This window comes from Pseudomonas sp. C32 (assembly GCF_030417915.1).
In the GTDB taxonomy this organism is placed as follows: domain Bacteria; phylum Pseudomonadota; class Gammaproteobacteria; order Pseudomonadales; family Pseudomonadaceae; genus Aquipseudomonas.
Genome location: NZ_JAUHUK010000001.1, coordinates 229,432 through 286,546, shown reverse-complemented (window position 1 = coordinate 286,546; position 57,115 = coordinate 229,432). Strand labels below are relative to the sequence as shown.

Genomic DNA, 57,115 nt, shown 5'->3' with positions numbered 1-57,115 from the left:
CCGTCCAGCTGTCCTCTTTCAACGACTTATATCGGTACCTGGTCGTGGGACTTAGCTATTTACATGAGCCATGCAGATATCCGCGTTTATCAGTACGGCCAGCAGGTGGGCCAAGCTGAATATGACTCGCGTTGGGGTGGCGGTCGGGTCATTGATAAATTCATTAATGCTGAGAAAAAAATCACAGAGCTGACCAATCAGCTGTTTCCAAACGGTGCCGCAGGCTTGAAGGGAGTTAAGGAGTCAAATTCCGGGACCGGTGCCGCATTCATGACTAAAGACGCGTACCAACAGCGACAGCTCAAACAGCTTGAACAACAGGGCCTCCCCTATGATGAGTACCAGAAGCGCTACAGAGTAGGCTCCGTACCGGTCCTGACAGGCAGTTGAGGGTCGACTGCGGCCCTTCGTGACTGGCAGCAATCGACTGTGGATGCACCATCCTCCCGGCGTCCTTCCGACCATGCGCAACTCCCTACCGAGGTCAGTAATCCCCCTGCTACGCTGAAAATTTCACGGAGGATTGCACAATGCCAAACTCAGACTTACTCCCTTCCCTGCTATTTAAGATCAACGAAAACCAGCTCGCCCTGGAGGCCGCCATCATGGAGCTTTCGAACTGGGTAGAGATGCGCGGATCGGCGGACGTCGCCGACAATGTTCGGGGCGCCCTGGACACGATCGATCGAAACGAGGAGTTCATCAAGATAACGCTTGCTGTACTCATGACGCCCGACTAATCGCGAAAGTTCGCCATGTGTCGGTTCGGCATTTTTTGGTAGACCAGGGAGTCTATCCGTAACCAGTTTTTTGTAGATATCATTCACAGCTCGTCGGAAATTGGATGGAGAAATCCTATCAAGCTTCCATCCACACCAGTCCTTACTGGAGGCAGGTAGGATGTACACTTCACGGTACAACGTGGAAGTGTACACATGCAAAAAACTATGTTAATTATACAGTTATGCTATTATTCGAGTCTCCCTCGGGCACCAAAATTAAGAAAGGTCTTGCTTAGCAAGGCCTTTTTTTTCGCCCGCGATAAAGCCCCTGACACCCCACACACCCTGTGGGAGCCAGCCTGCTGGCGATGCTTTTGCCCCTTGCCCTTACACACCACCCGCACCGCCGGAACATTTCACAAGGATTCCCCCCATGGAATTACACCTGGAAACCGTCGCCCTCTTCTCCCTCAAACTGGCTTATGAATCGGAAGATTCAAGCCCGATTTTGCGTGACGATCTGGTCATGGGTGATTACCAGCGGGATGTGTTTGAGTTGCTGGTGCGGCGAGGGGATATTGAGGGGATTCAGGTGAAGGTGGGTGAGTGTGTGGGGTTGGCGCTGGAGGCTATTGGGGGTGTGGATAAGCCGTTGGGGCGGGAGTTGGGGAGGTTGGCGGGGGAATTTGCCGGGGTTCAGACGATGGAGCAGCTTGATAGTCCGCTAATTGCGCTCAAGGATTATCTGAAAGATATTCAATGAATGAAGGCGGGCGACCTAAAAAACGGGACGGGACTGTCAGATATTTTGTGTGCAGGCCGGTACGGCCTGCCGTTAGGCAGGCCATGCTTTTACCAGGTTGGCCTGATAAATCGATCTCCGTACAGAATCGCGAATTGATTCATCGCACTTTTCCAGTCATGGGCCGCTGAGCCCCAGTTTGCTGTGATGTTGCGCAGCCCAAGCCAGATCAGTTTTGTCGCCGCATCGTCGGTTGGGAAGTGACCTCGGGTCTTGATGATCTTGCGCAGTTGAGCGTTGATGCTCTCAATGGCGTTGGTCGTGTAGATCACTTTTCGGATCGCTGGCGGGAAAACGAAAAATGGAATCACCCGATCCCAAGCGCGGCGCCATGCAGCCACTACCGTCGGATACTGCTTGCCCCATGGACCGCTTTCAAACGCATCCAGCGCCTGCTCGGCCGCTTCGGCGGTGACCGCCTGATAGATCGGCTTGAGCGCCTTAGCCAGTTCGCGACGCTTATCCCAAGCCGCGTAATCAAGGCTGTTGCGGATCAGATGAACAATGCATGTTTGCAGTGTCGTTTCTGGAAATACCGTGCTGAGAGCTTCTGGTATGCCTTTGAGGCCATCGGTCACTGCAATCAACACGTCTTCGACGCCGCGTGTCTTGAGGTCGTTGAAAACCTTCATCCAGAATTTGGCGCCTTCGGTAGTTTCGATCCAAATGCCGAGAATATCGCGTGTTCCGTCAGGCAAACCCCCCAGGGCCAAGTAGATCGCCTTGTTGCGAACCAGCCCCTCTTCGCGGATTTTGACCCGTAATGCATCGAAGAAAATAACCGGATACATCGGTTCCAAAGGCCGCTGTTGCCATGCACCGATCTCTGCCATGACCTCGTCGGTTACAGAGCTGATGAAGTCGGGAGAAACGTCCGTACCGTACTGCTCGGAAAGAAACGCACGGATCTCTCTGACCGTCATTCCACGGGCATACATGGCGATGATCTTGTCGTCGAAGCCGGTGTAACGGCGCTCGTGCTTGGGAATCAGGATGGGCGAAAAACTGCCGTCCCGGTCGCGAGGGATATCCAGTCGAAGCGGGCCATCGCCGGTTAGAACCGTCTTGGCGCTCTTGCCATTGCGCTGGTTGGTTTCATCCTCTGGGCGCTGCGCGCCCGGCGGATAGCCCAGGTGGTGACCAAGCTCAGCACTGAGGGCTCGCTCGATCAAAGCCTTCTTGAACGCCGCAGAGGCGTCCTCAATGGCTTCAGCGGTCATCGGTCCATCGGTGAATTGCTCGAGCAGCTCTTTCGGGATTTTCGGTAACTCTCGCAACGCGGGTTTCTTTTTGGTTGGCATACATGCACCTCTTACTCATGTTATGCCCGAACACAAAATTTCTGACACCCCCGCGCAATGGATCAACGCATCTGCTCCGTAGAATTGCCCACGATTCTGATGCTTCTTGTCACCTGGAATGCTTGCTATACATCCCCCCTCGACACGCCCTCCGGGCATTAGGCCGGTGTGTGAACGCCCCACTCGGCACTCATCTAGACTTAATGGAGAGTCGTAGGCAGAACCAAACACGTCGCTTTGGTACAGGTCGATCAATAGCCGCGTGGCAAGCTGCCCTTTATGCCCAGTAGAGGTGTGGCGAAGACCGCATCGGGCACAACAAGATGCCCGCCAAGGGTGCCCTGGCCACCGGCCTGAAATCCACGATACCGTGACGTGGTGTGAATGCCGCAGCCGACACTTTCGGACAACCGACAACCGCCTGGTTTGTCCGTGACCGTGAGGATTGCTGAATGCCTGATGAGTTGTTGCACCTGCCTGTGGTCAACAGTCTGCTGGAGCGCCATAAGGGCACCCCGGGTGCGCTGTTGCCCATTCTTCATGATATTCAGGAGCGTATCGGTTACGTCCCCGATGCCGCCGTCCCCGAGATTGCCCATGCCCTGAATCTGAGCCAGGCCGAGGTGCGGGGGGTGATCAGTTTTTACCATGACTTTCGTACAGCGCCGCCCGCGCGGCATATCTTGCGGCTATGCCGGGCCGAGTCATGCCAGAGCCGTGGTGCCGAGCAGCTTGCCGCGCAGTTGCGCGAGCGTCTGCAACTGGATGATCACGGTAGCAGTGCCGATGGCAGTATCAGTTTGCGTCCTGTTTATTGCCTTGGCGCTTGTGCCTGTTCGCCGGCGCTGGAGCTGGATGGTCGGGTGCATGCGCGGCTGAGTGCCGAGCGGCTGGATGCGTTGCTCGATGCTTGCCGGGAGGACGCGTGATGCCGATTCTTTATCTGCCTTGTGATTCGTTGGCCCGTGCGGTGGGAGCCGATGAGGTGGCGGTGGCGCTGATCACGCTGGCTCAGGAACGCAATTTTCCGCTGGAGTTGCAGCGCACCAGTTCGCGTGGCTTGTATTGGCTGGAGCCGTTGCTGGAAGTGGACAGTCCGCAAGGTCGGATCGGCTTTGGGCCGCTGACGGCGGCTGATGTGCCGTCTGTGCTTGAGGCGCTGAAAGGCGATCCATCCGCTCATCCCCTGGCCTTGGGCCTGGTGGAAGAGTTGCCCTATCTGAAGACGCAACAACGCCTGCTGTTCGCCCGCGCCGGTATCACCCGACCGCTGTCGCTGGACGATTATCGAGCCCATGGCGGTTTTGAAGGTTTGACGAGGGCCGTCAGCATCGGCGGCGAGCAGACCGCGACGGCGGTATTCGATTCAGGCCTGCGTGGCCGTGGCGGCGCGGCCTTCCCCGCTGGGATCAAGTGGCGCACGGTGCGCGGTACTCAAGCTGCGCAGAAGTACATCGTATGCAACGCCGACGAAGGCGACTCCGGCACCTTTGCCGACCGCATGTTGATGGAAGGCGACCCTTTCCTGCTGATCGAAGGCATGGCGATTGCCGGCATTACCGTCGGCGCCACCTTCGGCTACATCTATGTGCGCTCGGAATATCCAGATGCCGTGGTCACGTTGCGCGCAGCGCTGAACATCGCTCGAACTGCCGGTTACCTGGGCGCCAATGTCGGCGGCAGCGGCTTGGCCTTCGATATGGAAGTGCGAGTCGGCGCCGGCGCTTACATCTGCGGTGAGGAAACCGCGTTGCTGGACTCCCTCGAAGGCAAGCGCGGGATCGTCCGCGCCAAGCCGCCAATTCCTGCCTTGAAGGGTCTGTTCGGCCTGCCGACACTGGTGCACAACGTGCTGACGTTGGCCTCGGTGCCGCTGATTCTGGCCAAGGGCGCGCAGTTCTATCGCGACTACGGCATGGGCCGTTCCTTGGGCACCATGCCCTTCCAGTTGGCGGGCAATGTGCGTCGCGGCGGGCTGGTGGAACGGGCCTTTGGCCTGACCCTGCGGGAGCTGGTGGAAGACTACGGCGGAGGCACCGCCAGTGGCCGGCCGCTGAAGGCTGCACAGGTGGGCGGCCCGCTCGGCGCCTGGGTTCCGCCTTCGCAATTCGATACGCCGCTGGATTACGAAGCCTTCGCCGCCATGGGCGCGATGCTCGGTCACGGGGGTGTGGTGGTGGCTGACGACAGCCTCGACATGGCTCACATGGCGCGCTTCGCCATGGAGTTCTGCGCCGAGGAATCCTGTGGCAAATGCACGCCGTGCCGCATCGGTTCGACCCGGGGCGTCGAGGTGATCGATCGCTTGCTGGCCGCGCCGGATCAGACCAGTCGCGATGCGCAGGTGATCATCCTCAAGGACCTGTGCGACACCCTGCAATACGGTTCGCTGTGCGCGTTGGGCGGCATGACGTCTTATCCCGTGGCCAGCGCCCTCAAGCACTTCCCCGCCGACTTCGGCTTGTTGCCCCCGGAGGCCGAACAATGATCACTCTCTTCGACCCGAATACAGACATTGACCTTGGTACTCCCGCCCGCGACAGCCAGGTGCAGGTCACCCTGAACATCGACGGTCGCAGCATCAGCGTGCCCGAAGGCACTTCGGTGATGCGCGCCGCTGCGCTGCTGGGCACCACCATCCCCAAACTCTGCGCCACCGACAGCCTGGAAGCCTTCGGCTCCTGCCGCATGTGCCTGGTGGAGATCGACGGCATGCGCGGCTATCCGGCGTCCTGCACCACGCCGGTCAGCGAAGGCATGAGCGTGCACACCCAGACGCCGAAGCTCGCGACGCTGCGGCGCAACGTCATGGAGCTGTACATTTCCGATCACCCGCTGGACTGCCTGACCTGCTCGGCCAACGGCAACTGCGAGCTGCAAACCGTGGCCGGTCAGGTCGGTTTGCGGGAGGTGCGCTACGGTTATGAAGGCGACAACCATCTGGCCGACGTGAAGGACACGTCCAACCCCTACTTCGACTACGACCCGAGCAAGTGCATCGTCTGCAACCGCTGCGTGCGCGCCTGTGAAGAAACCCAGGGCACCTTTGCCCTGACCATTACCGGGCGCGGTTTTGAATCCCGCGTGGCGGCTGCTGGTGGGGATAACTTCCTCGATTCGGAATGCGTGTCCTGCGGTGCCTGTGTGCAGGCCTGCCCGACTGCGACCCTGATGGAAAAAAGCGTGGTCGAACTGGGCCAGCCTGAACGCAGCGTGATCACCACCTGTGCCTATTGCGGCGTGGGTTGCTCGTTCCGTGCCGAGATGAAGGGCGACAAATTGGTGCGCATGGTTCCGGACAAGAACGGCCAGGCCAACCACGGCCACTCCTGCGTCAAAGGGCGCTTTGCCTGGGGCTATGCGACCCACCCGGATCGCATCACCAAGCCGATGATCCGCAAGCACATCAGCGACCCGTGGCAGGAAGTCAGCTGGGATGAAGCTGTGACCTACGCCGCCAGCGAATTCCGTCGGCTGCAGCAACAATATGGCCGTGATTCCATTGGTGGCATCACCTCCAGCCGCTGCACCAACGAAGAAACCTATCTGGTGCAAAAACTGGTGCGCGCCGCGTTCGGTAACAACAACGTCGACACCTGTGCGCGGGTTTGTCATTCACCGACCGGTTATGGCTTGAAGCAAACGCTGGGCGAGTCTGCCGGCACTCAGAGTTTTGATTCGGTGATGCAGGCCGACGTGATCCTGGTGATGGGCGCCAACCCCAGCGATGCGCACCCGGTGTTCGCCTCGCAGCTCAAACGCCGTTTGCGTGAAGGGGCGCGGCTGATTGTCATCGATCCGCGGCGCATTGATCTGGTGGACACGGTGCATGCCCGCGCGGAATTCCATCTGGCTCTGCGGCCGGGCACCAACGTCGCCATGCTCAATGCGTTGGCCCATGTGATCGTGAATGAAGGTTTGCTCAATCAGGACTTTATCGACGCTCGTTGTGAGGGCAGCGACTTCGCGATCTGGAGTGAATTTGTCAGCCGTGCGGAGAACTCGCCGGAAGTGCTGGGCCCGATCTGCGGTGTGCCCGCTGCGGACATCCGTGCCGCTGCACGTTTGTATGCCACTGGCGGCAATGCGGCGATCTACTACGGTTTGGGTGTGACCGAACACAGTCAAGGCAGCACCTCAGTGATGGGCATCGCTAACCTGGCCATGGCCACCGGCAACATCGGCCGCGAAGGCGTGGGCGTGAACCCGTTGCGGGGGCAGAACAACGTTCAGGGTTCCTGCGACATGGGCTCCTTCCCCCACGAGTTGCCCGGTTACCGGCACATCTCCAACGAGGTGGTACGGTCGCAGTTTGAACAGGCGTGGAACGTCACCCTGCAACCCGACCCGGGCCTGCGCATACCCAATATGTTCGAGTCGGCCCTGGCCGGTAGCTTCAAGGGTTTGTATTGCCAGGGCGAAGACATCGCCCAGAGCGACCCGAATACTCAACACGTCACCGCGGCCCTGTCGGCTATGGAATGCATCGTGGTGCAGGATATTTTCCTCAACGAAACCGCCAAGTTCGCCCATGTGTTCCTGCCGGGCTGCTCGTTCCTGGAAAAAGACGGCACCTTCACCAACGCTGAGCGACGCATCTCCCGGGTGCGCAAGGTCATGGACCCACTGGGTGGCAAGGCCGACTGGGAAGGCACGGTAGCTCTGGCCAATGCCCTCGGTTACCCGATGAACTACAAGCATCCATCAGAAATCATGGATGAAATCGCCAGCCTGACGCCCACCTTCACCAACGTCAGCTACGCCGAACTTGAGCGCCACGGCAGCCTGCAATGGCCGTGCAACGCGGCGGCACCGGACGGCACGCCGACCATGCACATCGAAGAGTTTGTACGCGGCAAGGGGCGCTTCATGCTCACCGGCTACGTGCCCACCGAGGAGAAGGTCAACGCTCGCTATCCGCTGCTGCTGACCACCGGGCGCATCCTCAGCCAGTACAACGTCGGCGCCCAGACCCGGCGCACCGAAAACGTCGCCTGGCATGACGAAGACCGCCTGGAAATCCACCCGACCGACGCCGAGAGCCGAGGCATCAACGAAGGTGACTGGGTCGGCATCGGCAGCCGTGCCGGGCAAACCGTATTGCGTGCGCGGATCACCGAACGGGTCGCGCCGGGCGTGGTGTACACCACCTTCCACTTCCCGGAATCGGGGGCCAACGTGATCACCACCGACAATTCGGACTGGGCGACTAACTGTCCGGAGTACAAGGTAACGGCCGTGGAGGTCAGCCGCGTGTATCACCCTTCGGAATGGCAGAAGCGCTTCCAGGCGTTCAGTGATGAACAGCACCGGTTGCTGAAGGATCGTCGGCACACCGAGAAAGCCGAGGTACGCAAATGAGTACCGACAACCTGATCAAGATGGCCAACCAGATCGCCCAGTACTTCGCCACCCAACCGGACCAGAAGCAGGCGGTGCTTAGTGTGCGCAATCATCTGCAGATGTACTGGGCGCCGAGCATGCGCAAGGAATTGCTGGCCTGGCAGACGGAACATCAGGGGGCGGATTTGCACCCGCTGGTGCAGGCGGCGGTGAATGGGGCAGGTTGGGAGGCTTAGCTGCTGACCAAACAAACTGTAGGAGCGAGCCTGCTCGCGATGGTCATCAACGATAACGCGCGAATCCTGGATAAGCGCGGTGTCCTTGAGACCTTCGCGAGCCTGCTCGCTCCTACAGGGGATTTGGGTTGGGACTCTACTCTTTATCCTTGCGCGACGCCGTCACCGTCACTTCAATCGCCCGGACGGCGATCGCCGCGAAGGTCGCGGTCATCAGTACGCCGTTGAAACCCAGCAGGATCGCCAAAAAGCGCGAGACACCCAGCTTGGGCACGAACTCTCCGTAGCCGATGGTCAGGCCCGTCACAAACGCGAAGTAGACACCTTCACCCGCGGTCCAGCCTTCCAGATGGGCGATGATGAGGCCACACGCGATGATCACCAGCAGCAGGATCGAGAAGATCGGCCATACCACTTTGAAGTAGAACCAGACGGCTTTGTAGAACTCTTGGCGGATGTTTGAGGCACGGGAGACGTTCATGGGGAGCTTCCTGGGGTTTGACTGACCGGCAATGGAGTGCGCGGTGGTTCAATACCCCGTTCAGCTTGGCACAAACGTTGAAAACTGCGACTTACGGGGCGAAGAACTATGACAAAGATGAGGCCCTGAACGCTATCCAGAAACCGCCTGACAGCGGTGAATTCCTGTAGGAGCGAGCGCGCTCGCGATGGTCGTTAACGAAAACGCGTGTTTTCTGGCTAAACGCGGCGCTCTCCAGTCCATCGTCGGAACGCCGCCCGGAGCAGGCTCGCTCCTACAGCAGCAGTGGCAGGTTTATCCCTCAGTTCGCTGCGTTTTCCCGAATCAGCTTCTTGTTGATCTTGCCGACGCTGGTCTTGGGGATTTCGGTCACGAATTTGAACTGCTTCGGGATCGCCCATTTGTTGATGCGCCCGCCGTCGACGAAGGCTTGCAGATGCACTTCCAGGATCTTGCGGTCCAGGTATTGCCCTGGCTCGCAGACGACCATGGCCATCGGGCGTTCGCCCCACTGTTCATCGACGATGCCCACCACCGCGACCGACATGACCGCCGGGTGTTCGCTAATCAGGCTTTCCAGTTCCAGGGAGCTGATCCACTCACCGCCGGTCTTGATCACGTCCTTGATGCGGTCCTTGATTTCCACGCCGCCCAGCGGGTCGATCGAGGCCATGTCACCGGTGTGCAGCCAGCCGTCGAGCCAGAGCTCAGCGCCTTTTTCCGGTTCTTTCAAATAGCCTTGGGTCAGCCAAGGTGCACGGACGACGATTTCACCGAGGGCTTCACCGTCGTGGGCGACATCTTTGCCATCGGCATCGATGATTTTCAAATCGACCATCGGCACCGGCGTCCCGGTCTTGATGCGCGTCGGCAGTTGGTCTTCGGCGGACAGTTGACGGTCGGCGTCGCGCAAGTAAGTCAGGCACAGCAACGGGCAGGTTTCCGACATGCCGTAACCGGCGTGTACCACCATGCCTTTGGCATTGGCTTCGGTGGCGATGCCCAGGGTCAGCGCACTGCCGCCGAGGAGCATTTTCCAGCCGTCGAAACGGGTCGCCTTGCCTTCTTCACAGTTGAGGATCATCTGCAAAATGGTCGGTACGCAGTGGGAGAAGGTCACCTTCTCTTCGCGGTACAGCTTGACCAGGCTGTTGGGTTCGTAGCGGCCGGGGTAGACCTGCTTGATGCCCATCAGCGTCGCGACATACGGCACGCCCCACGCATGCACGTGGAACATCGGCGTGATCGGCATGTACACGTCGTCAGAGCGCAACAGCGGCGCGCCTTGATAGACGCCCAGCGTGCCGACGGCATTGAGGGTGTGCAGGACCAGTTGGCGATGGCTGAAGTACACGCCTTTCGGGTCGCCGGTGGTGCCGGTGGTGTAGAACAGGGTTGCCACCGAGTTCTCGTCGAAGTCGGGGAAGTCGTACTGCTCCGAAGCCAGGGACAATACGTGCTCGTACTCGCCCAACACCGGCAGCGAGGTCTTGGTCGCCTCGTCATCGGTGAGTTGCAGGTAGCCTTTGACGGTTTCCAGGCGGCCGTGGATCTGCTCGACCAGTGGCAGGAAATCATCATGCACCAGCACCAGGTCATCCTCGGCGTGGTTCATGGTGAACAGCACTTGCTCCGGCGACAGGCGAATGTTCACCGTGTGCAGCACCGCGCCGATCATCGGCACGGCGAAGAAGCATTCCAGGTAGCGGTGGCTGTCCCAGTCGAGCAACGCCACGGTGTCGCCAGCCTTGACGCCGGCGGCGGTCAGCGCATTGGCCAGGCGGCGAATACGCTTGTTGAGGGTCTCGTAGCTGTAGCGCAGCTTGTCGGCGTAGACGATTTCCCGGCCCGGCTCGTAGCGCACGCCGGACAGCAGCAATTGCTTGATCAGCAACGGATAGGCATAGGCGCCGTCAGCGGGCGGAATTATTTTTGTCGCCATCATGTATGTGATTCCCGATCCTTGTTATGTGGGCTCAGAACTGCTCGGCTTCCAGCAGGTAGAGGCATTCACTGCCAGCTTTGGCTGACGCGCTCAACGAGTGGATACGTGGCAGCAGTCGGGCAAAGTAGAACCGTGCGGTACCGAGTTTGCTGGCATAGAAATCGTCTTCGCCTTCTTTGCCCAGCGCGGCCTTGGCCATCAACGCCCACATGTAGGCGTAGGCGGTGTAGCCGAACACTTGCAGGTAATCGACCGAAGCCGCGCCGATTTCATTCGGGTTGTTGGGTGCGCGGTCGAGCAACCAGGCGGTCAGTTCGTCGAGGGTGTCGACGGCGGCGTTCAGCGGCTGGGTGAACTCGGCAAGGTCAGCGCCAGCGTTGGCGGTGAAATCGCGAATTTCCGAAGCGAACAGGCGATAGAGCGAACCGCCGCTGCCGACGATCTTGCGCCCGGCCAGGTCCAGGGACTGGATGCCGTTGGTGCCTTCGTAGATCTGGGTGATGCGCACATCACGCACCAGTTGCTCCTGGCCCCACTCGCGGATATAGCCGTGGCCGCCGAAGATCTGTTGGCCATGAATGGTAGTTTCCAGGCCCATGTCGGTGAGGAATGCCTTGGCCACTGGGGTCAGCAGCGACACCAGTTCCTGTGCGCGGGTCCGGGCCGCCGGGTCTTCGCTGAACTTGGAGATGTCCAGTTGCAGGGCCACGTAGCTGGAGAATGCACGGCCGCCTTCGTTCAAGGCTTTCATGGTCAGCAGCATGCGGCGCACGTCCGGGTGCACGATGATCGGGTCGGCCGCTTTGTCCTTGTGCTGCGCGCCGGTCGGTGCGCGGCTTTGCAGGCGGTCACGGGCGTACAACAGCGCGTTCTGGTACGAACGCTCACCCTGCGCCAGGCCTTGGATACCAACGCCCAGACGCTCGTAGTTCATCATGGTGAACATCGCCGCCAGGCCTTTGTTCGGTGCGTCGACGATCCAGCCGGTCGCGCCGTCAAAGTTCATCACGCAGGTCGCGGACGCCTTGATGCCCATCTTGTGTTCGATGGAACCGCAGGACAGCAAATTGTTTTCACCCAGCGAGCCGTCGGCATTGACCAGCACTTTCGGCACCAGGAACAGCGAGATGCCTTTCGGCCCCGCGGGTGCATCGGGCAGGCGAGCCAGTACCAGATGGATGATGTTTTCGGTGAGGTCGTGTTCGCCGCCGGTGATGAAGATCTTGCTGCCGCTGATGGCGTAGCTACCGTCGGCCTGAGGTTCGGCCTTGGTGCGAATCATGCCCAGGTCGGTGCCGGCATGGGCTTCGGTCAGGCACATCGAACCGGTCCAGGTGCCGGCGTACATGTTCGGCAAATAGGTGGCTTTCAGTTCTTCGCTGGCGTGAGCGTTGATCGACAGGCAGGCGCCGGCGGTCAGCATCGGGTACAGACCGAACGACAGGCTGGCCGAGTTGACCATCTCTTCGACCTGCGCCGAAATGGCCTTGGGCATGCCCATGCCACCGAACTGCGGATCACCGCCGACACCGACCCAACCGCCTTCGGCGAAGGCCTGGTAAGCCGCGATGAAACCGTCCGGCGCGGTGACTGCGCCTTCGCTCCAGGTGCAGCCCTGCTCGTCGCTGGCGCGGTTGAGCGGCGCGATGACGCCGGCGCTGATCTTGCCGGCCTCTTCTAGGATCGCGGCGGCGGTGTCTTCATCGATCACGTCGGCCAGGCCAGGCAAATTGGCCCACAGCCGGGACACCTCAAAAACCTCGTTGAGGACGAAGCGCATGTCGCGCAAAGGAGCTTTGTAATCAGACATCTTGGCTTACTCGGGAATAGTCAGGGCATTGGGTATGCCGGGACGTTGAGTGGTTTCGGTGTTGTCGGTGGACGCTTCGTCGCCGTCGGTAGCGTCACTGCGCTCCAGCACCGGCGTACGCAACAGGAAGTACGACAGCGCAGGAATGAGGATCAGCGCGCCGAGCATGTTCCACAGGAACATGAAGGTCAGCAGGATGCCCATGTCGGCCTGGAACTTGATCGGCGACCAGACCCAGCACACCACGCCTGCCGCCAGGGTGATGCCCACCAGCCCGACCACGCGGCCGGTGAACGACACGGCATTGCGGTAGGCCTCGGACAGTGGCATGCCCTGTCGCTGGAAGTGCAACTGCACACTGAGCAGGTACAAGGCGTAGTCCACGCCAATCCCCACCCCGAGCGCGATCACCGGCAGGGTCGCGACTTTCACGCCGATGCCCATGGCTACCATCAAGGCTTCGCAGAGGATCGAGGTCAGCACCAGCGGCAACAGGGCCACCAGCGTCGCGCGCCAGCTGCGGAAGGTGATCAGGCAGAACAACGTTACCGCGGCATACACGTACAGCAGCATGGTGTGGTTGGCTTCACGCACCACGATATTGGTCGCCGCCTCGATCCCGGCGCTGCCGGCAGCGAGCAGGAACTGGCGATCTTCGGTGCTGTTTTCCTTGGCGAACTTGTCGGCAATCGCGACCACGGCATCGAGGGTTTCAGCCTTGTGATCCTTGAGGAAGGCGATCACCGGCATCAGCGAACAATCGGTGTTGAACAGCTCCGGGGAGTTGACCGAGGCTTGTTGCGCGGCGTAGTTGAGCACGTCCTGGTTGCGTTGGACGCTGTTGAGCTTGGGGTTGCCTTCATAAGTGCCGGCGGTGATCTGTCGCACCGCGTTGACCAGCGAAGACGTCGCCTGCACGCCCGGATACTGCTGCAGCTCCCAGGCCAGGCGATCAGCGAGCACCAGGGTCTTGTAGTTCAGGCAGCCTTCCGGCGCGGTCTTGATCATCACCGCGAACAGGTCGCTGGACAGCGCGTAATGCTGAGTGATGTAGGCGTTGTCGCGGTTGTAGCGCGAGTCGGCGCGCAACTCCGGCGCCCCGCTTTCCAGGTCGCCGATCTTCAGGTCCAGGCTGACCACGAAACCGCCAATGCCCATCAACACTGCAACCAGAACAGCGCCGGTGGCCCACTTGGCCGTGGTGAAGCGATCGAGCGCGTCCCACAGTCTGCCAAAGCCTTTGTGCTTCTCGGCGCGGTTGTCGATTTTCAGCGCACGCTCGGCGGCTTTCGCGCCAACGCCCACATAGGACAGTGCAACCGGCATCAACAACAGCGAGGTGAAGATCAGTACCGCAACGCCGATGCTGGCGGTGATTGCCAGGTCCTGGATCACCGGAATGTCGATCAGCATCAGCACGGCGAAGCCCACGGCGTCGGCCAGCAGCGCGGTGACACCGGCGATGAACAGACGACGGAAGGTGTAACGCGCAGCGATCAGTTTATGGGTGCCACGGGCGATGTCCTGCATGATGCCGTTCATCTTCTGCGCGGCATGGGACACGCCGATGGCGAAGATCAGGAACGGCACCAGCACCGAATACGGGTCGATGGCGTAGCCGAGCCAGGCGACGATGCCCAGTTGCCAGACCACCGCGATCAGCGAGCAGCCGACCACCAGCAGGGTGCTGCGTACGCAACGGGTGTAGGCATAAATGATGATCAGCGAAGTGACCACGGCCAGGCCGAAGAACATCATCACCTGGATCAGGCCGTCGATCAGGTCGCCCATCAGTTTGGCGAAGCCGATCACCCGGACCTTGTAATGACCGGTGCCTTCGACACCGGATTTACGCGCAGCGCTGTCGCCGCCGTATTCGATCTTGTCGCGCAACTGCTCTTCGAGCATCTGCGAGAATTCGTGGTAGTTGATGCGTTGGCCACCGGCGGCGGCTTTGTCCATCAGCGGCACGATCAGCATGGTCGACTTGAAGTCGCTGGCCACCAGGCTGCCGACGATGCCGGCGCGGGAAATGTTCTGGCGCAGTTGTTCGATCTGCTCAGGCTGCCCCGAATAGGTGTCGGGCATCACCGGGCCACCCTGGAAACCGTCCTCGGTGACTTCGGTCCAGCGCACGGCCGGGCTCCACAGCGACTTCATCCACGCACGTTCGACACCTTCGGTGAGGAATAGCTGGTCGTTGACCTGCTTGAGCACGTCGAGGTATTCGGGGTCGAAAATATCGCCCTTGGTGTTCTCGACCACCACGCGCACCGAGTTGCCCAAGCCGCGCAGTGACGCGCGGTTTTCCAGGAAGTTCTGGATATAGGGTTGGCTCTGCGGAATCATTTTTTCAAAGCTTGGGCGCAACTCCAGGCGAGTCACGGCCATGAAGCCCAGCACCACGGTCGCCAGCGCCATCAGCAGCATGAACAGCGGGCGGTAGTTGAACACCAGCCGTTCGAGGAGGTTGCCGGATTGCTGATCGAAATCACGCAGATCGCGGATCACCGGCATGGCGTCTTGTTTGATATTGCCCATGTCTGGGTTCTCGCTCTTAGGGTTCGAGGGCTGGATCGACGGCAAGCGTCTGGGCGCCACGGCTGCCCGCTACCACCAATACGCCATCGGCGGACTGGGTGGCACCGGCAACCGGTGTGCGCGCAGGTTGCTGTTTGAGGCGCAATTGCGCACCAGTCCCTTGGCTGACCAACATCTGCCCGCCCTGAGTGAACAGGCGGTAATTGCCATGGTCATCGATCAGTCCGGCGGTGATGCTGACGTGCAGGCCGCTGTCCAGCGCGGTCCAGTTCTGGCCGCCATCGGTGCTGCGCAGGATGTTGCCGCGCAGGCCATACACCAGCACTTCGCCGGGCTTGCCGATCACACCGAAGAAGCTGCCCTGATAAGGCGTCGGCACGGCGGCAAAACGTTGGGCGCTTTCATCCCACTTGAGCAGCAAGCCTTGCTCGCCCGCGATGTACACACTGTCGCCAGTGGAAGCGATGGCGTTGAGGTGGAAACCCTGGGGGTTGTCGGTACGGTCCTGATAAGGCGTCCAGGTCTGACCACCGTCGTCGGTGCGCAGGATCAGGTTGAACACGCCGACTACATAGCCGGTTTTTTCGTTGGCGAACCAGACGTCGAGCAGCGGTTTGTCCGCGCCCTGATCGACTAGTCGTTGGCCTTCCATGGCCAACTGGGGCCATTGCTCATTGCCCGGTTCGGCGCTGGCGAGCGCCGTGTAATGCTTGACCAGCAAGGCGCCGATCTGGCGGCCGTCGAGCTGTTTTTGCCAAGTCGCACCGGCGTCGCTGCTGTGCAGCACCACGCCGTCATTACCCACCGCCCAACCTTGGGTGGCAGTCGGAAAATTCACCGCAGTGAGGTCAGCGCTGGCCGGCACGACGGCCTGTTGCCAGTGCTTTGCGGAATCATCGGAAAACAGAATATGGCCACGCTGGCCAACGGTAATCACGCGCTCACCGGCACGGGTCATGCCGGACAACGGGCTCTTGATGGCCAAGGCACTCACCTTGGCGGGCAGGTCCAGCACGTCGACATAATCGGCCGCCTGGGTGACGCCCTGCGACAGGCAGAGCACAACGCCAAGCGCCAGTTGCAACCTATTATTTTTATACGAACACATACTGCGTCCTCTTCGGAAAACCGCGCCGGGGCACACACAGGTGTGCCTGACGTTAAAACCTGGCGTTCGTAGCGATCGGCGCGAACCGACCGCCGACGGTCTCACCGCCTTGTGGGCGGTGGACCGAACGGGCGCATTTTTTTGCGATTGGCTTAGCGAATGCCGGCGCCGGCCAGGGATTCCGAGGACCACTGGGCCTTGGAGAGCGGCTCGATGTACTTGATGCCGCCGTAAGGGCCGACTACACCGTTGATGTTGTAGGAACCGCCTACCAGGTCATAGATCATGAACGGGGTGGAGTCCGGAACCTGCTTGTCATAGCTCTGGCTGAGGAAGGCGAAGGAACCGCGATAGAGCTGACCACGAGCGTCATATTGATCCGAGGCCAAAGCGGTCCAGCTGTCTTCGTCGAGGTAGAAGCGACGCTTCTGGTAGATGTGACGTGCACCGGCCTTGAGGTTGCCTTCCACGACCCATACGCGGTGTTTTTCCCAGCGTACGAAGTCAGGTGACAGGTGATTGGCGGTGGTCAGCGACTTCGGATCCTGCACGTAGGTCAGCTTGTAGGTGTTGTAAGGCACGATCATTTCTTGCTTGCCGACCAGTTTCCAGTCGTAGCGATCCAGTGCACCGTTGAACACGAACACGTCATCGTAGGTGCCCGCACCGGCGGTACCTGGGTTAGGCGTGTCGTAAGCCAGGCTCGGCGCCAGTTTCACTCGACGCTGCCCCGGCAAGTACTGCCAGGCGCGACGCGGTTGCTGCAACGGGTTGGCGGCGTCCTTGAGCATGATCGCCTCACCGGCACGGCGCGCAGGACCGGTGTACGCCAGCTTCATCTGGTAGTACACGTCGGCGCTGCTGATCGGCTGCGAGAGGTTTTCATAGATCGGGTAGGAGATGTTCGCTTGCCCGGTGGTCGCCAGGGTCGGGACACCTGCGGAGTCGACGTTCCAGGAGTCGTACTTGGAGCTGATGCTCACACCCTGATAACGCAACAGGAAGTTCCACATCGCTTCGTTACCCGTCTGCGGAATCGGGAACGGAATGCCCGGCAGAACGTTGTCGATGGCCAGGCCACCTTCCAGGGACTTGGCACCGACGGCGTTTTTCACGCCGTTGTCCAGAATCGCCTGAGGCAGCGACACGGTGCGGTGCGTCGGGAACACGTCGACACGGAACGTCGGGAAACGCTTGGCCAGTTCTACCGTGGTCGCTGTGAGCAAGCCCTTGTACTGATCGACGTTCTTGCCGTCGATCACCAGCACAGGTTTTTCACTGGCAAACGGATCCGGACGCATGCTGTCACCGGTCTTGAAGCTGGCCGGTGGAGTGGTCAAGCCACCGTTGTAGGCAGGAATGGAACCATCAGCGTTCCCGGCTTTTTCAGCCCCTACCTGGGTCAGGCTAGCGCCAAGCTTGGCAGCTTCCTGAGGTGAAACAGCAGCCTGTGCCTGAGCGGCGAAGACCATGGCCAGCGAAGCGGCCAACACGGTTTTTACAAATTTCATGTTGTTATTCTCCTGCTTGCGTTAAGCAAATCAGTGGTGAATCAGAATGTAGTTTTCATCGTCAGGTACACCGCGCCACGATCCTCAGTCGTAGCACCACCACCGGAGAAGGCTGAGTAGCCACCGGCGTAGCAGGCGTAGTTTTCGTTGCCGCTAAAGGCGTTCGGGGTAGAGCCGTCACCACCGGTTGGGCCGGTACTCACACCACTTTTTTCGCACTTGTCGGTCTGGCCGAAGGAGTCCACGTACTTCAGGTCGACAAAGTATTTGTTGTACACAACGGCACCCACGCCGAGGGCATAGGTACCGGTGTCTTTGGCACCGCCACCGGTGACCGGGGACACGCCATCGAGACCGACGTTGACGGACATCGGTGCGTTGAAGTCAACACCCGGGAACACCTGGTACCAGGTTGGGGTGAAGTTGACCGCAAGGCCCCAGTTGTCACGGGTCGGTGCGTCAATGCCGCGATAGCTGGACTTGCCCTTGTAGAGCGCCTCGTTTTCGCTATCGAGCTTGAGCAGGTTGCTGTAGTACAGCTCGGCCAGCACAGTCGCCTGGTCGAACATCGGGGTTTTCGGGAAGGTCATCAGACCGTTGAGCGTCCAGTGCAAGGTGTCGCCGGTGGCGCTCATGCTGTCGCCACGGCTCGGGGCGTCATAGACCACACCGGTGGCGTCCGTACGTGCAGGCAATAGACCGAGGCCTTTACCCAGACCCAGCGGGCTGGTGGTGCTGACGATCGCCGGAATACTGGCCAACGGCATGTTGTGGCGAACGTTCAGGTCCGAACCCACGCTCACCCCGCCCACGTCCTTGGACAAGCTCAGGCCGGCAATCTTGATGTTGTCGGCATAGGCCAGTTGGTAGGAGGCGGTGCTCAGGGAGTTAAGGGTGTTGACCACTGCAGGCACTTGCCCGGCCGGACGGGTGCCGTTCGGGTTGGCCGAGGTCAGACCTCGGGCATCCAGATAGGCTTGCGGCAGGATTTCCGACGTTTCGCGGTAGTAAACGCCGAGGGTGCCATCCAGCCAGGTCGGCGACCATTTGGCCATGATGCCCCAGTCGCCGCTGTCATGCGGCGTCAGGTCCTTACCGCGACGCACGTTGGTCAAACCGTTGCATGGCGCCAGGCCACAACCCAGCGGGCTGCCCTGAACCCTGCCGTTGGTGTTGCCCAACAGGAACGATTGCGCACCAAAGCCGACCAGATCGGAACCACCGTAATAAGTGCCGGCTTCCGGCAGACGCGCAGCATCCCAATTCAGGAAGTACTGGGCACCCACGGTCAATTCCGGATTGACGGTGAACGACATCGACAGCTGGTTACGCGGTACAAACAGTTCTTTGGCTTCGGTACCCGGCGACGCGGCCAGTTTGGCCAGGTCGAGCCCGGACTGACCGTAGCTCATCGAATGCACTGGGTTGAGAATGGTCTCGCCCCAGAACACGTTGTGCTGGCCGGCCTTGGCGCTGAACATCGACTCTTCGCCAACTTCAGTGCTGTAGAACACGAAGGCGTCGAGGATTTCACCGGAAGGACCGGTGTAGTAACGCGAGGCATAGTTGCTCAGGTGCGAGCTGCCATTGCCGACGTTGTCATTGACGACCCCGGCCAGGCGTGGATCGTTGGCGACCAGGCCCGAACGTGCATCGTTGCCGTTGACGAACGGGTTGGAATTGGAGCCGACGTTCTCATAGGCCTTGTCGTACCAGCTGGCGGCGCTGACGCGAAAGCCCATGGCGTTTTTGAAGACCACATCCATCTCGGTCAGCAAGTCGACGCGATTGGTGATGTTGGTCCCGGCCTTGCGGAAGTTGTAGTCGCCGTCGTTGTTGTTCGGCGCTGCCAACATGCGCTTGTCGGCGCTTTCAGTGCGAACACCGTAGTTGTACTTGATGGTGTTATCCACGCGTACGTTCCAGTCCGCGTTGCCCGTATCGATCTCGACCGCATGGGCCGCCGGCACGGTTGCCGCGAGAATGGCCGAAGCCAGCAAGGTATAGCGTGGAGTGGTGAAGCCGTAACTCTTATTGTTGTGCATTGCGTTGTCTCCGCCTTTTTGTCTTTGTTTTAAGCGCAGCCGCCCTCGCGCATTCCTCTGCGGGTTTGCGTTTCCAGGAGTGAGGGCAAATGCCGGTTAGCGTATTGCCAGACCGGTTCCTGTTTTAGCTGTCCAACTTGTCTAGCTGCAGGATGAGTGCCTCGGCTTGCTGCCAATGGCCAAATCCTGCGGCCGGATTCAGGTGCCCGACATCGCCCAGATTGAGCAATTCGGAGCCCCAGCCTTCCGCCATTCGGGTGACGGCAGAAAGACTGGCAAGGTGATCATTGGTGCTACCGGCCACGATGCTCGGGAACGGCAGCGGACCTTCAGGAAGAGGATTCCAGCCCTGACTGCGCAGGGTCTCGGAAGATGGGTAGTTTGACGGCCAGACGGCATCGAGATCCGGTGGCGCGGCCAGCAAGGCGCCTTTGATCGGACGGCTGTAATGCTTCGCCCAATGCGCGACCATCAGTACGCCGGCGCTGTGGGCGACCAGAATCACCGGCCCGTCGATCTGCTCCAGCTCGTGCTGGATCGCCCGCACACGGGCCATGCAATCGAGTTTGTCGGTTTCCAGTGGCGGAACACTGCGCACTTTGCTCAGCCTGGCTTCAAGCAACGTCTGCCAATGTTCGGCAACGTGGTCACGCAGACCCGGGACGATCAGAACGGTAGCGCCAGTTTGCAGTTTGTCCACGTCAACACCTTCATTTTTTCGGTGACTCGACTGGCTGTTTTCGCCAGAGTCTTTTTGTTGTGTCGACATTAAAGAGCGCCCAGCCAAGGCGCTTTACATTGGACGTCATGCACTTTTCTTTTGATGACAAATTGTCAGACATTGGGACAAGATAACCACTGGTCGAAAATCCCCGCAGGTTGGCGCAGGATCACTGTAATCAACGGATGGATCCAAATGACAACTCACAGCGTAGATGATTCGCGACACGGCAACAGGTAAACCACACACAATATGACAACTGTTCAACCGCCTATGCGCTGGATATAGTCGCCACGCTCATGCCAATCGCCATCGGCACCAGGGAAGACTTTCGCATGTCAAAGCTTGTTCGCGCCGCCGTACTGACCAACTACCTTGAGGTCACCCAATACCTGGGATTCAACCCGCGCGACGTGCTGGCGGCTGTCGGCCTGAGCAGGTCGCAACTGCAGGCCCCCGAACACCGCATCCACATCGATGCCGCCGTGCGCCTGCTGGAAGAATCGGCGACCGCCAGCGGTTGTCAGACGTTTGGCCTGAGTATGGCCGAGTCGCGCCAGCTTTCGGATTTCGGCGTGGTCAGCCTGCTGCTCAGCCACCAGCGGACCCTGCGCGATGCCTTGCACGTGGTGAAGCAATACCGGCACTTGATGAACGATTCGCTGGCCATTTTCATTGAAGAGGCCGGCAAGATGGTGATCATTCGCGAAGAGGTGGTCACCGATTCGCCGATGCCCAGCCGCCAGGCCACGGAGCTGGCCATCGGCGTGTTGTTCCGCTTGTGCTCCGCCCTGCTCGGCTCGCACTGGCACCCCTACAGCGTCAACTTCATGCACCAGCCCCCCGACAACCTGCAACTGCATCGGCGCCTGTTCGGGTGCACCCTGGAGTTCGGTAGCGAGTTCAACGGCATCGTCTGTTCCGACGCCAGCCTCGACATAACCAACCCCAATGCCGACCCGACAATGGCCCGCTACGCCCAGAGCTACCTCGACACGCTGCAAGGCAACGAAAACACCTCGATGCTGTTCGAAGTGCGCAAAGCCATCTACCTGCTGCTGCCCATGGGACGCGCCACCATCGAACAGGTCGCCCAAAGCCAGGGCATGAACGTGCGGACCCTGCAACGTCGCCTCAAGGACGACGGCTGCGCCTTCAACGACGTGATCAACGATGTACGTCGCGACCTGGTGCTGCGTTATCTGGACAACCCGGCCTACTCGCTCAGCCGCATCGCCGACATGCTTGGGTATTCCATGGCGAGTTCGTTTACGCGGTGGTTCATCAGCCAGTTCGGCATGCCGCCGGCGGCGTGGCGCAATTCGCAAAAACTGGCGGGCGGAAAATCCCCAAGCGACGCCAAAGACACCTGATCGCCAGGCAAAAAAAAACGGCGACTGCTGGTACAGTCGCCGTGAAAGACCGGTGTTTGTGACACCGGACTGGAGCCCCACAGCATGAGGAGTCGACGCCGTAGGACCCTGCCATAACACATTTGAATCGCTTGCTTAGAGTCCCCAGCGCAACAGCAACAGCACCAGCACAACCAGGAACACCGTCTCTCCCACCATCAGCAGGATCGGCTTGATACCGACGGCGGCGAGCTCTTTGAGCCGGGTTTTCATGCCCAGGGCACTGATGGAAATCACCAGGCACCAGCGCGACAATTCGTTGACCGAACCCTGCACCGCCGGGGCGATCCAGCCGGTGCTGTTGATGCACGCCAGAATCAGGAAGCCGACGGCAAACCACGGCAGCAGCGGCGGACGCTTACCGCTCGTGTCCGCGCCTTGCATGCGGGTGATCATGGCGGCGGTGACGATCACCGGCAGCAGCATGGCAACACGCATCAGCTTGACCACGGTGGCGGTGTCGCCGGTCTCGGTGGACATGCTGTAACCGGCGCCGACCACCTGGGCCACGTCGTGGATCGTGGCGCCGAGGAACACGCCCGCGACCTGCGGCGACAACTCAAGCCAGTTGGCGATCATCGGGTAGACGATCATCGCCATGGTCGACAATGCCGACACGCCAATCACCGTGAACAGCGTGGCACGCTCTTTCTGCGGATGGTTCGGCAGCGCCGCTGCCAGTGCCAGGGCCGCCGAGGCGCCACAGATGGCCGTCGCGCCACCGGTGAGCATACCGAACAGACGCTGGAAGCCCAGGGCCTTGGCGGCGATCACAGACACGCTGATGGTCACTACCACCAGGATCACCACCAGTGCAATCGGCTTCCAACCCAGCGCCGCCATCTGTTCCAGGGTAATGCGCATGCCCAGCAACGCTACGCCGATGCGCAGCACCGTGCGGGCGGTGAACTCGACACCGGCCTTGCAGGGGCCGTCATCGGCCAGAAAATTCAGGGCCATGCCCAGCAACAAGGCAAACAGCATGACCGGCGCACCGTAGTGCTCGGACAAGAACGACGCCGCGGCCGCGACAATCAGACTGACGATAAACCCCGGGGCCAATTCGCGGGTGCGGCTTTGGATGCGGGAGAGAGCTAAAGCGCTCATGGCGCGGACTCCTCGGTAGCGATGACGATAAACGCCTGGCCGTCGATGATCTCGACCGGGTAGTTATTGATTTTGACCTGCTTGGAATTGAGCAGGTAACCGCTGTGCAAATCGAAGCGCAGCCCATGGGCCAGGCATTGAATCACCCGCCCTTCAAGGCGCCCGCCGCAGAGCGAAGAGCCCTGATGCGGACAGCTGTCGTCGATGGCATACAACTGCCCGTCGACGTTGAACAGTGCCAGGCTTTTATCTTCGAACTCGAACAGCGCCCGACCGCCGGCCTGCGGGTGCTTGCCGGCAGGTACGGGAATGCGCCGGGTCATGCCGTCTGCCGCTCACGGTCACTTTCTTTCAGCGCTTCGCTCATGGCCGCGAGCAATGACTCGGCAGGTTGCGCGCCCACCACCGTCATCCGGCGGTCGAACTGGAAGCTTGGCACGCCGCTGCTTGCGCCGGGCGCTCCTTCAAATGGCGTGGCGTCGCCCAGCAAGGCGTCGGCTACGTCGTTTACGTCAATGCCGCAATCGCGGGCAATGGCGAGCAACGTCTCACCGCAACCCAAATCTTCGCCTTTCTTGAAATACGCGGCGAACAACCGTTCAAGCAACATCTCACGCTGGGCAACGTTGCCCAGCGTGCTGGCACGCTCGAACAAACGATGGGCGTCAGCGGTGTTGGGCATCGTCGCGATGCGGCTCAGGTCAATCGACAACCCGACCGTCGCAGCGGCCTGCTGTACCTGGGCCTGACGCATCGCCACCGCATCGGCATTGCCCAGACGCTTGCGATAGAAGTCGGCAAAGGGTTCACCTTGAACCGGCAACTGAGGCAGCAACTGCACGCCATGCCATACCGTGGTGATCTGCACATCCGGATGGCGACTGCGGAACTGGACCTGTGCATGCTCCAGCTGGCGCTTGCCGATCAGGCACCAGGGGCAAATAAAATCGAAAAACACATCAATACGTAAACGACGACTCACAACTTCACCTCTAATCCGGCTTCATTGACGGGGTCAGACACGCTCTGACCCTGAAGACGGGCAATATCTTTGTGGTAGTGACACTTGGCATAAAAGAACACCGCTGCGGCCGCAAGGCTGACCAGTGGCACCAATTGGAACGCGGCATGCAAACCGATGAGGTCCGATACCTTGCCCGTGATGTACGGCCCCGGCGCCAGGCCCAGCATGTTGTTGGCCAGGGTCAGCGTAGCGAACGCCGTGCCGTGGACCGAGTAATGCGTCAGGTTGGCAACCATGGCGCCGCAAGGGCCGGTGGTGCCCGTGGCAATCAACATGCCCAGGCAGATCAGCACCAGTTGTAAAGGCCCGGCCGGCAGCGCGAACGCGGCCGATAAAAGCAGACAACTGCCCAGGCAAAAAAAGATGGCCAGGCTGACCTTGCGATCAGGCGAATTCCGGCACAGACGGTCACTGAGGATGCCGCACAGGATCATCCCTGCACCGCTGCACAGCACGATGATTGCCGCCATGCCGCCAGCCTTGTCGGTGGGCATGTCGTAGTAGCGGTTCATGTAGCTGGGAATCCACACCATCACGGTGCCGCCAACGAACAACTGCAAGCCACTGGCGATGTAGGTCGACACCACCGAACGGCTGGACCACAGCGTACGCAGCGGACGCTTAACCGCCGCTGCGGTTTTGTTCGCAACCTGGGCAGCACGTTGTGGCGCAATACGCGCTTCCTTGACGATGAGCGGGTACAGCACCGCCAGAAACAGACCAAACAGCGACATACCGGCGAACGACCAGCGCCAGCCCAGCTTGGCGGCAATCGCACCGCCCAGCGCCATGCCCAGCACCGAGCCGAACATCCCGCCCGCCATAAAGGCACTGGCCAGGGTTGCCCGCATCTCTTTAGGGAACACCGAGATCACGACGGCGATGCCCACGCTGCCGTAGGCGGCTTCGCCGACGCCGACCATGAACCGCGCAATGAACATCTGTTGATAATCTTGTGCCAGCGCACAGCCAAGTGTGGCCACGCTCCACAGGAACGCCATCAGCGCCAGGCTTTTGACCCGGCCGAAACGGTCTGCCAGCAACGACAGGGGAAACGTCAGCAGGCCCACCATCAGGGCAACGATGCCACTGAGCAAACCGAGCTGTCCGTCGCTCAACGACCACTCACTTTTGAGCAGCGGGAACACCGCGTTCAGTACCTGACGCGACATGTAATCTGAAATCAACAAGCCGAATGTCAATGCAAAGACGATCCAGGCATATTGGCGCGCAACGCCGACTCCACCGGAGTCGTCATCGCCAGCGGCGATTGGGTGAAAGGCCATTCAGCCTCCTCAAGAGCTTTGTTTTATTTTTGTTATCAAGCATGCAGCGGTCGGGTAGACGAGTGGTCACGGCCTCTCGTCCCGACCCCTAGGTTAACCGCGTTGCGGTACACCTTTCTGCCCAGCCTTGCGGTTGGGGGCCATGCCGTTGGCCAACAGGGTTTCTTCGATGCTGTCGTACTGCACGCCGATGCGGTAGATCTCGCGGGCTTCTTTGCCGGTGGCGATTTCACGACCCAGTTCATGGGCAATGCGCACGGTTTGCTGGATCTGTGCAACCGAGCCGAAACGGTCGCCCTTGTGATCAATGATAGTGTCTTCGTTGCCCACACGCGGGTGCATGCCCATGGCCATCGACATGGTGTTGAACGGCATGACGTTCTTGAGCAGCGATTCGGAGGTCAGCGTGCAACCGTCCGGAGCGCGGTGGATGAAGTTGAAGAAGTTGAACGGGTTCGGGCCGTCGAAACCGCCGCCGATGCCGATCCAGGTCAGGTTCAGCGGACCTTTGTAAACGCCACGGCGCACCAGGCGCTCAAGGGTTTCCAGGGCGTGCATGCCGGTCAGCTGGAAGTGTGGCTGGATGCCGTTGCCCATCAGGCGCTTGAGGTGCTCGGCAACCCAGCCCGGACCTGCCGGTACGGTCATTTCGCTGTAGGCAGCGTGAATCAACGGGTTGTCCAGGGAGGTACCTTTGAGGTACTCCGGGTACAACAACTCCATGATGTTCATTTGCGTGGTGTTGATTGCCACGGTGACCTGATCCGGTTTCGGGGTCAGTTCGGCCAGCATGTGACGGGTGTCGTCGGACAGCCACTTGGCCGCTTCGCCGTCGCTTTCCGGGGCGAAGGAAATCGAACCGCCCACCTGGATGATCATGTCTGGCACGGCTTCACGCACACCGGCGATCAGTTCGTTGAACTTCGACAGACGCTTGGAGCCCTTGCCGTCCAGTTCACGCACATGCAAGTGCAGCACGGTGGCGCCGGCTTCATAGCATTCAACTGCTTTCTGAACCTGCTCATCCATGGTCAACGGGATGTCTTCCGGGAAATCTTCCGGCATCCACTCCGGGCCGTACGGGGCCACGGTAATGACTACCTTATCCATGTTTTCCGGGTGCAGGGAATCGTCGAAAAATTGCATGGGTTACTCCAGTTCTTATGATTGTCCCGCCCACCCGGGGCCATGCCGGGCGGACGTGTTTACGAGTGCGATGCAGGTGGCGCTCGATCAGAACGTCTTGTCGCCGATAATCCCGGCGCGCTCCATCTTGCGATGGCACGGTGGGTAATCCATGACGGCGTAGTGCTGGGTACTGCGGTTGTCCCAGATAGCGATGCTGTTCGGCTTCCAGCGCCAGCGCACTTGATACTCAGGGATGTACGCCTGGCTGATCAGGTAGCGCAGCAACTCGCCGGCGCCAGGGTTGGCGTCCTGGCCGAAGCGCACCCGGTCAGGGGTGTGGTAGTTGCTGAAGTGGGTAGTGAAGGCGTTGACGAACAACACCTTCTCGCCGGTTTCCGGATGGGTGCGCACCACCGGGTGCTCGGCGTCCGGGTACATCGCCTTGAGCGCCAGGCGTTTTTCAATCGGCATGGCGGCACCGAAGCTCGCTTCGATGCTGTGGCGGGCACGCAGGTCGGCGATCTTGACCTTCACGTCTTCCGGCAGGTTCGCGTAAGCCGCGACCATGTTGGTCCACATGGTGTCGCCGCCCACGGGCGGGCATTCCACGCAGCGCAGCACGCAGCCCATCGGCGGTGCTTCGCGCCAGGTGGCGTCGGTGTGCCAGGCGTTTTCGTAGCGGTCCATCGGCTGATCCGGCCGCTTGAAGATCTGCACCAGCCCCGGGTGATCCGGATCGCTGCCGGCCACCGGGTGATCTTCCAGCTCGCCGAAGCGACGGGCGAACGCCACGTGTTCGGCGCGGGAGATGTCCTGATCGCGCAGGAACACCACGCGGTGCTTGAGCAGCTGGGCACGAATCTCGGCAAACAGACCGTCATCATGTATTGCGTCGGCCAGGTTGACGCCGATCAGTTCGGCGCCAATGCTGTAGGTCAATTGTTCGACTTTCATGGCTGGTAGCTCCTTAAACGACGAAAATCGACGAGCCGGTAGTCTTGCGAGATTCAAGATCGCGGTGCGCCTGCACAGCGTCCTGCAGGGCGTAGTGCTGGTTGATCTCGATCTTGATCCGGCCGCTGCCGACGTGGTCGAACAACTCGCCCGCCAGGGCGGCTTTTTCGGCCGGGTCGCTGATGTAGTTGGCCAGGGCCGGACGGGTCAGGTACAGCGAACCTTTCATCGCCAGCATCACCGGGTCGAACGCCGGGATCGGGCCGGACGCAGTGCCCACGCAGACCATCAGGCCACGGGGTTTCAGCGAATCCAGCGAACCCATGAAGGTGTTCTTGCCAACGCTGTCGAACACCACGTTGACGCCCACACCGTCGGTCAATTCGCGAACGCGAGCGGCAACGTCTTCATGGCTGTAATTGATCGTATGGTCGCAACCGTGAGCGCGGGCGATTTCGGCCTTTTGCTCGGTCGACACCGTGCCGATCACGTTCAGGCCCAGCAGCTTGGCCCACTGCGAAACGATCATGCCAACACCACCGGCGGCGGCGTGCAACAGAATGCTGTCGCCTGGCTTGAAGTCGTAGATGCGGCGCATCAGGTACGAAGACGTCAAGCCACGCATGGTCATCGCGGCGGCGGTTTCGAAGCTGATGGTTTCTGGCAGCTTGATCAGCGGTGCGGCCGCGATCAGGCGCTCGGTGCTATAGGCACCCAGGGTATTGAGAAAACCGGTGTAGGTGACGCGATCGCCCACTTGGACGTTGGTCACGCCTTCGCCGATGGCCTGGACCACCCCGGAGGCTTCAACGCCCATACCGTTCGGCATCGGGATCGGGTAAGTACCATTGCGGAAGTAGGTGTCGGCATAGTTCAGGCCAACTGCTACGTGGCGAAGACGAACCTGGCCCGGACCGGGATCGCCGACTTCGACGTCCTCGTAACGTAGGACTTCAGGACCACCGGTTTCGTAAAAGCGTACAGCTTTGGCCATTTTTCTTATTCTCCGATCAGCAGGTTGGCGTGGCATCGAATTGCACTGATTGGACTGTAGGACGAGGCCTGTCGGCACGCTTCTCATCAGACGACAATGGCTTTTCATTTCGTGACAGGCATGACATGACAAGACACGCCCCATTAGCCTGTCAGCCCTCGACCTGCGCTATCATCGCCCGCCTCTGTGCCCCAAGAGTCTTGAATCCGGATGTCCGCGACGCTGCCACTGCCCGACGAATGCACTTCCCTGCCACCAGTCCTGGCCGGCCCGCTGTTGCGACGACTGGAGCCCTCGCGTCTGGTGCTGTGGCTGGTCGGCTCGCGGGCACTGGAGCTGACTTTGCGCGTGCAGGGTATCGGTGACATCCGCCTCGATACGACGCACTGCACCGTGGTGGCGGTGGGCGCCCATGCCTTCGTTCATTTGATCGACGTATCGCTCGAAACCGCCCTGCCCTGTGACGAGCGGATCGAATACGACCTGCTCATCGACGGCGTTGAAGGTATCGCCGACTGGGCACCGCACCTGCTGTACGGCGATGCCGTGCGCCCGGACTTCGTGCTGCGCTCACGGGTGGATCAATTGCTGCACGGCTCCTGCCGCAAGCCTCATCACCCGGCGACCGACGGTTTGCTGTGCGTCGATGAACTGTTGGCACAACAACATGAAGCCCTGGATCGCCCAGCCCTGCTAATCATGACCGGTGATCAGGTTTACGCCGACGATGTCGCGGGGCCGATGCTGCGAGCAATTCATGCTTTGATCCAACGCCTGGGACTGTTCGAAGAACACCTCGAAGGCGCCGTGGTCAGCGACAGCGCCAAACTTTACGAACACCCCGCCAGCTACTACCACCGCGCCGACTTGCTACCGGCGCTGGAGAGCAACGAAACCCTGCGCGATCGGTTTTTCGGTGGTGCACGCAAACCGATTTTCACCAGCAGCAGTGCCGATAACCACCTGGTGACGTTCGCCGAAGTCATGGCCATGTACTTGCTGGTCTGGTCGCCAACGCCCTGGTCCCTGATTGCGCCACAACCACCGGCACTGACAGCGCCACGACGCGAGCGCTATGCGCTGGAGCAGACGTACATCGATGGCTTCAAGGCCGGGCTGGGCAACGTCGCCCGGGCATTGGCGCACATGCCGACGCTGATGATTTTCGACGACCACGACATTACCGATGACTGGAATCTTTCCGCGCAATGGGAAGAAACGGCCTACGGCCATCCGTTCTCCAAACGCATCATCGGCAATGCGTTGATTGCCTACATGCTGTGCCAGGGCTGGGGCAACAACCCGGACGCCTTCCGTGACGTCGTGGAGAAGGCCCGCGCGTTCAGTGCCACCGGGCACGACCGCTACCTCGACAGCCCGGTTCAGGACGACTTGATCGATGACCTGCTGAAGTTTCAAAACTGGCATTTTGTACTGCCCACCACCCCGGCGGTCGTCGTTGTCGACACCCGAACCCGGCGCTGGCGCAGCGAGATGAACCTCAAGCAACCCTCCGGCCTGCTGGACTGGGAAGCCCTCAGCGAACTGCAACAGGAACTGCTGGACCATCCGAGCGCCATCATCGTTTCGCCGGCGCCGATCTTCGGCGTCAAACTGATCGAAACCGTGCAGCGGGTGTTCAGTTGGTGCGGTTTCCCCCTGCTGGTGGACGCGGAAAACTGGATGGCCCATCGCGGTGCCGCGCAAGTGATCCTGAACATCTTCCGCCACTCGCGCACACCGGGTAACTACGTGGTGCTGTCGGGGGATGTGCATTACTCCTTCGTCTACGAAGTGCTGATCCGCCATCGCAAGGCCGGTCCGAAAATCTGGCAGATCACCAGCAGCGGCATCAAGAACGAGTTCCCGCCAACCCTGCTGGAGTGGTTCGACCGCCTCAACCGCTGGCTGTATTCGCCGCGCTCACCGCTGAACTGGCTGACCAAGCGTCGGCGCATGCGCATCGTGCCGCACGTGCCGGAACATGCTGAAGCGGGCGAACGGTTATGGAATTCAGCGGGGATCGGCCAAGTGTTTTTCAATGACAGCGGCCAGCCGCAGGATATCTTTCAGCACAATTCGAATGGCTCGCCGAAGACCCGAATGGTCGCACCCGAAAGCGATGATTGAGCGCAAAAACCCTCCTACAGTTGATCGGTATCGCTCATGGACCTCACCCGAACGCTGATCATTGGTAACTCCGGCTCGGGCAAAAGCTGGCTCGCGCAGCAACTGGCCGGGCCACTGCAAGCGACCTGGGTCGACCTGGATTCGCTTCATTGGCTGAGCGACGAACACAGCATCGCCCGACCCCGCGCCGAAGCCTTGGGCATGGCGCGGATCGCGGCCGATGAAGAACGCTGGGTGATCGAAGGGTTTGGCGGTTCAAGGATTCAGTTGATGGACCGGGTTCAAATCATGGATCTCGCTAAAATAATTCGGCTCAGCGATTGATCATCTTCACATCGGTCTATCAGACAAGGACTACGCCGCTCACAGAAACGTCCCGATGAGGTTTCGTCCACACTCAGTACAAACGTTCATGCGCAAAAGCAAAAACGACCACTGAGAGGTATCGCCTTGTCATCCTGTACTCATTTCTGTACGTTCTTTGCATCAAGCGAGGACTGCACCATGCAAACCATTAACTACACCACCGCACGCGCACACTTGGCAGAGACCATGGATCGGGTCAACGAGGACCGAGCACCATTGCTGGTCACCCGTCAGAAAGGTGAACCGGTGGTGATGATGTCCCTGGCGGAATACAACGCCCTTGAAGAGACCGCCTACCTGCTTCGCTCCCCCGCCAATGCTGAACGCCTGATCAAATCAATCGGCAACCTGCGGGCCGGAAAAACCAAAGCCAGGCAACTTATCGAAGAATGAAAACCGAGTTCACTCCTGAAGGCTGGGACGACTATCTTTGGTTCCAGCAAAACGACAAGGCGGGGCTCAAACGAATCAACTTGTTGATCAAGTCAATTCAGCGCGAGCCGTTCGATGGCCCGGGAAAACCAGAGCCACTCAAACACAATCTGAGTAGCGTCTGGTCACGACGAATTACCGCTGAGCATCGCTTGGTCTACACCATCGAGGACGGAGAGTTACGCATCGTAATGTGCAGATACCATTACTGAAGCCATCCTCACGCCGCTTTCACAATACGACTCACCCCTCTGACAATCATCTCCACCTCCCGCTCATCAAGGGTCAACGGCGGCAGCAGCCGAATGGTTTGCCCACGCGTCACGTTGATCAGCAAGGCATGATCCCGCGCGGCGATCAGGCTCAGGTCGCGGATCGGTTGCTTGAGTTCGATGCCGATCATCAGGCCCTGCCCACGGATCACCGAGACGTTCGGGTGGTCCGCCAATTCCATGCGCAATCTGCTCAGCAAATGTTCGCCCTGAAGCCGGGCGTTTTCCAGCAGGCCTTGTTCTTCGATGATATCCAGCACGGTGCAACCGACCCGACAGGCCAGCGGATTGCCACCGAAGGTGCTGCCGTGGCTGCCGGGCGTGAACAGGTCGGCGGCTTTGCCACGGGCCAGGCAGGCACCAATCGGCACGCCGTTGCCCAGGCCCTTGGCCAAGGTCATGACGTCCGGGACGATACCTTCGTGCTGAAACGCGAACCACTGGCCGGTGCGGCCGATGCCGGTCTGGATTTCGTCGAGCATCAGCAGCCACGAGCGCCGGTTGCACAGTTCGCGCACGGCTTTCAGGTAACCGGGCGGCGCCAGTTGCACGCCGCTCTCGCCCTGAATCGGTTCCATCAGGATCGCCACGATGCGCGAGCCATGCGCCTGCTGCACGCGATCCAACGCCTTCAGGTCGCCGAACGGCACCTTGATGAAATCCCCCGGCAATTTGTTGAAGCCCAGGCGCACGGCCGGGCCGTCACTGGCGGATAACGTGCCGAGGGTGCGCCCATGAAACGCATTCTCCATGACCACCACCAGCGGTTGCTCGATGCCTTTGTGCCAGCCATGCAAGCGCGCAATCTTCAGTGCTGTTTCGTTGGCCTCGGCACCGGAGTTGTTGAAGAACGCCCGGTCCATGCCCGACAACGCCGTCAATTTCTGCGCCAGCCGCTGTTGCCAGTCGATGCTGTAGAGGTTGGAGGTGTGCAACAGCAACCCGGCCTGCTCCGTGATGGCGGCGACGATTTTCGGATGGGAATGGCCGACGTTGGTTACCGCCACGCCTGCAACCGCGTCCAGGTATTCACGCCCGGCCTGATCCCACAGGCGTGTGCCCAGGCCCTTGTTGAAGCTCAGGGCAAGCGGTTGGTAAGTGCTCATCAGGCAGGCGGCGGTCATGACATCAAGCTCCAGCAAGGGTCGGTGTTTTTGCAGTATGGTTAGCCACCCGAGCTGGATAAACGCGATAAAACTTCAATCATCTTCAACCATGGATTGATAATGGACCTGTTCCAGGCAATGACCGTTTACGTGAAAGTGGTGGAAGCCGGCAGCATGACGGCCGCTGCCTTGCAGTGCGAAATGTCCACGACCATGGTCGGTAATCACCTCAAGGCGCTGGAGCAACGCCTGGGTGTGCGTCTGCTCAACCGGACAACGCGACGCCAGCGGCTCACCGAGTTCGGCGCGGCGTACTACCAGCGCTGCCTGGAAGTGCTGGGCTTGGTGGCCGATTCCGAGCGGTTGGCCGAACAGGCCCTCGACGAACCAAGCGGCACACTGCGCATCACCGCGCCGCTGACCTTCGGCACTGAACGCCTGGCCCCGGCCCTGAGCGAGTTCAGCCTGCACAACCCGCGGGTGAAACTGGACGTCACGCTGACCAATCGACGCCCGGACCTGCTCGAAAACGGACTCGACGTGGCTTTCCGCCTCGGCGAGCTCGAAGCCTCCAACCTGATCGCCCGCCCGCTGATCGACTACACGCTGACCATGTGTGCATCACCGGCGTACCTGGCACGCCGGGGCACCCCGCAAATACCTGAAGACCTGCAACACCACGACTGTCTGTCGTTCGCCTATCCGGCCGGTGATGACTGGCATTCGGTGGAAAAGGAATGGCGCCTGGCCGGACCGGACGGCGACGTTCTGGTGGCGGTCAGCGGCCCGATGCTGATCAACAGTTCGGCCGGGCTGCATCAGGCTGCGCGCACCGGCATGGGCATCGTGATGCTGCCTGACGCCCTGGTCGAACAAGATATCAAGGACGGAAAATTGCTGGCCCTGATGCCGGATTACTGTCCACCGAGCCGTCCGATGAACCTGATGTACGCACAGGATCGTTACCGCTTGCCAAAATTGCGCCGTTTCGTCGATTTCGCCCTGCAGATGTGGGGCAAACACTAGCCGCCACAATACTCATGCACTAATCTGCCGCTTATCAGCCAGACATCAGGACGCAGGGAGAGCGAGATGGGTGAGGCATCGAGTATCGAGCCGTTTAAATTCAACGTGTCGGACATGAACGACGACATGTTGCACACCATCCTGGAGCTGGTCAGCGACGGGATCTGGGACTGGAACGCCAACACCGGTTTCGTCTACCGCACAGCGCGGTGGTACGAGATGCTCGGCTATACGCCTCACTCCCTGGACAACAACGTCTTGACCTGGGAGAACCTCATCCACCCCGAGGATTACCCGCGGGTCATGGCCGTGTTTGACGACTACCTGAGCGAGCGGGCGCCGGGTTATCAAGCCGAGTATCGCTGCCGCATGCAGGACGGCCAATACCTCTGGATCGAAGACCGCGGCCACATCCTGGCGCGCAATGCCGACGGCTCGGTGGCGCGGATGATCGGCGCCCACCGCAGCATCGAAGACAAGCGACGCCTGTTCGAAGCACTCGAACGGCGCAATCACTCCCTCGAAGCACTGATTGAAGAGCGCACCCGCGAATTGTCGCGGGTCAATCTGCAGCTACAGCTGCAACTCGATGAAAACCGCAAGCTGGCGCAAACCGACACCCTGACGTGCATCGCCAATCGCTATCGCCTGGAACAGGTGCTGCCCCAGGCCTGCGAGCGCGCCCAGCGCTTTCGCGAGCCACTGTCGTTGATTGCCATGGACATCGACGACTTCAAAATCATCAACGATCACTACGGTCATGCCTTGGGTGACGCTGCCCTGGTGCATGTGGTCGACAACGTGAAGCGCTTCGTGCGCGCAGGCGACTTGCTGGCGCGATGGGGTGGCGACGAATTCATCATGACGCTACCCAACACGTCGCTGGCCGAAGCCAGAACCCTGGCCGAGAAAATCCGCCACGGCCTTGTGGATTTGCTGCCAGTCGGCGATTTCAACGTGACCATGAGCTTCGGCGTGGTCCAGCGCTTCGACGATGAACAGCAAACCGGCCTGATGGCCCGGGCCGACCAGGCGCTGTATCGGTCGAAAATCGCCGGCAAGAATGTGATCTCCGGATAACGCCTACCTCCCCGCCTTCACCAACACCGGTTTGTCCTGATAACGCTCGGGGTACAGCTGTTTGAGCTGCGCCACTTTCGGCAAATCGTTGATCACGATATACGGATAGGTCGGATGCTCGGTGAGAAAGTCCTGATGCTCCTCCTCTGCCGGGTAGAAGCCGTTGAAAGTTTCCAGTTTGGTCACGATGGGTTTACTGAACGACTTGGCCGCGTCGAGTTGGGCGATGTAGGCCTGCGCGACTTTTTGCTGCTCGGCGTTTTGGGGGAAAAGGGCCGAACGGTATTGGGTCCCGGTGTCGGGGCCCTGACGGTTGAGTTCGGTCGGGTTATGGGCCACCGAGAAGTAGATTTGCAGCAGGGTGCCGTAGCTGACCTGGCTCGGATCGAAGGTCACCTCGACCGATTCCGCGTGCCCGGTATTGCCATCGCTGACCCGCTCGTACTGCGCGGTATTGGCCGCACCACCGGCATACCCGGAGACCGCGTTTTTAACGCCTTTGACATGCTGGAACACCCCTTGGACACCCCAGAAACAACCGCCTGCAAAAACTGCGGTTTCGCTGCGCGCCTGGGTGCTTTCGTCGAGCGTCGGGGGCGGCAGCAGGACAGCCTCTGCCGCGCCGAAAGAAAGCGCCGAGCATTGCCCGATAACGCCGGCAGCAACCATTGCCAACAGTGTGCGACGCCACGTGAACAGAGTTTTCATGAAGCGGACTCCTGAGTCGTGGGTTCGAACTTCAGCGCCAGACCATTCATGCAGTAACGCAGCCCGGTCGGTTTCGGGCCGTCATCGAAGACATGCCCCAAATGCCCGCCGCAACGCCGGCAGTGAACCTCTTCACGCAACACGCCATAGGAGCGGTCCTGGCGGGTCGCCACGGCCTTGTCCAATGGCGCCCAGAAACTCGGCCAGCCGGTACGGCTGTCGAACTTGGTCGCCGAAGAAAACAGCGGCAGCTCGCAACCGGCGCAGGCAAACGTGCCGTCGCGGTGCTCGTTGTTCAGCGGGCTGCTGAAGGCGCGTTCGGTGCCCTCTTCGCGGAGGATTTCGTATTGCTCGTCACTCAGAATCGCGTGCCATTCACTGTCGCTGTGGGTCACTTCGAATGCCTCCTCTGCGCGGGCTTCACTGATCAGCGCAGCGCCTGTGGAAAACTTTGGCAGCAGGCCGATCGCCAAGGCTGCCACCCCCACTCCACCGCTGACTGCCAAAAATTGCCGTCGTGAAAACATGACCGTCTCCAAAAATTCCAGGGGCCTTTGATGGAACACAGCCTAGGCTTGAGGGGGTCGCCAAATCCTCACGGGAAGTTAAACAATTCGTGATAACTCGGGCTCCGAAAAACCCGCACAATGCGTCATGCAATTTTGAACCTTGCGATTGCTGTCCTTGTAGGAGCCGGCTTGCCGGCGAAGGCGATGTATCAGTCACATCAACTGTGGACGTGCCGCCGTCTTCGCTGGCAAGCCAGCTCCTACAAGGTTTTCGTTAGCGCCATTACGCACAAACCTCGCCAAAGGATGAGCTGGATGGAACAGACCAAACGCGTCCTCGTGGTCGAGGATGACCTGCATATCGCCGACCTGATCTGCCTGCATCTGCGTGATGAGCAGTTCGAGGTCGTGCACAGCGCCGACGGCACCGAAGGCATGCGCCTGTTGCAGCAAGGCAACTGGGATGCGTTGATCCTCGACCTGATGCTGCCCGGCGTCGATGGCCTGGAAATCTGCCGCCGCGCCCGGGCCATGGCGCGCTACACGCCGATCATCATCACCAGCGCACGTTCCAGCGAAGTGCACCGGATTCTCGGCCTCGAACTGGGGGCCGACGATTACCTGGCCAAGCCGTTTTCCATGCTCGAACTGGTGGCCCGGGTCAAAGCGCTGTTGCGCCGGGTCGAAGCCATGGCGCGCAACCTGAAGATGGACGCCGGCAGTTTGCTTGTGGACGGTTTGGCCATCGATCCGATCACCCGCGAAGTGTCCCTCGACGGCCGTCGCCTGGACCTCACGCCCCGGGAGTTCGACTTGTTGTACTTCTTCGCGCGCCAGCCCGGCAAAGTGTTTTCGCGTATGGACTTGCTCAACGCCGTATGGGGCTACAGCCACGAAGGTTACGAGCACACGGTCAACACGCACATCAACCGCTTGCGCGCCAAGATCGAGACCGATCCGGCGCAACCGGTGCGCATCCTCACGGTGTGGGGCCGCGGCTACAAGTTCGCCACCGGGGAGCAAGCGCAACCATGAGGCTGACCCTGACGCAACGCCTGTCCCTGGTGTTCGCCGTGCTGTTGCTGGTGTGCTGCGGCACCTCGGCGTGGTTGCAGGTGCGCTCCAACCAGCTGCATGAACAGGAGGTGGTGCAAGGCTTGTCCCGGGACCTGGCCCAGCACATCGCCAGCGATACCGTGCTGATGGACAACAAAGGCCTGATGCCTGACGCCGTGCGTGATCTGTTCAGCAAGCTGATGCAGGTCAACCCGAGTGTCGAGGTGTACTTGCTCGATACCGAGGGCAAGATTGTCGGTAGCGCCGCGCCCGAAGGCCGGATACGCCGGGAACGGCTCGACCTCGCGCCGATCCAGCGCCTGCTGCGGGGCGATGCCTTGCCGATCCTCGGCGACGACCCGCGCAGCGTCGATGCGCGCAAGGTGTTCAGCGCCGCGCCGTTGAAGGTCGACGGCAAACCGGCCGGTTATCTCTACGTGGTATTGCTCGGCGAAGACCACGACCGTTTGGCTGCGCGGGGTGCGACCAGCGCGGCACTCAATACCGCCCTGCTGTCCATCGGTCTGGTCGCGTTGCTGTGCCTGATTGCCGGTCTCACGGCGTTCAGGTTGATCACCCGGCCCTTGCGCCGTTTGACCGAGACCGTCAGCCAGTTCGACATCGATGGCGTCCCGGTCATCCCGGCCCTGCCCGTCGCTGTGGATAAAACCGCCAGCCACGATGAAATCGCCATTCTCGACGCCACGTTCCGCCAGATGCAGGCACGCCTCGGCGAGCAATGGCGCTCCCTGACCCGCCAGGATCAGGAGCGCCGCGAACTGGTGGCGAACATCTCACACGACCTGCGCACACCACTGGCGTCATTGCACGGCTATCTGGAAACCCTGTCACTCAAAGACGCGACCCTGTCCCCCGACGATCGTCGCCGCTACCTGGGCATCGCACTGGATCAAAGTCGCAAGGTCGGCGGGTTGGCGCAATCGCTGCTGGAGCTGGTGCGCCTGGAACACGGTTTCGTGCAACCGGTGCTGGAGCGCTTTTCCCTGACCGATCTGACCCAGGACATTTTCCAGAAATTCGAACTGACCGCCGAGGCGCGTCAGGTCGAATTGAAGGCCACGTTCGCCCCCAACGTTTCGGCAGCCTGCGCCGACCTGGGGTTGATCGAGCGGGTGCTTACCAATCTGTTCGACAACGCCCTGCGCCATACACCGCCAGGGGGCGAAATCGAACTGGGCTTGCGTGTGCAAAGGGCGTTCATCGAAGTGACGGTCAGCGATACCGGACCGGGGATTGCTGCGGAACTGCGTGAAGGATTGTTCCTGCGGCCGTTCAACATTGGCGGCGCCCGGCGCGATGGCGGGTTGGGGTTGCGGATCGTGCATCGCATCCTGCAATTGCATGGGTGCGAGATTCAGTTGATCGACGTGCCGGGGCGCGGGGCGACCTTTCGATTCTCGTTGCCGATCGATGAGGAAACGGCGACAGCGTTGGCGGTGCGCTCGATGAACCTCAATACACCGCGCCAGGCCTGACACACCGTGGCGCGACCATCGCGAGCAGGCTCCCACAGAAAAGCAAAAAGATGACCAGCCGCCTGTTCATCCGTGACAACGCCGCCCCGGTCCAATAGATTAGGCGACCTGAAAAAGCCCCCGGGCTTTTTCGCCCCTATTCAAGTTATAGAAGTAGTGAAATTTCAATGTCCGATTCCAACACCGCCGAAACCGTAGCCAACCTGTCGTCCAAAGCGGAATACGAAAACTCCATCAATCTTTCACAACACGTGCCCCAGGCCAAGACCATCAGCGAGATGGTGCTGGACGCTTTCCAGTCCACCCGCGAAAGCGACCAGATCCGCGAGCTGCGCGCCGCGATCCGCCAGGCCCACGACAGCTTCGACGATGACAAAGCCTACGAACTGATGGGCGAACTCAAACAGCTCAAGGACGCCGAAGCTGCAGACATTGCGGCACTGGAAGACCTGAGCAGCAAATTCCCGATCAGCCGCATCCTGTCCAGCTTCAAGGACGACCCGGCGTTTCAGGAAATCGTCTACGGCCTGGCGCTGAAGGTGCTGAACCAGACGCATCAAGCCATCAGCAACCCGAGCAGCAGCAAGAGCAAAGCCGCCAAGGCCAAGAAAGAGCTCGAAGTGTTCACCATCAGCAAGGACGACATCAGCGTGACCTTGCCGTTGCGCACCCCGCGTTCGCGTTTGAGCGTTGACCGCGAAGCGCTGGAGTTCCTCGGGTTCACTTTCGTGGGCGAAGGCGACGAAGCGGAGCTGGAAAGCGAGACGTTCCTGGACAACAGTGGCGCCGAGCAAGCGGTCAACCGCAAGAACATCATCACCGCCCTGCAACAGCAGACCGCGTTCGACGGCTATAGCATCGCCGCGCAGTAACCCGACCTCTCACACTTGTGGCGAGCGAGCTTGCTCGCGCTGGGCAGCGTAGCGGCCCCAAAATTCTCAAAGTACATGCCGATTTTTGTGAGTGCTCCGCACTCAAGCGGGAGCAAGCTCCCTCGCCACACATTCCTTAGCGACTGACGCAAGAGCCCCGCCATCCAAACGGGGCTTTTTATTGCCCGGGTTTCGGGCAAAACCGCGATTAGTCTTCCAGTATCCACAGCAGGACAACACTTCCCTTCACCCCTCTGCATCACGGGTCCGCCTGCGGGGAGCGTCAACTCACTTTCCAGCCAAGACCTCAGTGGTGCAACCTGCTGAGGTCATCATGAACACGACGCCCTTGTACCGTCAGTTGGCCAACCATTACCTGGACGCCATCCGCAGCGGCACGCTGAAAACTGGCGAACGCTTGCCCTCGATCCGCCTGATGATGGAAAAACACGCGGTCAGCCTGTCGACCGCCGTGCAGGTGTGCCGGGAACTTGAGGATTGTGGCGTGCTGGAGGCGCGGCCCCGCTCGGGCAACTACATCCGCCAACCCGACACCTTGCCCAAACCCACCTCGATACCCCTCCCGCCAACGATGGATTCCGGGGCTTACATCGGCATTCATGAACAGGTGTCCTCGGTGCTCAAGGCTAGTCAGCGGGCAACGATCAAGGTCAACTTCGCCAGCGCCTACTGCGCAGCTGAGCTCTATCCGCTGAAGACACTTCAGGACAACCTGATCAAGTCGCTGCGCTACGACTCGCACCTGCTCGGCGCGACGGGTTCGACGTGCGGCAATAGCGCGTTGCGCAACGTCCTGGCGAGGCGTGCGCTGACCACCAAGACTCATCTGGTCGCCGAGCGAATCGTGATCACCCACGGCGCGACCGAAGCGATCAACCTCGCCTTGCGCGCCGTCACGCAGCCCGGCGATACCGTCGCGGTGGAGTCGCCGACCTTCTACGGCCTGCTGCAAATTCTCGAAAGCCTGAACCTGCGGGTGATGGAAGTCCCAGCCTCGGCCCACACGGGAATCAACCTGGCGGCCCTGCAACTTTTGCTGCAAGGCCCCGAGCGGATCAAGGCGTTGATCGTCATTCCCAATCTGCACAATCCGTTGGGCAGCATCATGCCCGACGCCAACAAGGCACGGCTGGTGATGCTGTGCGCCGAGCACGACACGGTGCTGATCGAGGACGACACCTACGGCGACCTGGTGGACACCGAGCAACCGTTGTCCACGCTCAAACACTGGGACCAGACCGACAACGTGATCTATTGCGCCTCGCTGAACAAAACCCTGGCCCCGGGCATACGACTGGGCTGGATCAGCGCCGGAAAATGGCATGACCGCGTGGAGATGCTTAAACACGCCCAGTCCCGAGGCTGCGAAACCTTGTCGCAACTAGCGGTCGGAGCCTTCATGAAGACGCCGTCCTACGAACGTTACCTGCGCCGTTTGAGGAAAACCCTGACACTGCAACGTCGGCAGATGAGCGAGTCGATTACCCGATATTTCCCGCTCGGCACCCGCGTGACCAACCCACAAGGTGGCACGTTGTTGTGGGTGGAACTGCCCCGTCGGCATTCATCCATGGCGTTTTTTCATGAAGCGCTGAAGGTCGGCATCCAGATTTCACCTGGGGATATCTTTTCCAATACCCGGCACTTTGATCACTTCGTGCGAATGGGTTGCGGGGCACCGTACTCGCCGCGGATCGATGAGGCGCTGGAGACGTTGGGCAAAATCCTCAAACATCAAGGTTGACCCAAACCCTGCTCGCGAAAGCGACGTGTCAGTCACATCAATGCTGAATGGGCCGCCGCCTTCGCCAGCAAGCCGGCTCCTACAGGTTTTGAATGTGACTCGGACTGGGGGCTGGTGCAGGCAGATGATATGCGGGTCATCATTCCAATGCGCAAAACGCTCGGCGATCAGCGGATCATGACCGGGAATGACGTGGTCTTCGCCATCGGCCAGACGGTCGATCTCGCTGAACGCTTCAAGGGTTTGCGCCAGGTCATCGAGGATCGGAAACGGGCTGCGTTCACGAATGTTGACCCACAAATGCGCGGCATCCGACGCCAGCACAATCCAGCCACGCGCCGTGTTCACCCGCACCACCTGACTGCCCGGTGTATGACCGCCCACCGGGTGCAACGTCACGCCGGGCAGTACTTCAACCATGCCGTTGTGCAAGCGCATCCGCCCCTCGAACAACGGTGGCAGCGCCGACATCACATCCTCGACTTCGTAGGTTTTATTCACCGTGCGATGAGCCATTTTCGGACCGGTGCAGAAGCGCAGTTCCGCTTCCTGCAAATGCACCGTCGCCTTGGGAAACAACCCGAGATTGCCGGCATGGTCCCAATGCAAATGCGTGAGGACAAGGTGCTCGACCCGCGTCGGATCGATGTCCAGTTGCCGTAGGGAATCTTCCGGCAGGCGGTACAGCTGACGATTGCGCCGGTCCGCCGTGGCCGGTTGAAAACAGGTGTCGACCACGATCACCTGCTCCTCGTTGCGGATGACCCAGAAGTAATAGTCCAGCGGCATCGGCGCATTTGGATCGCCACAACAGGCGTCGTAGAGAAAGTTCTCCTTGGCGGTGCGCTGGGCATTGGCGCCCACACGGATGGCGAACACTTCGTACACAGGAACGGACATGAACACCTCCGGGGATCAGGCCGCAGCCGTGGCTTTGAGGGTCGGACGGAAGTCGAAGTCGATCTGGTCGCTGATGCCCAGGTCCTGCGCCAATTTATGCAGGCCACTGTAGTCGCGCATGATCGTCGCGTTTTTGTTGCTCTCGCGAGTATCGGCAATGATCAGCGCCGCGTCCTCGACCCCAAGCTGCGTCAGGATCGCCTCCCACATCGAGTAGTCCTGGGCGATAAAAGCACTCAGCGCCACCGACAGGTTGCGTGCGAAAAATGCCCGCTGCTCGGGCTGCATGTTGGCGTACATGACCTTGGCCACTTCCGCCAGCACCTTGCTGTGGGCGTATTCGTCGCGGTTGTGCAGTTCGGCGACGCGGCGGTTTTGCGGCTGGATCGTCTGGTCGTCGGCCAGCAAATCCAGATAAGCGTTAACGCTGATCTCGGCCACCACCGCGAAGGTGATCGCCGCCAGATCCCGCTGCCATGGCTCGGGCAGTGTTTCGCGCTGGGCCTTCAAGCGCAGGTACGTGACGGAGGGCGGCAGGTCCAGATCCTGATCAAGTGCGCGATCCAGTCTGGTTCGCTCGATGGCACGCAAATGCATGAGCGTGTGGTAGTGCTCATCGATCAAGGTTTGCTGCATCGCCTCGCGAAAATGCCAGTCGTCCTTGCCCAGGTATTGATTGGCAATGACGCTCAGCGCCGGGTTCACCACGAGTTCTTCGGCGGTGACGGTGCGCAGGTTGTAGCCGATCCAGCCCCAGGTCACCACGCGGCTCTTGAGTTCGTCGTCCAAGGCCTGGAATTTGGGGTGATGGAAAAACGGCACCATGCACTCCGGGTAATCCGGGCGCGCCGGGTCGAATACTTCGTCGACCAGGGCCCTGTCCGGCGAACACACCGTGGCACGCTTGGTCCAGGCCTGATTGAGCCGCACGATCAGTTGATGATCGACCTGGGCGATCTCGATTGCTGTCTGCATGACGCGATACCTGTAGGACGCGTACCCGCCAAGGGGGACGCCAAAAGAATAATGGGCGACGGAAAAATCAGGCCAGCCAGTAGCGGGTCAGGTTGCGCGCCGGGTCAGTGTAACGACTGCGGGCATGAATCATTCGCCAGTTGTCCCAAATCAGCAGGCAACCGTCTGGAATCAGCACCGGAACGTTGTGCTCGACGAAGTACGCTTCGCCGAGCAGCGCAAATCTGGCCAGTGGAGAAAGGTTGTGGGCGACCTGCGATTGCTGCAACGCCTCTTTCGAAGGATTCACATCGCCGTAGTGAAACTGGTTGTAGCTGAAGCGGAAAATGTCCCCGTCTTCGGTCGGCGTCAGGATGTATGCCTTGACCCGGGTTTGCGCCGGTTCGCCCGGTTTGGCGGTTGCGACGAATTCCACAGGCGTGTCGTCGAGCCATTCACGCAGTTCCGGTTCGTATCGCTCAAGCGACTTCAAGAACGCGTAACCGTCGACCAACCCCGTATGCCCGCCCCCGCAGGTCGCCTGCTGATGACAATGCAGTGCCAGATAACGCGGCGGCGGTCCATACACCGGCGCCTCGGTATGCGGACCGATGCCGTTCATGCTCTGCGAATACGGCAGATCTTCGTAGCCCGCTTTGCGGGTGATGGCGAACGCCGTCTGACCGTTGAACTGCGGAATGATCGGACCAAACTCGTGCAAGGTTCCTACGACATCATCGGCAAATTCGTCCGGGGTCAGCACCGTCCAGCCTTGGGTCGATAATTCTTCATGACGATGGCCGAGCGAAACGTAAGGTTGAGACGCAACAATCCCTTGATCTGACATGGCGAGGTTCCTGACAGGTTATTCGGCGTTGACGGTTGAGGTGTAAGCGGCAATGAGGTCGCGGCAGGCATTGCCCGGTCGATAGTGCTGCTGGTCGATGCTCTGCACCGGGGTGATTTCGGCGGCGGTACCGGTGAGAAAACACTCGTCGAAGTCGCCCAGTTCAGTAGGCAACATCGTGCGTTCAATCACTTGATAGTCCAGCGTCCTGGCGAGTTCGATCACGGTCTGGCGGGTGATGCCGTTGAGAAAACAGTCCGGCACTGGCGTGTGCAACGTCCGGCCTTTGACGAAGAACACATTGGCGCTGGTGGCTTCGGCGACATGGCCACGCCAGTCGAGCATCAAGGCGTCGTGGTAGCCGTTGTTCTCGGCATCGTGCTTGCTCAGCGTGGCAATCTGATAATGCCCGGATGCCTTGGCTTCGAAGGGGCTGCTGCTCGGTGGCGGACGGCGCCACGTCGCGGTTTTCAAGCGAATGCCGGCCATGCGTGCCGCCGGGGCGAAATAGCTCGGCCATTGCCAGCAGGCGATCGCCACATGCACGCGATTGAAACGCGCCGAGGTGGAAATCATCTCACTGCCGCGCCAGGCCACCGGCCTCAGATAACCGTCGACGACGTTGTTGCGATGCAGCAATTGGCGACTGGCCGCTTCGAGCTCGGCGGGTTCAAACGGGATCGTAAAGTCCATCAGCTGCGCCGAGCGATATAGCCGTCCGGTGTGCTCGCGCAACTTGAAAATCCTGCCGTTGTACACGCGCTCACCTTCGTACACCGTGCTCGCGTAATGCAGGCCATGGCTCAGCACATGCAACTGCGCCCGTGACCATTCGACGAACTCGCCGTCGAGCCAGATCACGCCTTCGCGCTGATCAAACGGAATGCCGCTCATATCCTTATTCCTCTGAATCGTCCTACGCCGTTTGCAGCAGGACCGGTATCAATTCGGGCGCCGTTGCGAACTCGTTCTGAAAGAAAAACGAGCGCTCGCCAAACGCCGGTCGCAAGTCATCGAACCAGGTGACGTGCGGATCGAAACGCGCATAGAACGTGCGCAACACCCAGTGCGGATTGCGTGCCTGCAAGAACTGCAAGACGAAGACTTTTTCCCCGGCAACGGTCTCGATGCCGTTGATCAACACCTTGCCGTAGAAGGTGCTCATGGACGGCCCGCGCACCGTGCGCGCCAGCCCGGACACCGTGCGATAGGCCGCCTGAAAGATCTCGAACGCCCGGGCCAGCGGCATCGCGAAGTAGTGGCTGGGGCCGGTGTCCCGCTCGACAAACATGTAATAAGGCACCGCGCCGAGCCGCACGCCTTCGGTCCACAGCGCCGCCCAATCGGCCGGGTTTTCGTTGATGTGGCGGATCACCGGCGCCTGCATGCGCACGGTCGCGCCCGTGGCGCGAATGCACTCGATAGCTTGCCGGGCGATGTCTTGGCGGATCTCCACCGGGTGGTTGTAGTGGCCCATGATCGACAGGTTTTTCCCCGCCGCGATAATCCGCCGAAACAGTGCCAGCAACTCCGGTGCGTCCTTGTCGCTGACAAACCGCTGCGGCCAGTACGCCACGGATTTGGTGCCGATACGGATGCTCTTGAGGTGTGGCAATGCCAGCAGCGGCTCGATGTACCCGGCCAGCGAACGGGTGTTCATGATCATCGGATCGCCGCCGGTGATCAGCACGTCCGTGACTTCGGGGTGTACCCGCAGGTAGCTCACCAGCTCCAGGGATTCACGGGCGTTGAACTTCAGTTCTTCCTCGCCAATGAACTGCGCCCAGCGGAAACAGAACGTGCAGTACGCGTGACAGGTCTGGCCGGCACCGGGGAAAAACAGCACGGTCTCGCGGTATTTGTGCTGGATGCCCGGTAGGGCTTTTCCGTCGAGCACGACGCTGTTGTGGGTCAACTGCCCCGCCGGATGCGGATTCATGCGCAGCCAGATCGCCTCGATCCGACGCTTGATCGCGGTGCTGTCATCCTGCTCGATCAAGTGTTTGAGCGATGCGTATTCGTCCGGCAGCAACATGTCCTTGTGGGGAAAGGTCATGCGAAAAATCGGATCGTCCGGGATGTTGTTCCAGTCGATCAGCGTGCCCAAAACGTATTCGTTGGTGCGAAACGGCATGACGCGGGCCACGACGGTCATGGCTTCCTGCAAGGCCGGCGTCAGTCGGTGCCAATACGGCGTGTCGCGAATGGTGCGTGCGTTGTAGGGCTTGTAGCGTTCGTGCTCTGACAGTCCTTGCATGACAGCGCTCCTGATGATCGTTTTACGCGATGGCCGGCGCTTTGCGCGCTATGTCCATCCATGCCCGAACGCTGTCGCGATCCCACTGGCGATGCACATACGCCGCGAGTCGCGAGGGCACTTGATCGCCATTGGCGACCAGCCGGTTGAGCATGATTGCCAGGTCGGTGTCGGCGATGCTCCAGTCACCGAACAAGTGCTCGGCACCCTCCCCCAGCAAACGGTCGGCGACGAAGAACAAGCGCTCGACAGCGGCCCGGGCGTCGTCAGACAGCGGCGTGTCTTTTTTGCCGAAGTACACCAGGTCAAACGGCCGCTCTTTGCGAACGACCAGCAAATCACTGCGTAGCCACGCCTGAAGCTGGCGGGCGCGAGCGCGCTGTCGGGGGTCTTGCGGGTAGAGTTTTTGGGGGCCTGGGGAGAGTTCGTCCAGGTATTCGGCAATGGCCGAGGATTCTGACAGTGCGAACGCCTCATGAACTAACGTCGGAATTTTGCAGGTCAACGAAAGATCACGGTAATTCGCTTGATAATTTTCACGCGCCTTCAAGTCAAGCGTTACAAGTTCAAATAAACGTTGTTTCTCCTTGAGCGCCACAAACGCTGACATTGCAAAAGCGCTGACATAATCCGCACCGAGATACAGTTTAAACTTTGCACTTTCCATTTAAGCCTCCCTTGCACTAACCACATTAATCCGTTGCATGTGAAGCGATCGTAGTAAGTCGATCAGGCGCTGAACAGATACAGAAAATGTCTGTTTCTATCGATACAGACACTGAAAAGCGTCAATCGCCAGACGGCTTTTTGTGAACGCGACAGAAACGAAAAAGGGAGTCAGCGAACGCGGACTCCCTGGTGTGCAGCAGAGGGGAAATTACAGCTGGCGGGGGATCAAACCCACATTGTCGGCATGATTGGAAAGCAGTGCCATCTGCGGCATGTTGCTGATGTTAAGCATGGCCAGCGGCTCGGTGGCGCTGGTATTGGCGAAGCCGTGCCGGGTCCAGGCCGGCACCAGTAACACGTCGCCAGGGCTGATGCTCATGGCATCGGCATCGCCCAAGGTCAACGCGCCGCTGCCGGACTGAATGATGAACAGGTGCCACCAGGCATGCGCATGCCCATCGAGCGTTGAACCGGGTATCAGCCATTGCATGGACACCGCCATTCCGGGGGTCAACTGGCAACCTTCGAGGCTTTTCTCGTGGGCCAGGGCAACAATATCAACGTCGCTGCCTTCGAGAGTTGCGCGCATATCGGCCAGTTCCGCTCCAGTCCACACACGGGGTTTGATCGGCTGTTGTTCTAAACTTTGACGAAAGTCCTTATATGAAAAAAACGCACCTTTAACGTTATTCATTTCCGTTTCCAACATCGTCTGCGCTAATGAGTCTCTTGACCTTAGGCGAACCCTTCAGCACTGTAAAGCGAGCAACTAACACTCATAACACCGACGGCCGCAACGCCACGATCATATCAACTTCAATCGCTGCATTTTTTGGCAGCTGATAAACGCCCACCGTGGTCCGTGTATGTTTCCCGGCGTCGCCCAATACGTGACTGAAAACATCCGACGCACCGTTGGCGACTTCACTGAGGTCGACAAAGTCTTCCGTGGAGCGCACATACACCGTGACCCGAATCAGCGACTTGATCTTGTCCAGCGAACCAATGGCATCGACGATCAGCGCCAACCCTCGCATCGCGCTGATGCTGGCGGCCGCTTGCGCATCCGCCATGGTGAGGTCTCGTCCCACCCGGCCCGGATAGTGGATTTTGCCGTTCATGCGCGGCACCAGACCGCTGATATACAGTTCATCGTGGTGGCGAATCAGCGGCGCGTAATGCCCACCGGCGGTGTTCTCACCGTAAATGTCATAGCCGAATTCCTTTGCCAGCGCGATGAAGCGTTCATCACAGGTCATGTGTTCAATCATTTACCCAACCCTCTTTTCAGTACTGCAAAAAAAATATCAATCCTGACGACTCAACTCACAGCCCTGGCCGGCGATGCCAGGCTGGTGATACCCACCCTTGATTCGATCGCCTCGGCCAGGCGCAACAGGTCGTCGCTGAGCTGTTCGTAGTGTTCGTTGAACAACACGATGTGGCCGATGAACGAGAAGTTGTCTTTCACCTCGGCGGTGACCGAATCACCGATTTGCTTGCTCAGCACCGCCTCCACCAGATCGATGTTCATCGACCGGGCCAGCGACTGGACATCCGGTACATCGCGCAAAAGCCCGACGGCCGTCGCCCGGAGCAGGCGAATGCCGCAGTAGCCGCGAGGCGCCGGATCATGGCTGACGACCTGACCTTCCACGGCCCAGCGAACCCAGCGCTGCCATGGGTCGAAATCGGCGAATGCGCGCTTGGCCAGGTCCCAGATGTGCATGCCACCGGGGCGCATGTTGGTTTCCACCGCCGAGGTGCGATGGTTGGCCCTGTGGAAAATTTCGTTGTGCCAGGCACCGTTGTCCTGCGAAACCAACCCGGCCATGTGGCGGCCGGCGGCCATCAGACGAATCTGCACATCGGGCGTCAACGGCGCGGGGACCACTTGCTGAATCTCGGCGCGGTAGGCCCCTTCGGTGGTGGTTTTTTCGGTGATCCAGGTGCTTCCGGCGACAAAGTCCCAGCTGTATTCGCGAGCGTTCTGGATCAGCTCTTCGAGCACGATTCCGCCCTCGCGATAGGGCTTGAGCGCTTGCCAGGCGTCGTCGCATTCGGACGGGTGACGGATGACGCGGCAGCCGCGGCTGGCACCTTCGCAGGCAGGCTTGATGAACGCCTTGCCGCCCAGTTCGACGACGCGTTGGCGCAGCTCGGCAAGGCTCTCGACCCGAATGGACAACACCGGGCGGTAGTCCTCGGGCGAGGTAGTGGCCGCGGCTTCGAGCCTGCGGAAGATCTGTTTATCCAAACCTGCCCGCGCCTCGGCCGGGGTGATACCAGGCAAGCCGAAATGACTGGCCAGAGCCGCCCCCAGCAACACGCCGCGATCCGAGAACGGCAACACGCCGATCAATTTCCAGCGGTCGGCATTCAGGCAACCGACCACCCATTCAAGGGACGCCGCCACGTCGCTCTCCGCCAGCGATGTGCTGCAGACATGATCGGCCACTTGATCATCATGAGGTTGAATGTGCTCGACCAGCAGGATCAGCCTCGCGTCGTACATCGATTTGCAGAGATCGCGCAGCTTCTGGATATCGTGGACCCGACTGCCGTTGTACCCCACCACCACTACGCATGAAGTCGTATTCATAATGCCCCCGACTTGCAAATTGAAAACCGACGCGGTGATGACTCAGTCATGCAGCGACGCAATGGACTTGCGATTGAGCCAGTACCAGACCAGGATCCCGCCAGCGCCGATAGCGGCCAGCACCAGAGCGTTGTAGGGCGGCGGCATGACCCGCATGATCAGCACCGTCAGCCCGGCACCAACGCCCAGGGACACCTCTTTGACGAACATGTTGTTTTGTTTGACCGAGAAGTAGTCGAGGTGGCTGAACGCGCATTCGGCGATGGACAGCAGCGCCACCCAGATCAACGCGCCGACCAGGGTTTCGACATGGAACGCGGCAGGGACAGACAGCACGGCAAATCCGCCGGCAATGATCCCGATCACCGCCAAGACCTTGAAGCGCCCGGTGCGCTCGATCAGCTTCATGACCGGCACTTGCGCGAAGACCACGACGGCACTGTTGAGGATCAGCATCAGGCCATACCAGACCGGCAGTTCGCCGGTCTCCAGCAGGATCGCTTGCGGCAGGATCGAGAACACACCGAACAGCTTGATGCCCATGATGATGCCGGCAATGATCCACGGCAGTTTGTTGCGCCAGCCGCTGCCATCCTGGCTGGCCGGACGGGCCACTGCGGCTTCAGTGGTGAACGTTGCCCCCATCGCGATGGGCAGGCACAGCAGGACGAAACTGGCGGCGCCGAGGAAAAACATCGTTGGGGTCAGTAGCGGCGACAGCAAAATGAGCCCTGCCAACAGGCTGCCCATGTTCATGGCGACACGGTTGTAGGCCGCACCTTCCTTGGTTTGCGCCGCTTCGCTCTTGATCAGGTAACCGGCAATCGCAATGCCGTAGGCAAACAACGCCGCGGCGAACATGATGACGCCCTGATTGTGAGTCACCGCCAGCAGCACCAGCCCGAGGGCAGCGCACAGCAGCGTGACGCCCAAGGAACGGCGACCGAGGACCAGCAAGGTCAACGGCAACAGCAATAACAAGGCCCGATAACCCAGGGCCAGAATACTGTTGGTGGCGGTATCGAGCCAGACGTTGGCCTTGCCCAGCACCGCAAACAGCGCCACGGCCGTGATGATCCGAATGGTGAACAACCGCAGGTTGATCACCGGTTTCGCCACGACGGCGGCTGTTTCTACACTCATCCAACACCTCTTGAACCGGGTGACTGTGCAACCCGGCAACGGTCGACAATCCGCAAACTCTCCAAAGTGATAGTAGAAAGAGATGCCTGTCTTGGTCAGAGCAAGTTCGTATAGAATCCAACGAACTTTACTGCCGGAGAGACCAGTAAAATGCAGGTTCAGCGCGCAGTGATCGCCGCGATCGAGTTCCAGCCGGGTGTGCCGCTGGTGCAGCAGATCGTTGATCAATTGGCCGTGGCGATCAGCCAGGGCGGCCTGCCCCACGGCTCCAGGCTGCCGCCGATTCGCGAACTCTCCGACTTGATGAACGTGGGTAAATCCACGGTGGTTGACGCTCTGGATCGCTTGCGCGCCAAGGGCCTGGTGGTGTCACGCCAGGGCTCGGGGCACTACGTGCATCGCTCCATCACCACGGTCCAGACCGATACCAGCCCGGACCTGCTCCCGCAAGACACTCCCAGTGTGGTCCGTCGCGCCGTACTTCAGGACAACGGCGCGCTGCGTCCGGGTGCCGGTTTCCTGCCTTCTTCGTGGCTGCCTGCCGAAGAGTTGCTCAAAGCCGTGCGCGGCACCCTTCGCGCGACGGCCCTGCGCATGGGTGAATACGGTAACGCCAGCGGTTACCTGCCACTGCGCCAGGCCTTGCAGGTCAAGATGTCGACCTTGGGCATCGAAGTGCCGGTCGAGCAGATCATCACCACCGCCAACACCGTACAAGCCATCGACATGCTGATGCGCCTGCTGGTCAAACCCGGCGACACGGTGCTGCTCGACGACCCGTGTTATTTCACGATGCACACCAATCTGGCCTGGCACGGCGCCAAGGTCATCAGCATCCGCCGCGATTGCGACGGCATGGACCTGGAAGCGTTCGAGCAACTGCTGATCACCCATCGCCCCGTGCTCTACATGACCAACAATGCCCTGCACAACCCGACCGGGCATTCGTTCACTGCGACGCAGGTTTACCGCTTGCTGGAGTTGAGCCATCGCTACAATTTTCACATCCTCGAAGACGATTTGTACTGCGACATGCAGCAACGCCGAACGCCGCGCCTGGCCGCGAGCGGGTTGGACAACGTGTCTTATGTCTCAGGGTTCTCCAAGACCCTGACGGCCAACAGCCGCGTCAGCTTCGCGGTGGTTTCACCATTACTGGCGGCGCGGATGGTGACCCTGAAAATGGCCTGCGGTGGCATGACCTCGGAAATGGCCGAGCAGATTATCTGCACCATGCTCAGCGACGGCAGCTATGCCAAACACATGCGTCGCACGGTGGATCGGCTCTATGAGTCGAACAGCCGCGTGGCGGCGTGGCTGGGCGAAGCCGGGTGTTCGGCGTCGTCGCTGCCCGGCGAAGGTTTGTACATCTGGACGCGATTGCCGGATGGATTCCAGGCCGAGTCCCTGGCCAGAAAGGGCCTGGAAATAGACCTGGTTTTGGCACCGGGAACCTTGCTCAGCAAAGCGGCGGATGCCAATCAGTTTCTGCGGTTCAACGTGGCGCACAGCGATCACGTGCAGGTGCGGGAGCGGTTTTTCCGATTGCTGGACAAGCCCCAAAAATAACCGACCACCGCCTATCCCCTGTAGGAGCGAGCCTGCTCGCGATAGGGCCGTCACATCCAGCATCAATGTCGCCTGACACACCGCCATCGCGAGCAGGCTCGCTCCTACAGGGGGTTTGCGCTGTCCAAACGACCGCTGACACCCCCGGCCACCAGATCGCTACGATTGCCGAGCTCACCCTCGCCGACTAACTTCGACCCGTCGCTGCCAATTCAGCGACCGGGCCTGAGAACCCGGGTAATATATCGGCGCCTCAATGTCGAAACACGATTACAGACTTTTGGATATCTGACTTCGTGCAATGGCGGCTGTGCGTGGGAGGCCTTCGGGTCTGCCGGTTTCTATATTTCCCGGTTCTCAGCCTGCGCATAGCTGCCACCCATTCGCCTGAGAACGAATGGGGCAGCTCTACTGAAATATAGGAGTTGCTCAATGACCAATCCCCAAGACCTGAAAACCATCGGCCTCACCCCTTTCTCCTACCTCGCTAACGAACCACTGTTTCGCATCAACCGTGGAGTCCCGATCATTCAGGCCCTCTCACACGCCTCCGACCTGCTCCACCTCGCCAAACTGCTCGCCTCAGACGCCGCCATGGTCCGCGACTCCGACCGACACGCCTGGGCCTCGCATTTTTTGCAGGACATGAGCAAAGCAATCATCGACGACGTGGTGAAGGTGCTCGATGCACCGTGTAACAACCGCACGTAAATGAAAAAGCCCCGCCATTCTTTCGAAAGCGGGGCTTTTCAGGTGTTCGCTGACTCAATCAAACCACTGCCAGTCGATCCACCATATCCGGGAATTTCTCCACCAGCCTGATCAACAAGGCAGCCTGAGCGTTGGGCTTCGACTTTTCCTGCTCCCAGTTTCTCAAGGTGCTGGGGCTGGTTCGAATACGTTTGGCAAAAACCGCTTGAGACATGTGCAGCTTTTCCCGTAGCGCGACGATTTCTTGCGCCCCCACTTCTGGAGCCGGAATGTCCTCGATGGACGTATTGCGTAGCGTAATCTTGCCTTCGCGTTGAGCCGCCATCTCATCAACGCCCTGCATCAACTCTGCAAACAGGTCGCGTTTTTTCATGGGGTACCTCGTTTTTTCAACTCTGTCTCTATGGCTTTCTTGAGCACCTTCTCTTGGTCGGCGGTCAAGTTCTCAAGCTCATCTTTGTCATAAATTGCAAACATCCAGAACTGGCCATCATTCATAAGCCAATAATAGATAACCCGCAAGCCACCTCGACTACCTTTACCTCGGCGTCCATCTGCCCAGCGCAGCTTTCGGAACCGCCTGTTCGAGGCATGACATCACCCGCTTGCGGGTTCAACTGCATGTGCGACTGCAAAGCACGATACTCATCGTCCGTCAGATAATCGCCAACGGTTGCAGTGAAGGATGTGGTTTCGAAGAATACGGTTCGCATCAGCAAAATATAGTCAACTTGCTTATAGTCATGCAACCGACGAATCATCTTCCTGACGAGCAGTCCTTGCGATTTGCCCCAACAAAAAGCCCCGCTCTTCTCTCAAAGGCGGGGCTTTTCTTTACAGCATCCGACGCTTAAGGCGCGTACGTCAGCAGCAACTCACTCGGCACTTTGAAGTCCAGGGACATCATCACGCTCAACGCGGTAATGGTGAAGATCGAGAACACGAACAGTTTGCGTGCCCAGACCGTGTCATCCACTGCCTTGTAGCCGGTCCAGGCCATGTACAGCCAGTACATGCCCATGGCCGCGGCGACGGCGAGGTAGCTCATGCCGGCGTAGCCGCTGAAGGTCAACATCAAGGTCGCCACGAGGAAGGCCAGGATGTAGAGCAGGATGTGCTTCTTGGCCACCTGGATGCCGCGCTTCACTGGCAACACCGGAATCGATGCGGCCAGGTAATCGTTGAAGCGGAAGATCGCGATGGCGTAGGAATGCGGCATCTGCCACAGGCTGAACATCACCAGCAGGGTCAGCGCGGCCATGTCGAAGGTGTTGCTGACGGCGACATAACCAATCACCGGCGGCATGGCGCCCGACAGACTGCCCACCAGCGTGCCGTGAACCGACTTGCGCTTGAGGTACAGGCTGTAGAAGCCGACGTAGATCACGAAGCCGATGACCGCGAACAAAGCAGCCAACGGGTTTGCCACCTTGTACAACAGCGCAACGCCGGCGACACCCAGGACGGTCGCATAGATCAGGGCCAGTTTCAGGGAGATCAAGCCCTGAACCAGCGCCCGGTTCTTGGTGCGCTCCATCTTCAGGTCGATGTCGCGGTCGATGCAGTTGTTGAACACGCAACCGGAGGCAACCACCAGGGACGTGCCGATCATCGCGGCCAGGAAAATGGCCAGATCGACATGCCCTTTGGAGGCCAGGAAAAATCCGCCTGCCACAGAAAGCACGTTACCGAAAATGATCCCCGGTTTGGTGATTTGGATAAAGTGCTTGAGGGACATGCGGACTTACCTCACTTCGCCATCATGAACGTGTGGATGCTGAACATGATCCACAGCGACAGGCCAACCAGCAGGACGATCACGATCGCGGCGAAGACAAACGCAATCACGTTGTTACGCTGAGCGGCCGAGCGGTCCAGGTGCAGGAAGTACACCAGGTGCACCAGCACCTGGATCACGGCGAAGACCAGCACGATCAACAGGGTGATCGACTTCGGCAGCGATGGGTACATCACCAGACCGAACGGGATCAGGGTCAGGATCACCGACAGGATGAAGCCGATGGCGTAGGACTTGACGCTGCCGTGACCGGCGTCGTGGCTGTCATGGGAGTGTGTGTTAGCCATTTACATAGTCCCCATCAGGTAAACAACGGTGAATACGCAGATCCACACAACGTCCAGGAAGTGCCAGAACAGGCTCAGGCAGCTCAGACGGGTCTTGTTGGTCGCCGTCAGGCCTTTTTTCTGCACCTGATACATCATGATCGCCATCCAGATCAGACCGCTGGTCACGTGCAGACCGTGGGTGCCGACCAGGGTGAAGAACCCGGACAGAAAGCCGGAACGGCTAGGGCCGTAGCCTTCGGAGATCAAGATGTGGAACTCGTTGATCTCCATGCCGATGAAGCCGGCACCGAACATGAAGGTCAGGGCCAACCAGCCCAGGACCTGTTTCTTGTTGCCCCGGTAGAACGCCAGCATGGCGAAACCGTAGGTGATCGAACTGAACAGCAGCAGAGCGGTTTCGCCCAGTACGTATGGCAGTTCGAAGATGTCGTGGCCCGACGGGCCACCCGCTACGTTGTTAACCAGTACCGCGTACGCCGCGAAGATCGACGCAAACAGAATGCAGTCGGTCATCAGGTAGAGCCAGAAACCGAATACGGTCATCTCGCCCGAGTCGTGGTGATGGTCATCATGCCCATGTCCATCGACATGGGTGTGTCCAGCATTGGTCACTAAGTTCGACATGGTTTAAGCCTGTTCCAACGAGGTTTCAACACGGGTGGCGGTGGCCGGGATTTTCCCTGCCGCAACCAGACGCTTGTGCTGCTCGGCTTCGATGCGTTCGATCACGTCGACCGGCACCATATAGCCTTGATCATCACGGGCCGCGTGGATCACGAAGTAGATCACGGTGCCGGCCAGGCTAGCGATTGCCAGCCACCAGATGTGCCAGATCATCGCGAAACCGAACACGGTCAACAGAGCACCCATGACCACACCGGTCGCGGTGTTGTTTGGCATGTGGATCGGCTGGTACTTGGCCGGGGCCTTGTACGCGGTGCCGTCTTCCTTGGCTTCGGTGAACGGATCGACGCAGTCGGCTTTTGGCAGTACGGCGAAGTTGTAGAACGGAGGTGGCGACGAGGTCGACCATTCCAGGGTGTGTGCATTCCACGGGTCGCCGTGCTCGCACATGTTTTCCGGCTTGTTGCGGTCACGCACGCTGACGTACAACTGGATCAGCTGGCAAGCGATGCCGACAGCGATCATCACCGCACCGAACATGGCGACGTACAGGTACGGCACCCACTCAGGGTTGGTGGTGGCGTTCAGACGACGGGTCATGCCCATGAAGCCCAATACGTAGAGCGGCATGAACGCGACGAAGAAGCCGGTAATCCAGAACCAGAACGCTGCCTTGCCCCAACCTTCGTGCAGCTTGAAGCCGAACGCTTTAGGGAAGTAGAACGCGAAGCCTGCGATGTAGCCGAATACCGCGCCGCCGATGATCACGTTATGGAAGTGCGCGATCACGAACAGGCTGTTGTGCAGAACGAAGTCAGCACCCGGGATGGCCAGCAGTACGCCGGTCATGCCGCCGATGGCGAAGGTCACCATGAAGCCCAGGGTCCACATCACCTGACTGGTGAAGCGCAAACGGCCCTGGTAGATGGTGAACAGCCAGTTGAATAGCTTCACACCCGTCGGGATGGAAATCAGCATTGTCGCCAGACCGAAGAAGGCGTTGACGCTGGCCCCCGAACCCATGGTGAAGAAGTGGTGCAGCCAAACCATGAAGCCCAGGATCGAGATTGCGCCCGATGCGTAGACCATCGAGTGGTGGCCGAACAGTTTCTTGCCGGTGAAGGTCGAGATGACTTCGGAGAAGATACCGAACGCTGGCAGGATCAGGATGTACACCTCAGGGTGACCCCATGCCCAGAACAGGTTCACGTACATCATCGGATTGCCACCAAGTTCATTGGTGAAAATGTGGAAATCCATGTAACGGTCAAGCGTCAGCAGTGCTAGGGTAGCGGTCAGGATCGGGAACGAAGCCACGATCAGGACGTTGGCCCAGGTGCAGGTCCAGGTGAAGATCGGCATGTCCATCAGCTTCATGCCAGGGGTACGCATTTTCAGCACGGTGGCCAGGAAGTTGACCCCCGTCAGCGTTGTCCCCAGACCCGATAGCTGTAGCGCCCAG

Annotated in this window: 52 protein-coding genes and 3 pseudogenes (2 of these 55 running past the window's edge); 20 read left to right on the top strand and 35 right to left on the bottom strand. The window is 59.9% G+C overall.

All coding sequences use genetic code 11. The features are described from left to right. The 3 genes from QYH43_RS01325 to QYH43_RS01315 all read left to right on the top strand — a co-directional run. Positions 1–390, top strand: the 3' portion of a protein-coding gene (locus QYH43_RS01325; protein ID WP_301155964.1) for an Sbal_3080 family lipoprotein. It extends 219 nt beyond the left edge of the window; 390 of the gene's 609 nt are visible here — the last part of the coding sequence; the start codon falls outside the window, past its left edge; the stop codon is at positions 388–390. 140 nt (positions 391–530) lie between these two features. Further along, positions 531–740, top strand: a complete 210-nt coding sequence (locus QYH43_RS01320; protein WP_027605401.1) for a hypothetical protein — start codon at positions 531–533, stop codon at positions 738–740. Positions 741–1,155: 415 nt separating this feature from the next. Further along, positions 1,156–1,485: a hypothetical protein gene (locus tag QYH43_RS01315; RefSeq protein WP_095058578.1), complete on the top strand. Its 330-nt coding sequence runs from the start codon at positions 1,156–1,158 to the stop codon at positions 1,483–1,485. Between the two features lie 89 nt (positions 1,486–1,574). Here the strand turns inward: QYH43_RS01315 and QYH43_RS01310 are convergent, their stop codons facing one another. After that, on the bottom strand, positions 1,575–2,825 hold the full coding sequence (locus QYH43_RS01310) for an IS256 family transposase (protein ID WP_301155959.1): 1,251 nt from the start codon (positions 2,823–2,825) through the stop codon (positions 1,575–1,577). A gap of 452 nt (positions 2,826–3,277) precedes the next feature. Between QYH43_RS01310 and QYH43_RS01305 the strand changes: the two genes are divergently transcribed. The 4 genes from QYH43_RS01305 to QYH43_RS01290 are packed head-to-tail and all read left to right on the top strand — an operon-like array spanning position 3,278 to position 8,404. Beyond that, entirely contained in the window at positions 3,278–3,754 is a 477-nt protein-coding gene (locus QYH43_RS01305; RefSeq protein WP_095061763.1) for a formate dehydrogenase subunit gamma, read from the top strand. Continuing rightward, a complete protein-coding gene (locus QYH43_RS01300) occupies positions 3,754–5,313 on the top strand; it encodes an NADH-quinone oxidoreductase subunit NuoF (RefSeq protein WP_095152111.1) in 1,560 nt (519 codons plus the stop codon). Before QYH43_RS01305 ends, QYH43_RS01300 begins: the two co-directional genes overlap by 1 nt. Beyond that, complete coding sequence (gene fdhF / locus QYH43_RS01295; RefSeq protein WP_301155958.1) at positions 5,310–8,186, top strand: formate dehydrogenase subunit alpha; 2,877 nt, start codon at positions 5,310–5,312, stop codon at positions 8,184–8,186. Before QYH43_RS01300 ends, fdhF begins: the two co-directional genes overlap by 4 nt. Further along, positions 8,183–8,404 (top strand): formate dehydrogenase subunit delta, encoded by a 222-nt coding sequence (locus QYH43_RS01290; protein ID WP_095061760.1) that lies wholly within the window; start codon positions 8,183–8,185, stop codon positions 8,402–8,404. Before fdhF ends, QYH43_RS01290 begins: the two co-directional genes overlap by 4 nt. 136 nt (positions 8,405–8,540) lie before the next feature. Here the strand turns inward: QYH43_RS01290 and QYH43_RS01285 are convergent, their stop codons facing one another. The 8 genes from QYH43_RS01285 to QYH43_RS01250 all read right to left on the bottom strand — a co-directional run bounded on the left by QYH43_RS01285 (position 8,541) and on the right by QYH43_RS01250 (position 20,545). Then, complete coding sequence (locus tag QYH43_RS01285; RefSeq protein ID WP_095059782.1) at positions 8,541–8,885, bottom strand: potassium channel family protein; 345 nt, start codon at positions 8,883–8,885, stop codon at positions 8,541–8,543. 301 nt (positions 8,886–9,186) lie between these two features. Further along, positions 9,187–10,830 (bottom strand): fatty acid--CoA ligase, encoded by a 1,644-nt coding sequence (locus QYH43_RS01280; RefSeq protein ID WP_095059783.1) that lies wholly within the window; start codon positions 10,828–10,830, stop codon positions 9,187–9,189. A gap of 31 nt (positions 10,831–10,861) precedes the next feature. After that, the gene (locus tag QYH43_RS01275; RefSeq protein WP_095152109.1) at positions 10,862–12,640 is read right to left on the bottom strand and encodes an acyl-CoA dehydrogenase C-terminal domain-containing protein; all 1,779 of its coding nucleotides are present in this window, start codon (positions 12,638–12,640) and stop codon (positions 10,862–10,864) included. Positions 12,641–12,646: 6 nt separating this feature from the next. Next, positions 12,647–15,181: an MMPL family transporter gene (locus QYH43_RS01270; protein ID WP_095152108.1), complete on the bottom strand. Its 2,535-nt coding sequence runs from the start codon at positions 15,179–15,181 to the stop codon at positions 12,647–12,649. 16 nt (positions 15,182–15,197) lie between these two features. Continuing rightward, complete coding sequence (locus QYH43_RS01265; RefSeq protein WP_095059786.1) at positions 15,198–16,289, bottom strand: YCF48-related protein; 1,092 nt, start codon at positions 16,287–16,289, stop codon at positions 15,198–15,200. Positions 16,290–16,441: 152 nt separating this feature from the next. Then, positions 16,442–17,800 (bottom strand): DUF1329 domain-containing protein, encoded by a 1,359-nt coding sequence (locus QYH43_RS01260; RefSeq protein ID WP_095059787.1) that lies wholly within the window; start codon positions 17,798–17,800, stop codon positions 16,442–16,444. A 41-nt stretch (positions 17,801–17,841) separates the two neighbouring features. After that, positions 17,842–19,845, bottom strand: coding sequence for a DUF1302 domain-containing protein (locus QYH43_RS01255; RefSeq protein WP_301155956.1), 2,004 nt, complete (start codon positions 19,843–19,845; stop codon positions 17,842–17,844). A 124-nt stretch (positions 19,846–19,969) separates the two neighbouring features. Continuing rightward, positions 19,970–20,545, bottom strand: coding sequence for an alpha/beta hydrolase (locus QYH43_RS01250; protein ID WP_095059866.1), 576 nt, complete (start codon positions 20,543–20,545; stop codon positions 19,970–19,972). 356 nt (positions 20,546–20,901) lie between these two features. On the opposite strand from QYH43_RS01250, the gene QYH43_RS01245 reads away from it, so the two are divergent. Then, positions 20,902–21,939: an AraC family transcriptional regulator gene (locus QYH43_RS01245; protein WP_095059867.1), complete on the top strand. Its 1,038-nt coding sequence runs from the start codon at positions 20,902–20,904 to the stop codon at positions 21,937–21,939. 135 nt (positions 21,940–22,074) lie between these two features. Here QYH43_RS01245 and QYH43_RS01240 read toward each other — a convergent pair whose 3' ends face one another. From QYH43_RS01240 to QYH43_RS01210, 7 genes are all read right to left on the bottom strand, one after another. After that, entirely contained in the window at positions 22,075–23,085 is a 1,011-nt protein-coding gene (locus QYH43_RS01240) for a putative sulfate exporter family transporter (protein WP_095059789.1), read from the bottom strand. After that, complete coding sequence (locus QYH43_RS01235) at positions 23,082–23,408, bottom strand: Rieske 2Fe-2S domain-containing protein (RefSeq protein WP_095059790.1); 327 nt, start codon at positions 23,406–23,408, stop codon at positions 23,082–23,084. Before QYH43_RS01235 ends, QYH43_RS01240 begins: the two co-directional genes overlap by 4 nt. Next, positions 23,405–24,067, bottom strand: a complete 663-nt coding sequence (locus tag QYH43_RS01230; RefSeq protein ID WP_095059791.1) for a DsbA family oxidoreductase — start codon at positions 24,065–24,067, stop codon at positions 23,405–23,407. The genes QYH43_RS01235 and QYH43_RS01230 overlap by 4 nt, the downstream gene beginning before the upstream one ends. Then, positions 24,064–25,395: an MFS transporter gene (locus QYH43_RS01225; RefSeq protein ID WP_095059792.1), complete on the bottom strand. Its 1,332-nt coding sequence runs from the start codon at positions 25,393–25,395 to the stop codon at positions 24,064–24,066. The genes QYH43_RS01230 and QYH43_RS01225 overlap by 4 nt, the downstream gene beginning before the upstream one ends. A 93-nt stretch (positions 25,396–25,488) precedes the next feature. Further along, positions 25,489–26,541 (bottom strand): 3-keto-5-aminohexanoate cleavage protein, encoded by a 1,053-nt coding sequence (locus QYH43_RS01220; protein WP_095059793.1) that lies wholly within the window; start codon positions 26,539–26,541, stop codon positions 25,489–25,491. Between the two features lie 87 nt (positions 26,542–26,628). Further along, positions 26,629–27,477, bottom strand: a complete 849-nt coding sequence (locus QYH43_RS01215) for a TauD/TfdA family dioxygenase (protein ID WP_095059794.1) — start codon at positions 27,475–27,477, stop codon at positions 26,629–26,631. A gap of 13 nt (positions 27,478–27,490) precedes the next feature. Then, positions 27,491–28,471 carry a quinone oxidoreductase gene (locus QYH43_RS01210; protein ID WP_095059795.1) on the bottom strand — a complete coding sequence of 327 codons (981 nt, stop codon included), beginning with the start codon at positions 28,469–28,471 and terminating at the stop codon, positions 27,491–27,493. A gap of 210 nt (positions 28,472–28,681) precedes the next feature. On the opposite strand from QYH43_RS01210, the gene QYH43_RS01205 reads away from it, so the two are divergent. The 4 genes and pseudogenes from QYH43_RS01205 to QYH43_RS01190 all read left to right on the top strand — a co-directional run bounded on the left by QYH43_RS01205 (position 28,682) and on the right by QYH43_RS01190 (position 31,611). After that, positions 28,682–30,601: an alkaline phosphatase D family protein gene (locus QYH43_RS01205; protein WP_095152107.1), complete on the top strand. Its 1,920-nt coding sequence runs from the start codon at positions 28,682–28,684 to the stop codon at positions 30,599–30,601. Positions 30,602–30,637: 36 nt separating this feature from the next. Beyond that, a pseudogene (locus QYH43_RS01200) lies at positions 30,638–30,847 on the top strand (adenylate kinase); the annotation flags it as partial. A 258-nt stretch (positions 30,848–31,105) separates the two neighbouring features. Then, on the top strand, positions 31,106–31,360 hold the full coding sequence (locus tag QYH43_RS01195) for a type II toxin-antitoxin system prevent-host-death family antitoxin (protein WP_082069261.1): 255 nt from the start codon (positions 31,106–31,108) through the stop codon (positions 31,358–31,360). Beyond that, on the top strand, positions 31,357–31,611 hold the full coding sequence (locus QYH43_RS01190) for a Txe/YoeB family addiction module toxin (protein WP_095152106.1): 255 nt from the start codon (positions 31,357–31,359) through the stop codon (positions 31,609–31,611). The genes QYH43_RS01195 and QYH43_RS01190 overlap by 4 nt, the downstream gene beginning before the upstream one ends. An 8-nt stretch (positions 31,612–31,619) precedes the next feature. Here QYH43_RS01190 and QYH43_RS01185 read toward each other — a convergent pair whose 3' ends face one another. Continuing rightward, positions 31,620–32,795 carry an aspartate aminotransferase family protein gene (locus QYH43_RS01185; protein WP_301155948.1) on the bottom strand — a complete coding sequence of 392 codons (1,176 nt, stop codon included), beginning with the start codon at positions 32,793–32,795 and terminating at the stop codon, positions 31,620–31,622. Positions 32,796–32,897: 102 nt separating this feature from the next. On the opposite strand from QYH43_RS01185, the gene QYH43_RS01180 reads away from it, so the two are divergent. Both QYH43_RS01180 and QYH43_RS01175 read left to right on the top strand, forming a co-directional pair. Further along, a complete protein-coding gene (locus tag QYH43_RS01180) occupies positions 32,898–33,803 on the top strand; it encodes a LysR family transcriptional regulator (RefSeq protein WP_301155946.1) in 906 nt (301 codons plus the stop codon). 66 nt (positions 33,804–33,869) lie between these two features. Beyond that, positions 33,870–34,883 (top strand): sensor domain-containing diguanylate cyclase, encoded by a 1,014-nt coding sequence (locus tag QYH43_RS01175; protein ID WP_301155945.1) that lies wholly within the window; start codon positions 33,870–33,872, stop codon positions 34,881–34,883. A 3-nt stretch (positions 34,884–34,886) separates the two neighbouring features. On the opposite strand, the gene msrA is transcribed toward QYH43_RS01175, so the two are convergent. Further along, positions 34,887–35,591, bottom strand: a complete 705-nt coding sequence (msrA, locus tag QYH43_RS01170; RefSeq protein ID WP_301155943.1) for a peptide-methionine (S)-S-oxide reductase MsrA — start codon at positions 35,589–35,591, stop codon at positions 34,887–34,889. Beyond that, positions 35,588–36,118, bottom strand: a complete 531-nt coding sequence (gene msrB, locus QYH43_RS01165) for a peptide-methionine (R)-S-oxide reductase MsrB (protein WP_095059802.1) — start codon at positions 36,116–36,118, stop codon at positions 35,588–35,590. Before msrB ends, msrA begins: the two co-directional genes overlap by 4 nt. A 297-nt stretch (positions 36,119–36,415) precedes the next feature. On the opposite strand from msrB, the gene QYH43_RS01160 reads away from it, so the two are divergent. The 4 genes from QYH43_RS01160 to QYH43_RS01145 all read left to right on the top strand — a co-directional run bounded on the left by QYH43_RS01160 (position 36,416) and on the right by QYH43_RS01145 (position 41,289). Continuing rightward, on the top strand, positions 36,416–37,135 hold the full coding sequence (locus tag QYH43_RS01160) for a response regulator transcription factor (protein WP_095059803.1): 720 nt from the start codon (positions 36,416–36,418) through the stop codon (positions 37,133–37,135). Next, positions 37,132–38,652 (top strand): ATP-binding protein, encoded by a 1,521-nt coding sequence (locus QYH43_RS01155; RefSeq protein WP_301155940.1) that lies wholly within the window; start codon positions 37,132–37,134, stop codon positions 38,650–38,652. The genes QYH43_RS01160 and QYH43_RS01155 overlap by 4 nt, the downstream gene beginning before the upstream one ends. A gap of 167 nt (positions 38,653–38,819) precedes the next feature. Next, positions 38,820–39,524: a hypothetical protein gene (locus QYH43_RS01150; protein ID WP_095152100.1), complete on the top strand. Its 705-nt coding sequence runs from the start codon at positions 38,820–38,822 to the stop codon at positions 39,522–39,524. 334 nt (positions 39,525–39,858) lie between these two features. Further along, a complete protein-coding gene (locus QYH43_RS01145; RefSeq protein WP_301155939.1) occupies positions 39,859–41,289 on the top strand; it encodes a PLP-dependent aminotransferase family protein in 1,431 nt (476 codons plus the stop codon). Between the two features lie 102 nt (positions 41,290–41,391). Here the strand turns inward: QYH43_RS01145 and QYH43_RS01140 are convergent. The 10 genes and pseudogenes from QYH43_RS01140 to QYH43_RS01095 all read right to left on the bottom strand — a co-directional run. Then, a pseudogene (locus tag QYH43_RS01140) lies at positions 41,392–42,189 on the bottom strand (N-acyl homoserine lactonase family protein); the annotation flags it as partial. 15 nt (positions 42,190–42,204) lie between these two features. Continuing rightward, the gene (locus QYH43_RS01135; RefSeq protein ID WP_301155936.1) at positions 42,205–43,164 is read right to left on the bottom strand and encodes a diiron oxygenase; all 960 of its coding nucleotides are present in this window, start codon (positions 43,162–43,164) and stop codon (positions 42,205–42,207) included. 67 nt (positions 43,165–43,231) lie between these two features. Further along, a complete protein-coding gene (locus QYH43_RS01130; RefSeq protein WP_301155933.1) occupies positions 43,232–43,990 on the bottom strand; it encodes a TauD/TfdA family dioxygenase in 759 nt (252 codons plus the stop codon). 18 nt (positions 43,991–44,008) lie between these two features. Beyond that, positions 44,009–44,884, bottom strand: a complete 876-nt coding sequence (locus QYH43_RS01125; protein ID WP_301155931.1) for a branched-chain amino acid aminotransferase — start codon at positions 44,882–44,884, stop codon at positions 44,009–44,011. A gap of 22 nt (positions 44,885–44,906) precedes the next feature. Beyond that, on the bottom strand, positions 44,907–46,247 hold the full coding sequence (locus tag QYH43_RS01120) for a KamA family radical SAM protein (protein WP_301155929.1): 1,341 nt from the start codon (positions 46,245–46,247) through the stop codon (positions 44,907–44,909). 22 nt (positions 46,248–46,269) lie between these two features. After that, complete coding sequence (yfcF, locus tag QYH43_RS01115) at positions 46,270–46,914, bottom strand: glutathione transferase (protein WP_301155927.1); 645 nt, start codon at positions 46,912–46,914, stop codon at positions 46,270–46,272. A gap of 210 nt (positions 46,915–47,124) precedes the next feature. Beyond that, complete coding sequence (locus QYH43_RS01110; RefSeq protein ID WP_301156127.1) at positions 47,125–47,610, bottom strand: cupin domain-containing protein; 486 nt, start codon at positions 47,608–47,610, stop codon at positions 47,125–47,127. 82 nt (positions 47,611–47,692) lie between these two features. Continuing rightward, positions 47,693–48,187: a RidA family protein gene (locus QYH43_RS01105; RefSeq protein ID WP_095059813.1), complete on the bottom strand. Its 495-nt coding sequence runs from the start codon at positions 48,185–48,187 to the stop codon at positions 47,693–47,695. Positions 48,188–48,237: 50 nt separating this feature from the next. Continuing rightward, positions 48,238–49,518, bottom strand: coding sequence for an acetyl-CoA carboxylase biotin carboxylase subunit family protein (locus QYH43_RS01100; RefSeq protein ID WP_301155925.1), 1,281 nt, complete (start codon positions 49,516–49,518; stop codon positions 48,238–48,240). A gap of 42 nt (positions 49,519–49,560) precedes the next feature. Then, positions 49,561–50,661 carry a hypothetical protein gene (locus QYH43_RS01095; protein WP_095152090.1) on the bottom strand — a complete coding sequence of 367 codons (1,101 nt, stop codon included), beginning with the start codon at positions 50,659–50,661 and terminating at the stop codon, positions 49,561–49,563. A gap of 150 nt (positions 50,662–50,811) precedes the next feature. Between QYH43_RS01095 and QYH43_RS01090 the strand changes: the two genes are divergently transcribed. Together QYH43_RS01090 and QYH43_RS01085 are read left to right on the top strand one after the other, a co-directional pair. After that, the gene (locus QYH43_RS01090) at positions 50,812–52,230 is read left to right on the top strand and encodes a PLP-dependent aminotransferase family protein (protein WP_301155923.1); all 1,419 of its coding nucleotides are present in this window, start codon (positions 50,812–50,814) and stop codon (positions 52,228–52,230) included. 432 nt (positions 52,231–52,662) lie between these two features. Further along, on the top strand, positions 52,663–52,941 hold the full coding sequence (locus QYH43_RS01085) for a DUF3077 domain-containing protein (RefSeq protein ID WP_095059817.1): 279 nt from the start codon (positions 52,663–52,665) through the stop codon (positions 52,939–52,941). Between the two features lie 58 nt (positions 52,942–52,999). On the opposite strand, the gene QYH43_RS01080 is transcribed toward QYH43_RS01085, so the two are convergent. From QYH43_RS01080 to cyoB, 6 genes and pseudogenes are all read right to left on the bottom strand, one after another. After that, the gene (locus tag QYH43_RS01080; RefSeq protein ID WP_075946541.1) at positions 53,000–53,314 is read right to left on the bottom strand and encodes a helix-turn-helix domain-containing protein; all 315 of its coding nucleotides are present in this window, start codon (positions 53,312–53,314) and stop codon (positions 53,000–53,002) included. Further along, positions 53,311–53,654: pseudogene (locus QYH43_RS01075) on the bottom strand (toxin). The gene QYH43_RS01080 and the pseudogene QYH43_RS01075 overlap by 4 nt, the downstream one beginning before the upstream one ends. Before the next feature lie 137 nt (positions 53,655–53,791). Continuing rightward, a complete protein-coding gene (cyoE, locus tag QYH43_RS01070; protein ID WP_095059818.1) occupies positions 53,792–54,679 on the bottom strand; it encodes a heme o synthase in 888 nt (295 codons plus the stop codon). Positions 54,680–54,690: 11 nt separating this feature from the next. Next, on the bottom strand, positions 54,691–55,026 hold the full coding sequence (gene cyoD, locus QYH43_RS01065) for a cytochrome o ubiquinol oxidase subunit IV (protein ID WP_095059819.1): 336 nt from the start codon (positions 55,024–55,026) through the stop codon (positions 54,691–54,693). Continuing rightward, the gene (locus QYH43_RS01060) at positions 55,027–55,653 is read right to left on the bottom strand and encodes a cytochrome o ubiquinol oxidase subunit III (protein ID WP_095059820.1); all 627 of its coding nucleotides are present in this window, start codon (positions 55,651–55,653) and stop codon (positions 55,027–55,029) included. A 3-nt stretch (positions 55,654–55,656) separates the two neighbouring features. Beyond that, positions 55,657–57,115: the 3' portion of a cytochrome o ubiquinol oxidase subunit I gene (gene cyoB, locus QYH43_RS01055; protein WP_095059821.1), read on the bottom strand. Its footprint extends 572 nt past the window's final position; 1,459 of the gene's 2,031 nt are visible here — the last part of the coding sequence; its start codon lies off the right edge, out of view; it ends in the stop codon at positions 55,657–55,659.

Excerpts from the sequence above, each read along its gene's own strand:
- QYH43_RS01320 (WP_027605401.1), top strand. The coding sequence starts at position 531 with ATGCCAAACTCAGACTTACTCCCTTCCCTGCTATTTAAGATCAACGAA.
- QYH43_RS01315 (WP_095058578.1), top strand. The coding sequence starts at position 1,156 with ATGGAATTACACCTGGAAACCGTCGCCCTCTTCTCCCTCAAACTGGCT.
- QYH43_RS01310 (WP_301155959.1), bottom strand. The coding sequence starts at position 2,825 with ATGCCAACCAAAAAGAAACCCGCGTTGCGAGAGTTACCGAAAATCCCG.
- QYH43_RS01305 (WP_095061763.1), top strand. The coding sequence starts at position 3,278 with ATGCCTGATGAGTTGTTGCACCTGCCTGTGGTCAACAGTCTGCTGGAG.
- QYH43_RS01300 (WP_095152111.1), top strand. The coding sequence starts at position 3,754 with ATGCCGATTCTTTATCTGCCTTGTGATTCGTTGGCCCGTGCGGTGGGA.
- fdhF (WP_301155958.1), top strand. The coding sequence starts at position 5,310 with ATGATCACTCTCTTCGACCCGAATACAGACATTGACCTTGGTACTCCC.
- QYH43_RS01290 (WP_095061760.1), top strand. The coding sequence starts at position 8,183 with ATGAGTACCGACAACCTGATCAAGATGGCCAACCAGATCGCCCAGTAC.
- QYH43_RS01285 (WP_095059782.1), bottom strand. The coding sequence starts at position 8,885 with ATGAACGTCTCCCGTGCCTCAAACATCCGCCAAGAGTTCTACAAAGCC.
- QYH43_RS01280 (WP_095059783.1), bottom strand. The coding sequence starts at position 10,830 with ATGATGGCGACAAAAATAATTCCGCCCGCTGACGGCGCCTATGCCTAT.
- QYH43_RS01275 (WP_095152109.1), bottom strand. The coding sequence starts at position 12,640 with ATGTCTGATTACAAAGCTCCTTTGCGCGACATGCGCTTCGTCCTCAAC.
- QYH43_RS01270 (WP_095152108.1), bottom strand. The coding sequence starts at position 15,181 with ATGGGCAATATCAAACAAGACGCCATGCCGGTGATCCGCGATCTGCGT.
- QYH43_RS01265 (WP_095059786.1), bottom strand. The coding sequence starts at position 16,289 with ATGTGTTCGTATAAAAATAATAGGTTGCAACTGGCGCTTGGCGTTGTG.
- QYH43_RS01260 (WP_095059787.1), bottom strand. The coding sequence starts at position 17,800 with ATGAAATTTGTAAAAACCGTGTTGGCCGCTTCGCTGGCCATGGTCTTC.
- QYH43_RS01255 (WP_301155956.1), bottom strand. The coding sequence starts at position 19,845 with ATGCACAACAATAAGAGTTACGGCTTCACCACTCCACGCTATACCTTG.
- QYH43_RS01245 (WP_095059867.1), top strand. The coding sequence starts at position 20,902 with ATGTCAAAGCTTGTTCGCGCCGCCGTACTGACCAACTACCTTGAGGTC.
- QYH43_RS01240 (WP_095059789.1), bottom strand. The coding sequence starts at position 23,085 with ATGAGCGCTTTAGCTCTCTCCCGCATCCAAAGCCGCACCCGCGAATTG.
- QYH43_RS01235 (WP_095059790.1), bottom strand. The coding sequence starts at position 23,408 with ATGACCCGGCGCATTCCCGTACCTGCCGGCAAGCACCCGCAGGCCGGC.
- QYH43_RS01225 (WP_095059792.1), bottom strand. The coding sequence starts at position 25,395 with ATGGCCTTTCACCCAATCGCCGCTGGCGATGACGACTCCGGTGGAGTC.
- QYH43_RS01220 (WP_095059793.1), bottom strand. The coding sequence starts at position 26,541 with ATGCAATTTTTCGACGATTCCCTGCACCCGGAAAACATGGATAAGGTA.
- QYH43_RS01215 (WP_095059794.1), bottom strand. The coding sequence starts at position 27,477 with ATGAAAGTCGAACAATTGACCTACAGCATTGGCGCCGAACTGATCGGC.
- QYH43_RS01210 (WP_095059795.1), bottom strand. The coding sequence starts at position 28,471 with ATGGCCAAAGCTGTACGCTTTTACGAAACCGGTGGTCCTGAAGTCCTA.
- QYH43_RS01205 (WP_095152107.1), top strand. The coding sequence starts at position 28,682 with ATGTCCGCGACGCTGCCACTGCCCGACGAATGCACTTCCCTGCCACCA.
- QYH43_RS01195 (WP_082069261.1), top strand. The coding sequence starts at position 31,106 with ATGCAAACCATTAACTACACCACCGCACGCGCACACTTGGCAGAGACC.
- QYH43_RS01190 (WP_095152106.1), top strand. The coding sequence starts at position 31,357 with ATGAAAACCGAGTTCACTCCTGAAGGCTGGGACGACTATCTTTGGTTC.
- QYH43_RS01185 (WP_301155948.1), bottom strand. The coding sequence starts at position 32,795 with ATGACCGCCGCCTGCCTGATGAGCACTTACCAACCGCTTGCCCTGAGC.
- QYH43_RS01180 (WP_301155946.1), top strand. The coding sequence starts at position 32,898 with ATGGACCTGTTCCAGGCAATGACCGTTTACGTGAAAGTGGTGGAAGCC.
- QYH43_RS01175 (WP_301155945.1), top strand. The coding sequence starts at position 33,870 with ATGGGTGAGGCATCGAGTATCGAGCCGTTTAAATTCAACGTGTCGGAC.
- msrA (WP_301155943.1), bottom strand. The coding sequence starts at position 35,591 with ATGAAAACTCTGTTCACGTGGCGTCGCACACTGTTGGCAATGGTTGCT.
- msrB (WP_095059802.1), bottom strand. The coding sequence starts at position 36,118 with ATGTTTTCACGACGGCAATTTTTGGCAGTCAGCGGTGGAGTGGGGGTG.
- QYH43_RS01160 (WP_095059803.1), top strand. The coding sequence starts at position 36,416 with ATGGAACAGACCAAACGCGTCCTCGTGGTCGAGGATGACCTGCATATC.
- QYH43_RS01155 (WP_301155940.1), top strand. The coding sequence starts at position 37,132 with ATGAGGCTGACCCTGACGCAACGCCTGTCCCTGGTGTTCGCCGTGCTG.
- QYH43_RS01150 (WP_095152100.1), top strand. The coding sequence starts at position 38,820 with ATGTCCGATTCCAACACCGCCGAAACCGTAGCCAACCTGTCGTCCAAA.
- QYH43_RS01145 (WP_301155939.1), top strand. The coding sequence starts at position 39,859 with ATGAACACGACGCCCTTGTACCGTCAGTTGGCCAACCATTACCTGGAC.
- QYH43_RS01135 (WP_301155936.1), bottom strand. The coding sequence starts at position 43,164 with ATGCAGACAGCAATCGAGATCGCCCAGGTCGATCATCAACTGATCGTG.
- QYH43_RS01130 (WP_301155933.1), bottom strand. The coding sequence starts at position 43,990 with ATGTCAGATCAAGGGATTGTTGCGTCTCAACCTTACGTTTCGCTCGGC.
- QYH43_RS01125 (WP_301155931.1), bottom strand. The coding sequence starts at position 44,884 with ATGAGCGGCATTCCGTTTGATCAGCGCGAAGGCGTGATCTGGCTCGAC.
- QYH43_RS01120 (WP_301155929.1), bottom strand. The coding sequence starts at position 46,247 with ATGCAAGGACTGTCAGAGCACGAACGCTACAAGCCCTACAACGCACGC.
- yfcF (WP_301155927.1), bottom strand. The coding sequence starts at position 46,914 with ATGGAAAGTGCAAAGTTTAAACTGTATCTCGGTGCGGATTATGTCAGC.
- QYH43_RS01110 (WP_301156127.1), bottom strand. The coding sequence starts at position 47,610 with ATGAATAACGTTAAAGGTGCGTTTTTTTCATATAAGGACTTTCGTCAA.
- QYH43_RS01105 (WP_095059813.1), bottom strand. The coding sequence starts at position 48,187 with ATGATTGAACACATGACCTGTGATGAACGCTTCATCGCGCTGGCAAAG.
- QYH43_RS01100 (WP_301155925.1), bottom strand. The coding sequence starts at position 49,518 with ATGAATACGACTTCATGCGTAGTGGTGGTGGGGTACAACGGCAGTCGG.
- QYH43_RS01095 (WP_095152090.1), bottom strand. The coding sequence starts at position 50,661 with ATGAGTGTAGAAACAGCCGCCGTCGTGGCGAAACCGGTGATCAACCTG.
- QYH43_RS01090 (WP_301155923.1), top strand. The coding sequence starts at position 50,812 with ATGCAGGTTCAGCGCGCAGTGATCGCCGCGATCGAGTTCCAGCCGGGT.
- QYH43_RS01085 (WP_095059817.1), top strand. The coding sequence starts at position 52,663 with ATGACCAATCCCCAAGACCTGAAAACCATCGGCCTCACCCCTTTCTCC.
- QYH43_RS01080 (WP_075946541.1), bottom strand. The coding sequence starts at position 53,314 with ATGAAAAAACGCGACCTGTTTGCAGAGTTGATGCAGGGCGTTGATGAG.
- cyoE (WP_095059818.1), bottom strand. The coding sequence starts at position 54,679 with ATGTCCCTCAAGCACTTTATCCAAATCACCAAACCGGGGATCATTTTC.
- cyoD (WP_095059819.1), bottom strand. The coding sequence starts at position 55,026 with ATGGCTAACACACACTCCCATGACAGCCACGACGCCGGTCACGGCAGC.
- QYH43_RS01060 (WP_095059820.1), bottom strand. The coding sequence starts at position 55,653 with ATGTCGAACTTAGTGACCAATGCTGGACACACCCATGTCGATGGACAT.